Annotated in this window: 50 protein-coding genes and 1 other annotated feature; of the genes, 40 read left to right on the top strand and 10 right to left on the bottom strand. The window is 46.1% G+C overall.

Annotation, left to right across the window (positions count from 1 at the left end; translation table 11 throughout):
- Both BUB85_RS11500 and BUB85_RS22445 read right to left on the bottom strand, forming a co-directional pair.
- Positions 1-238 (bottom strand): transposase family protein (locus BUB85_RS11500; RefSeq protein ID WP_143160704.1); only part of this gene is annotated, 238 nt, incomplete at its 3' end.
- A gap of 96 nt (positions 239-334) precedes the next feature.
- The gene (locus tag BUB85_RS22445) at positions 335-670 is read right to left on the bottom strand and encodes a TetR family transcriptional regulator (RefSeq protein WP_084534014.1); all 336 of its coding nucleotides are present in this window, start codon (positions 668-670) and stop codon (positions 335-337) included.
- Positions 671-1,019: 349 nt separating this feature from the next.
- Here BUB85_RS22445 and BUB85_RS11490 point away from each other — a divergent pair, with 349 nt between their 5' ends.
- Together BUB85_RS11490 and BUB85_RS11485 are read left to right on the top strand one after the other, a co-directional pair.
- Positions 1,020-2,735 carry an L-lactate permease gene (locus tag BUB85_RS11490; RefSeq protein ID WP_073110542.1) on the top strand — a complete coding sequence of 572 codons (1,716 nt, stop codon included), beginning with the start codon at positions 1,020-1,022 and terminating at the stop codon, positions 2,733-2,735.
- Between the two features lie 219 nt (positions 2,736-2,954).
- Positions 2,955-3,650, top strand: a complete 696-nt coding sequence (locus BUB85_RS11485) for a GntR family transcriptional regulator (RefSeq protein ID WP_084534013.1) — start codon at positions 2,955-2,957, stop codon at positions 3,648-3,650.
- 1 nt (position 3,651) lies between these two features.
- Here BUB85_RS11485 and BUB85_RS11480 read toward each other — a convergent pair whose 3' ends face one another.
- Complete coding sequence (locus BUB85_RS11480) at positions 3,652-4,563, bottom strand: radical SAM protein (protein WP_073110518.1); 912 nt, start codon at positions 4,561-4,563, stop codon at positions 3,652-3,654.
- 207 nt (positions 4,564-4,770) lie between these two features.
- Between BUB85_RS11480 and BUB85_RS11475 the strand changes: the two genes are divergently transcribed.
- Positions 4,771-6,762, top strand: a complete 1,992-nt coding sequence (locus BUB85_RS11475; protein WP_073110513.1) for a sodium-translocating pyrophosphatase — start codon at positions 4,771-4,773, stop codon at positions 6,760-6,762.
- Positions 6,763-6,964: 202 nt separating this feature from the next.
- Here the strand turns inward: BUB85_RS11475 and BUB85_RS11470 are convergent, their stop codons facing one another.
- Positions 6,965-7,339 carry a DUF3783 domain-containing protein gene (locus tag BUB85_RS11470; protein WP_242945409.1) on the bottom strand — a complete coding sequence of 125 codons (375 nt, stop codon included), beginning with the start codon at positions 7,337-7,339 and terminating at the stop codon, positions 6,965-6,967.
- A gap of 114 nt (positions 7,340-7,453) precedes the next feature.
- Entirely contained in the window at positions 7,454-8,107 is a 654-nt protein-coding gene (locus tag BUB85_RS11465; protein WP_073110505.1) for an HAD family hydrolase, read from the bottom strand.
- Positions 8,108-8,312: 205 nt separating this feature from the next.
- On the opposite strand from BUB85_RS11465, the gene BUB85_RS11460 reads away from it, so the two are divergent.
- From BUB85_RS11460 to rpoC, 14 genes are all read left to right on the top strand, one after another.
- Complete coding sequence (locus BUB85_RS11460) at positions 8,313-9,866, top strand: DUF975 family protein (RefSeq protein ID WP_073110502.1); 1,554 nt, start codon at positions 8,313-8,315, stop codon at positions 9,864-9,866.
- 17 nt (positions 9,867-9,883) lie between these two features.
- Positions 9,884-10,606 carry an ABC transporter ATP-binding protein gene (locus BUB85_RS11455; protein WP_278319592.1) on the top strand — a complete coding sequence of 241 codons (723 nt, stop codon included), beginning with the start codon at positions 9,884-9,886 and terminating at the stop codon, positions 10,604-10,606.
- Between the two features lie 5 nt (positions 10,607-10,611).
- Positions 10,612-12,420, top strand: coding sequence for an efflux RND transporter periplasmic adaptor subunit (locus BUB85_RS11450; protein WP_073110500.1), 1,809 nt, complete (start codon positions 10,612-10,614; stop codon positions 12,418-12,420).
- 15 nt (positions 12,421-12,435) lie between these two features.
- Entirely contained in the window at positions 12,436-13,686 is a 1,251-nt protein-coding gene (locus tag BUB85_RS11445) for an ABC transporter permease (RefSeq protein ID WP_073110498.1), read from the top strand.
- Between the two features lie 118 nt (positions 13,687-13,804).
- Positions 13,805-14,179 carry a hypothetical protein gene (locus BUB85_RS11440; protein ID WP_073110496.1) on the top strand — a complete coding sequence of 125 codons (375 nt, stop codon included), beginning with the start codon at positions 13,805-13,807 and terminating at the stop codon, positions 14,177-14,179.
- Positions 14,180-14,397: 218 nt separating this feature from the next.
- Complete coding sequence (gene rpmG / locus BUB85_RS11435) at positions 14,398-14,547, top strand: 50S ribosomal protein L33 (protein ID WP_073110493.1); 150 nt, start codon at positions 14,398-14,400, stop codon at positions 14,545-14,547.
- Between the two features lie 22 nt (positions 14,548-14,569).
- Positions 14,570-14,770 carry a preprotein translocase subunit SecE gene (gene secE, locus BUB85_RS11430; RefSeq protein WP_073110491.1) on the top strand — a complete coding sequence of 67 codons (201 nt, stop codon included), beginning with the start codon at positions 14,570-14,572 and terminating at the stop codon, positions 14,768-14,770.
- A 33-nt stretch (positions 14,771-14,803) separates the two neighbouring features.
- Positions 14,804-15,322, top strand: coding sequence for a transcription termination/antitermination protein NusG (nusG, locus tag BUB85_RS11425; protein ID WP_073110489.1), 519 nt, complete (start codon positions 14,804-14,806; stop codon positions 15,320-15,322).
- 66 nt (positions 15,323-15,388) lie between these two features.
- Positions 15,389-15,814 (top strand): 50S ribosomal protein L11, encoded by a 426-nt coding sequence (gene rplK, locus BUB85_RS11420; RefSeq protein WP_073110487.1) that lies wholly within the window; start codon positions 15,389-15,391, stop codon positions 15,812-15,814.
- 61 nt (positions 15,815-15,875) lie between these two features.
- Positions 15,876-16,568, top strand: a complete 693-nt coding sequence (rplA, locus tag BUB85_RS11415) for a 50S ribosomal protein L1 (protein ID WP_073110485.1) — start codon at positions 15,876-15,878, stop codon at positions 16,566-16,568.
- Between the two features lie 103 nt (positions 16,569-16,671).
- Positions 16,672-16,809 (top strand) — a sequence feature (ribosomal protein L10 leader region).
- A 59-nt stretch (positions 16,810-16,868) separates the two neighbouring features.
- The gene (rplJ, locus tag BUB85_RS11410) at positions 16,869-17,423 is read left to right on the top strand and encodes a 50S ribosomal protein L10 (RefSeq protein WP_073110483.1); all 555 of its coding nucleotides are present in this window, start codon (positions 16,869-16,871) and stop codon (positions 17,421-17,423) included.
- Between the two features lie 62 nt (positions 17,424-17,485).
- Positions 17,486-17,863, top strand: coding sequence for a 50S ribosomal protein L7/L12 (rplL, locus tag BUB85_RS11405; protein WP_073110481.1), 378 nt, complete (start codon positions 17,486-17,488; stop codon positions 17,861-17,863).
- 223 nt (positions 17,864-18,086) lie between these two features.
- On the top strand, positions 18,087-21,947 hold the full coding sequence (rpoB, locus tag BUB85_RS11400; protein WP_073110478.1) for a DNA-directed RNA polymerase subunit beta: 3,861 nt from the start codon (positions 18,087-18,089) through the stop codon (positions 21,945-21,947).
- Positions 21,948-21,959: 12 nt separating this feature from the next.
- The gene (rpoC, locus tag BUB85_RS11395; RefSeq protein ID WP_073110475.1) at positions 21,960-25,583 is read left to right on the top strand and encodes a DNA-directed RNA polymerase subunit beta'; all 3,624 of its coding nucleotides are present in this window, start codon (positions 21,960-21,962) and stop codon (positions 25,581-25,583) included.
- A gap of 138 nt (positions 25,584-25,721) precedes the next feature.
- Here the strand turns inward: rpoC and deoC are convergent, their stop codons facing one another.
- The gene (gene deoC, locus BUB85_RS11390) at positions 25,722-26,375 is read right to left on the bottom strand and encodes a deoxyribose-phosphate aldolase (RefSeq protein ID WP_073110473.1); all 654 of its coding nucleotides are present in this window, start codon (positions 26,373-26,375) and stop codon (positions 25,722-25,724) included.
- A 165-nt stretch (positions 26,376-26,540) separates the two neighbouring features.
- Between deoC and BUB85_RS11385 the strand changes: the two genes are divergently transcribed.
- The 10 genes from BUB85_RS11385 to BUB85_RS11340 all read left to right on the top strand — a co-directional run bounded on the left by BUB85_RS11385 (position 26,541) and on the right by BUB85_RS11340 (position 37,348).
- Positions 26,541-27,350, top strand: coding sequence for a DeoR/GlpR family DNA-binding transcription regulator (locus BUB85_RS11385; protein WP_073110470.1), 810 nt, complete (start codon positions 26,541-26,543; stop codon positions 27,348-27,350).
- Between the two features lie 203 nt (positions 27,351-27,553).
- Complete coding sequence (locus tag BUB85_RS11380) at positions 27,554-28,738, top strand: phosphopentomutase (RefSeq protein ID WP_073110420.1); 1,185 nt, start codon at positions 27,554-27,556, stop codon at positions 28,736-28,738.
- 111 nt (positions 28,739-28,849) lie between these two features.
- Positions 28,850-29,275: a cytidine deaminase gene (gene cdd, locus BUB85_RS11375; protein WP_073110417.1), complete on the top strand. Its 426-nt coding sequence runs from the start codon at positions 28,850-28,852 to the stop codon at positions 29,273-29,275.
- A 14-nt stretch (positions 29,276-29,289) separates the two neighbouring features.
- On the top strand, positions 29,290-30,822 hold the full coding sequence (locus BUB85_RS11370; protein ID WP_073110413.1) for an ABC transporter ATP-binding protein: 1,533 nt from the start codon (positions 29,290-29,292) through the stop codon (positions 30,820-30,822).
- The gene (locus BUB85_RS11365; protein ID WP_073110409.1) at positions 30,812-31,921 is read left to right on the top strand and encodes an ABC transporter permease; all 1,110 of its coding nucleotides are present in this window, start codon (positions 30,812-30,814) and stop codon (positions 31,919-31,921) included. Before BUB85_RS11370 ends, BUB85_RS11365 begins: the two co-directional genes overlap by 11 nt.
- A 2-nt stretch (positions 31,922-31,923) precedes the next feature.
- The gene (locus BUB85_RS11360) at positions 31,924-32,877 is read left to right on the top strand and encodes an ABC transporter permease (RefSeq protein ID WP_073110405.1); all 954 of its coding nucleotides are present in this window, start codon (positions 31,924-31,926) and stop codon (positions 32,875-32,877) included.
- A 59-nt stretch (positions 32,878-32,936) separates the two neighbouring features.
- Complete coding sequence (locus tag BUB85_RS11355; RefSeq protein WP_073110401.1) at positions 32,937-34,271, top strand: pyrimidine-nucleoside phosphorylase; 1,335 nt, start codon at positions 32,937-32,939, stop codon at positions 34,269-34,271.
- Positions 34,272-34,455: 184 nt separating this feature from the next.
- Positions 34,456-35,553 carry a BMP family lipoprotein gene (locus BUB85_RS11350; protein WP_073110398.1) on the top strand — a complete coding sequence of 366 codons (1,098 nt, stop codon included), beginning with the start codon at positions 34,456-34,458 and terminating at the stop codon, positions 35,551-35,553.
- Positions 35,554-35,637: 84 nt separating this feature from the next.
- On the top strand, positions 35,638-36,381 hold the full coding sequence (locus BUB85_RS11345) for a Crp/Fnr family transcriptional regulator (protein ID WP_073110392.1): 744 nt from the start codon (positions 35,638-35,640) through the stop codon (positions 36,379-36,381).
- Positions 36,382-36,517: 136 nt separating this feature from the next.
- Positions 36,518-37,348, top strand: coding sequence for a purine-nucleoside phosphorylase (locus BUB85_RS11340; RefSeq protein ID WP_073110532.1), 831 nt, complete (start codon positions 36,518-36,520; stop codon positions 37,346-37,348).
- A gap of 124 nt (positions 37,349-37,472) precedes the next feature.
- On the opposite strand, the gene BUB85_RS11335 is transcribed toward BUB85_RS11340, so the two are convergent.
- Positions 37,473-37,736 carry a hypothetical protein gene (locus tag BUB85_RS11335; RefSeq protein WP_073110386.1) on the bottom strand — a complete coding sequence of 88 codons (264 nt, stop codon included), beginning with the start codon at positions 37,734-37,736 and terminating at the stop codon, positions 37,473-37,475.
- Between the two features lie 55 nt (positions 37,737-37,791).
- Positions 37,792-38,277, bottom strand: coding sequence for a cytidylate kinase-like family protein (locus BUB85_RS11330; RefSeq protein WP_073110380.1), 486 nt, complete (start codon positions 38,275-38,277; stop codon positions 37,792-37,794).
- A gap of 265 nt (positions 38,278-38,542) precedes the next feature.
- Between BUB85_RS11330 and BUB85_RS11325 the strand changes: the two genes are divergently transcribed.
- The 10 genes from BUB85_RS11325 (at position 38,543) to BUB85_RS11280 (ending at position 48,297) form a co-directional block, all read left to right on the top strand.
- Positions 38,543-39,601 carry a PTS transporter subunit IIC gene (locus BUB85_RS11325; protein WP_073110375.1) on the top strand — a complete coding sequence of 353 codons (1,059 nt, stop codon included), beginning with the start codon at positions 38,543-38,545 and terminating at the stop codon, positions 39,599-39,601.
- Between the two features lie 151 nt (positions 39,602-39,752).
- The gene (locus BUB85_RS11320; RefSeq protein WP_073110368.1) at positions 39,753-40,472 is read left to right on the top strand and encodes a GTP pyrophosphokinase; all 720 of its coding nucleotides are present in this window, start codon (positions 39,753-39,755) and stop codon (positions 40,470-40,472) included.
- A gap of 232 nt (positions 40,473-40,704) precedes the next feature.
- Entirely contained in the window at positions 40,705-41,640 is a 936-nt protein-coding gene (locus BUB85_RS11315; RefSeq protein WP_073110361.1) for a substrate-binding domain-containing protein, read from the top strand.
- A gap of 73 nt (positions 41,641-41,713) precedes the next feature.
- Complete coding sequence (gene pstC, locus BUB85_RS11310) at positions 41,714-42,562, top strand: phosphate ABC transporter permease subunit PstC (RefSeq protein WP_073110529.1); 849 nt, start codon at positions 41,714-41,716, stop codon at positions 42,560-42,562.
- Positions 42,552-43,412 carry a phosphate ABC transporter permease PstA gene (gene pstA / locus BUB85_RS11305; protein ID WP_073110358.1) on the top strand — a complete coding sequence of 287 codons (861 nt, stop codon included), beginning with the start codon at positions 42,552-42,554 and terminating at the stop codon, positions 43,410-43,412. The genes pstC and pstA overlap by 11 nt, the downstream gene beginning before the upstream one ends.
- A gap of 4 nt (positions 43,413-43,416) precedes the next feature.
- Positions 43,417-44,166 (top strand): phosphate ABC transporter ATP-binding protein PstB, encoded by a 750-nt coding sequence (gene pstB / locus BUB85_RS11300; protein ID WP_073110355.1) that lies wholly within the window; start codon positions 43,417-43,419, stop codon positions 44,164-44,166.
- Between the two features lies 1 nt (position 44,167).
- Positions 44,168-44,836 carry a phosphate signaling complex protein PhoU gene (gene phoU, locus BUB85_RS11295; protein ID WP_073110352.1) on the top strand — a complete coding sequence of 223 codons (669 nt, stop codon included), beginning with the start codon at positions 44,168-44,170 and terminating at the stop codon, positions 44,834-44,836.
- A 229-nt stretch (positions 44,837-45,065) separates the two neighbouring features.
- Positions 45,066-45,737 carry a response regulator transcription factor gene (locus tag BUB85_RS11290; protein WP_073110349.1) on the top strand — a complete coding sequence of 224 codons (672 nt, stop codon included), beginning with the start codon at positions 45,066-45,068 and terminating at the stop codon, positions 45,735-45,737.
- A gap of 183 nt (positions 45,738-45,920) precedes the next feature.
- Positions 45,921-47,261 carry a sensor histidine kinase gene (locus BUB85_RS11285; protein WP_073110346.1) on the top strand — a complete coding sequence of 447 codons (1,341 nt, stop codon included), beginning with the start codon at positions 45,921-45,923 and terminating at the stop codon, positions 47,259-47,261.
- A gap of 70 nt (positions 47,262-47,331) precedes the next feature.
- Complete coding sequence (locus BUB85_RS11280) at positions 47,332-48,297, top strand: D-2-hydroxyacid dehydrogenase (RefSeq protein ID WP_073110342.1); 966 nt, start codon at positions 47,332-47,334, stop codon at positions 48,295-48,297.
- Positions 48,298-48,524: 227 nt separating this feature from the next.
- Here BUB85_RS11280 and BUB85_RS11275 read toward each other — a convergent pair whose 3' ends face one another.
- Positions 48,525-49,361, bottom strand: coding sequence for an AraC family transcriptional regulator (locus BUB85_RS11275; protein ID WP_073110339.1), 837 nt, complete (start codon positions 49,359-49,361; stop codon positions 48,525-48,527).
- A 260-nt stretch (positions 49,362-49,621) separates the two neighbouring features.
- Here BUB85_RS11275 and dapF point away from each other — a divergent pair, with 260 nt between their 5' ends.
- Complete coding sequence (dapF, locus tag BUB85_RS11270) at positions 49,622-50,479, top strand: diaminopimelate epimerase (protein ID WP_073110336.1); 858 nt, start codon at positions 49,622-49,624, stop codon at positions 50,477-50,479.
- Positions 50,480-50,773: 294 nt separating this feature from the next.
- Here dapF and BUB85_RS11265 read toward each other — a convergent pair whose 3' ends face one another.
- On the bottom strand, positions 50,774-51,157 hold the full coding sequence (locus BUB85_RS11265; RefSeq protein ID WP_073110333.1) for a carboxymuconolactone decarboxylase family protein: 384 nt from the start codon (positions 51,155-51,157) through the stop codon (positions 50,774-50,776).
- An 87-nt stretch (positions 51,158-51,244) separates the two neighbouring features.
- Between BUB85_RS11265 and BUB85_RS11260 the strand changes: the two genes are divergently transcribed.
- Both BUB85_RS11260 and BUB85_RS11255 read left to right on the top strand, forming a co-directional pair.
- A complete protein-coding gene (locus BUB85_RS11260; RefSeq protein ID WP_073110330.1) occupies positions 51,245-51,601 on the top strand; it encodes a MerR family transcriptional regulator in 357 nt (118 codons plus the stop codon).
- Positions 51,602-51,788: 187 nt separating this feature from the next.
- Positions 51,789-51,997: transposase family protein (locus BUB85_RS11255; RefSeq protein ID WP_143160703.1), on the top strand; the 209-nt coding region annotated here is incomplete at its 3' end.

Raw genomic sequence — 51,997 nt, 5'->3', positions numbered from 1 at the left:
AATTCTCATGATTGAAATTTTCTTCCATTTCTCTCATTGTATGCTGTCCGCAGATATTTTTGAGAATCGCCATATACCCAAGATCAGTCTGCGAATACGTGATGTAACTTGAATCTCTTGGATCGTTCATTTCCGAGATCCATTGTTGTAAATAATGAAAGAAATGATTTGCAACCATCATAAAATCAACTATTCCACGGTCCTGTTTCTTTCGTTCACGTTTTTCTTTCTTTGTCATTCGTAAAAACCTCCTGTGCGAAAAATTTGTTACTTATATTTTACCGCACAAGAGGTACTCCTGCTTAGATTCTGGTTATTTTATTGCGAAAAGTTTTTATTCCTCAACGCTGTCATAGAGTGAATTCTGACCAACATACTGGAAACAGGCCAGGTAGAATCTTCGATTTTCATAAAGGCATTTGCAAACATTGGAGAAGCTGTCAACCAATTTGGCGGGATCGGCGAATGAATTTACATTCGTGAGCATATCGGAATAAAAGATCCAGTTAATCAGTTCGTACTTATCTTTAAAATGATAATAGAAAGTGTTCCGACTGATATTGCAATATGTAGTAATGGACTTCACCGAAATTTTTGACAAAGGCTGGGTTTGCAGAAGGCTCTTGAGAGCGGATGCAAGCGCATCTTTAGTAATAAGATTATTGGACATATTATCAAACTCCTTTGACTGGTTTAAGCATACTTCTAAAAAGTGTGGCAAAAATGCACAAAAATTAATTTGAAGTGACACTTGGATTGTTAGTTATCTATAAAAACTATTATGGCATAAATTTTAACGATAAACAATAATCCGGCGAGATAAAGTTTTGCGCAGATTTCAAAAATGCACAAATTAGAATGACAAAATCAGGAAAGTGCACAAATCTGAAAAATCAAATCACAAAATGTGCACACTTCTTAAACAATTCAGTTTTTCGCTTAAGGAAAATATGAATTTCTTCTATTATACTAAGCACATAAGACTTGATGGGAATAAACATGGAAGGAGTGAAGTGATTGTGTATGCAATTATTGCAGCAGTACCAATCTTGTTGACAGTAGTCTTCATGGTTGGGTTTAATTGGCCGGCAAAGAGAGCACTGCCGGTATCGTGGTTTTGTGCGTGTCTTGTAGCCGGCTTTATATGGAAGATGGGGGCTTTGGAAATAGGGGCACAGACAATTGCCGGATTTTTAAGTGCATTTGAAACGTTATGTATTATATTCGGCGCCATTTTGTTGATGAATGTTCTGAAACAATCTGGAGCAATGGCAGCAATTAATAGAATTTTTTCTAATATTACGAAGGATGCACGAATTCAGGCTGTTATTGTAGGATATGTATTTGCCGGATTTATAGAAGGTGCAGCCGGATTCGGAACACCGGCAGCACTGGCAGCACCGATTCTGATCAGTTTGGGGTTCCCGCCACTGGCGGCAGCAGCTGTTTGTCTGATATACAACTCGACTCCGGTTTGTCCGGGTCCGGTTGGTGTACCCACACTGACTGCATCGGCAACAGTAGCGGATGCAGTGAAGAATCTGGGAGGGGATCCTGATAAGTTTACGATGCTTCTGACAAAATGGACCTGTATTCCACACATGATTGGTGGATTCGCAATTATTATTCTGGGCTTATGTGTACTGTGCAAAATATTCGGAAAAAATAAAACTTTTAAAGATGTGGTACCTGCCATTCCGTTTTGCCTGTTTACCGGCGGTGTTATTGCCGTGATTTATCTGACGATGGCGATATTTGCTGGTCCGGAGCTTACATCGATGGTGGCGTTTCTTGGATCGCTTCCAATCGTGATTTTTGCAGCTAAGAAAGGCTTTTTGATGCCAAAAGAGGTATGGACCTTTGAGGGGATGCAAAAGTGGGGCGACAAGAGCTGGATGTCAACAAAGGCGATCAGCGAGACAAGGGATAAAGGCATGAGCGCAATTAAAGCATGGCTCCCATATATTATTATCGGTATCGTTCTGGTATTGACAAGAGTTGCAGTATTCAAGATCAAACCGATTTTGAATGATGAGCCGTTTATCCTGCATGTGGATCATATTTTCGGGTTTGAAAATATCAATTGGGATTTCAAGTTCCTTTGGAATCCGGGAATCTTACCATTTATGCTTATTGCGCTGTTGACGATCTTTGTGCATAAGATGACAAAGGAGGAAGCAAAACTGGCAATCACCGATTCGTTCAAACAGATCTCAGGTGCAGCAGTTGCATTATTGTTCGGAGTTGCAATGGTAAATCTGTACCGTTACACAAATTCTGCAGATATCGGTGCAAAGATTGTGTCAGAGACTGTCAAAGAATTTACATACGCAAACAGCAGTATGCTTTATGTGATGGCCGATGCCCTTGCGAATATTTTCCACAGCGCTTACTTTATTGTTGCGCCGCTGATTGGTGTTCTTGGTGCATTTATGTCAGGATCATGTACTGTTTCCAATACACTGTTCTCTTCCTTGCAGTTTGAGACGGCAACATTGCTTGGTATGTCACAGATTTTGATTGTTGCGCTGCAGAATATGGGTGGAGCAATCGGGAATATGGTATGTGTTAATAATATTGTATCGGTATGTGCGACTACAGGAACCAGTGGAAATGAAGGCAAATTGATTCGCACCAACATTGTTCCCTGTATCATTTACTGTGCGATTGTTGCAGCTATTGTGGGAATCTTTCTTGCCGTTGGTGTCAATCCGATGCCGGAGATTATGGGATAATACAGTGGTTTCATAACAATTTATACTTTGCCCGAAGGGCCAATATAAATATATAGGAAGTATAGCATTCGAAGTATTATAAGTTAGGGAAGGAATACTAGCAAACTGTCAGGTTTGTCCAAAAATCTGACAGTTTGTTTTTTTGATGTAATGCTATGGGAATGGCTTCGTGTTATAATGAAATATAAAAAATAAAAATGAAAAGGATGGTGGACGATTGTGCAGTTATATGACAGAAGAGAAAATGAGAACAATGTGGAGTATGCGTACCGCGTGGTTCGCCGTAATATTATGACATTACAGATGATTCCGGGAACCCGCATCAGTGTGGATGATATTATGAAACAATTGAATATGCCTGTGCAGATTGTCAGGGAGGTAACAGATAAGCTAGAGGATGAACTGTTGATGCAGAGTGCTGCGAGGGATGTACTCATGGTGACAAAAATTGACATTAGCGTGTTCCGGGAAGGTTTTTTTATGAGGTCTGTCGTTGAGCCAAAGCTGATAGAACAGCTTGCAGGATATGCAAGCACGAAGGGAATTGAACGGCTGAATGAAAATCTTATTATGCAAAAAGCGTTAATAGAAGGGACGGAAGGAGATGTGGAAGAATTTTTTCATCTTGATGATGATTTTCATCGTATTATCTATCATCTGGCAGGGAAACCGAATATCTGGAATGCGGTGCGGCGAGTTTGTACACATTATGACCGGATTCGGTTTCTTGACATCATCGAAAATCAGATTGATCTGAAGGGGACGTATGAGGAACACCAGCGGATTGCAGACTATCTCTTTACAGGGATTCCGGAGAAATCAGACATTCATGAGTTTTATGAAACGCATTTGGGAACATATCTCCGAAATCTGCTGCAGTTGATGGAGGAGCATCCGGAATATTTTGTCTCATAGATTACCATTTTCCGGGAGAGATCTGAGTCGGCTTTGCTGACTTGGAGTGTTGAATATTGTTTTTGAGTATGGTAATCAGCTGTTCTTGGTTTGAAGGTAAAAAGCCAATTAATGGAACGGCATTGGAGACGTGATTTGCCACAAAAAGGCATTCGTTGCTCAAAAGTTTCAGATTTTCCAAAAGCAGGAGTTCTTCCTCCAGGATTTCTTTCTGAACCAGCGGATGAAATCTTCCCTGCTGGATTGCGTCAGCCAGGGGAGAATGGTCAAATGGGGTCAGAGTCATGACCCGGATGGAGGCAGGAGAAGTCTGATTATAGAAGCTAATCGTGTCTTCCGTGTGCTCTCTGCTGTGTTCTTTTCCACCGAGCCCCAGAATAGAACTTAAGCCGTATTGGATACCGCATTCTTCGAGAATAGAGAGTGATTCCAGCATTTGGTCACGGGTCTCGCCTTTGTTGCAGAGTGTGAGAACTTCGTTATTTCCAGATTCAATTCCAATATAAAGGATATCCAGACCTGCGGATGCCAGAGCAGACAGTTCTTCTCTGCTTTTGTGGAGTACATCGTCTGCGCGGGCATACATACGGAAATTCTGTACATAGGGCAGATACATGTGGACGAGATTGAACGTGTCCAGCAGGTAGGCGGTCTTAAAAGCCAGAACATTGCCGCCGGTCAAAAAAAGATCAGGAGTTGTGCTGCCGGTGAGGGATAAATTTATCAGGTTGGAAATCAGCTCTTCACGCGGGATGAGCTGAAGTGGAATTTTGTCTGCCAGATACTGGCAAAACGTACATTTTCCATAACTGCAGCCGATGGATACTTCAAGAATCATACTGGCGGCTTCAACCGGCGGACGATAGACGATGTTTTCTGGTGACAACAGTGTTTTACTATCTGAATTTGACATGGTATTTCCTCCTTTGCTGAAACATATACTTTTCTAGATTAGTGTATCACTGGATCAAGAAAAAAACGTATGTCAATATAGCGCATGTGTCCAAAAAAAAGAAACAAAAGGGGCGAATTGCATAGAAATTTCAAATAAATATTGTCAACTTACCATATGCTGTGCTAGAATGTATGCACTATACATAAATCTATGGGAGGATTTGAAATGGAAATGTTAATGAAAGTAGTTCCGGTATTCGGAGTGCTTGCATTACTTTTTGCTGCGTATCTTGCTGCAAAAGTAAATAAAGCGGAAGCCGGAACAGACAAAATGAAAGAGATTGCAAGTTCCATCAGTGAGGGAGCAAAGGCGTTCCTTACAGCGGAGTACAAAATTCTTGTAATCTTTGTGGTTATCCTGTTTGTTCTGATCGGATTTGGAATCGGAAACTGGATTACTGCAATCTGCTTCGTAGTCGGAGCAGCATTTTCGACAATTGCAGGATACTGCGGTATGACTGTGGCAACAAAAGCTAACGTAAGAACAGCGAATGCAGCAAGAACAAGCGGCATGAACAAAGCGTTGTCCATCGCATTCTCAGGCGGAGCCGTTATGGGTATGTGCGTGGCAGGTCTTGGCGTTCTCGGTGTCAGCGTGATCTATGTGATCACAGGCAATGTTGAAGTGTTATCAGGATTCAGTCTTGGTGCTTCTTCTATCGCATTGTTTGCCCGTGTTGGTGGTGGTATCTACACAAAAGCAGCTGACGTTGGAGCTGACCTTGTAGGTAAGGTTGAAGCAGGTATCCCTGAGGACGATCCGCGTAACCCGGCTGTTATCGCCGATAACGTAGGTGACAATGTAGGTGACGTTGCAGGTATGGGTGCCGACCTTTTCGAGTCATACGTAGGTGCACTGATTTCAGCAATCACACTTGGAATTTTATTCGTAGCAGATGATCCGCTGCCGGGAGCAACTTATCCGTTGGTTATCGCAGGTCTTGGTCTGCTGGCTTCTATCCTTGGTACATTCTTCGTAAGAGGAGATGAAAATTCGAACCCGCATAAAGCACTGAAAGCTGGTACATATGCATCGAGCGTTATCGTTGTAATCGTAGCTTTCGTATTCAGTAAATATCTGTTTGGCGATTTCAAGGCTGCCATTGCAATTCTGGCAGGTCTGGTTGTCGGATTACTGATCGGAATCATCACAGAAGTATATACTTCTGGAGATTACAAATTTGTAAAAGAGATTGCTGACCAGTCTGAGACAGGTTCCGCAACCACAATCATCAGTGGTCTTGCAGTTGGTATGCAGTCTACAGCAGTTCCGATTCTTCTGATCTGCGTGGGAATCTTTGCAGCATATACATCCTGCGGATTATACGGAATCGCACTTGCGGCAGTGGGAATGCTTTCAACAACAGCAATCACAGTTGCAGTGGATGCTTATGGCCCAATCGCTGACAATGCCGGTGGTATCGCTGAGATGTCAGGTCTGGATCATGAAGTTCGTAACATCACGGACAAGTTAGATGCGGTTGGTAATACAACAGCAGCTATGGGAAAAGGTTTTGCAATCGGTTCTGCAGCTCTTACAGCACTTGCACTGTTTGTATCCTATGCAAATGCAGTAAACTTAAGCGAGATCGACATCCTGAACAACCGTGTTATTATTGGTCTGTTCATCGGTGGTATGCTTCCGTTCCTGTTCTCATCTATGACCATGCAGTCTGTATCCAAGGCAGCATATCAGATGATCGAGGAAGTAAGACGCCAGTTCAAAACTATGCCTGGTATTATGGAAGGGACAACAAAACCAGACTACAAGTCATGTGTTGCAATTTCCACAACAGCAGCGCTGAAAGAGATGTTAATTCCTGGTATCATGGCAGTACTGTCTCCGCTCGTAGTCGGAATCCTCTTAGGACCGGCAGCACTCGGCGGACTTCTTGCAGGAGCACTCGTAACAGGTGTTATGATGGCAATCTTCATGTCCAACGCAGGTGGTGCATGGGATAATGCCAAGAAGTACATCGAAGATGGAAACCATGGCGGAAAAGGAAGTGAAGCTCACAAGGCAGCTGTAGTTGGAGATACCGTAGGAGATCCGTTCAAGGATACTTCAGGTCCTTCTATCAACATCCTGATCAAGCTGATGACGATCGTTTCACTGGTATTTGCACCATTATTCTTATCAATCGGCGGAATACTGTAAGAGATTTGGAAACTATTAAGACAAGTAAAAAATGAGATAGATTTATTATTGTAAAGTGAATGTATAGGGTAAAAAATGCCTCCTTTTTAGGAGGCATTTTTTTGAACGTCCGATTTGCTTACAGAAAAATTCTTTTGAGAAAATCTATTGAGACGGGAATCGGGCAGAAGTGGAGTGAGATGACCGTAGCTGTCTGGAAAAATTAACGGGATTCATTCATGGCTTCATGCTCCTGCCGGATTTCACTAAAACACTGGAGCGGAGTCCAATGCTGGTTTGTGGGCGTCAGAATAGCCTTGTAGGGGAGCGGACCGGTACCGCTTCTTCGCAGACTGCCGAGAATCTGTTCCAGCTTGTGGTCATCGATAAAGGCGAAGACCAGCATGGTATCGGAGAGCTTACTGGCCGGTTCCGGTGATTCATCGGCCGGTGCGCGTTCCACGTCACCTAATCCGGCGAGTGTGCCGAGTGTCTGTTCATAATCCTTTGCTTCAAAACGCAGCATGCGGACCTTGGCAGGAAACAGTGCCATCTCGATCTTGAGCAGTCGGTCGCGGGCTGGCGGGTTGAATATCATCACGGTTTCTTTCATGAATTATATCTCCTTCTCGTTATCTTGAATTTTGGGTGACTAAAAAATATATCAATGTACATTCTCTCGGACTCTGTTTCGGTTTGTGAGAGAACGCTTTTAGTGCTCCAGAAAGATGCGCAGCTCCTCTGGCCGGTCGATGAGCACGGTAGGGTGGAGCGCCTCCAGCGCCTTCCGGCTGCGAAAGCCCCAGCTCACCAACGCGCAGTCTATTCCGGCGTTATCAGCGGTGAGCTTGTCCACCTCGGAATCTCCCACATAAAGTGTGTTATCCTTTTTCATGTGAAGCGCGTCCAGAGCGGCAAACACTGTGTCGGGAGCAGGTTTGCGGTTTACGGTGGGCTGTTCGCCGATTGCGATTGAAATCTGGGATGCAAAGTATAATTCGGACAATGCATTGACGGCGGCATGGTTTTTGTTGGAGACAATGGCCAGTGCATAACCGGACTCCTTCAGGAAATCCAAAAGAGGCAGGATTCCATCATAAGCACTGGTTTTGATCTGACAGTGTTCCGTGTAATATGCACGGAAACGCTCAAATGCCTCCTCAAACAAAGGATTTTCTTCACCGTCCGGGAGTGCAAGCGCCAGAAGACGGCGCAGCCCGTTCCCGACAAAACAGCGAACCTCCTCCAGCGTCCGTTCGGGATAGTGATAATAGTTCAGAATGTAGTTCACACCGTCCATCAGATCGTCCAGTGTATTCAGCAGGGTGCCGTCTAAATCAAATATGATAGTATCGTATTTTTTCATATCATAAAACCTCCATTAATAAAATAATAAAATCCGCGTTTCGAAATACAGAATAATCCGAACAGCAGGACACTGCTTACAGTATACACCGGGAGGCGCGCAAATGTAAATATCCGACAATCGATAACGTGCAATAAAAGGAATTGTACAGAATACTTTATTGTGGTAAACTAATGCGTAGAATAAAGATAAGGAAACAGAAAAAATGTGGACAAGACGTGGGGTTAAATCGAGGGCAAAATCCTCTGTAAAAAGTAATTATCTGCGAATGATAGCAGTGTGTTTTGTGGTGGCGGTTCTTGCAGGAGCCTATAGTTCTTCCACGCAGATTCTGCGCACAAACACAGAAACTCCGCAGGATCCGGGGATTACAAAGTACGTCGAAGAAACGATCCAGAAAAAAACGGGAGTCGGAGTGAAAAATGTTCTGGTCGTGAGTACGGCGGAAACTCTGATCAACCGCTACCTGGGTTCGTTCTCCCTGCTTGCCATCTCGGCGGAGGCGGTGGATGATTACATGGAACACAACTTTACCCTCACCTTTATAGTGCTGCTGTTTGGGATGGTAATCAGTGTGTTCTACTGGCTCTTTGTGAAGAACATTCTGCTCATCGGTGAAAAACGTTTTCTGATGGAGACTCGGATTTATCACGAGAGTCGGATCAACCGGATTTTTTATCTGTACCGGTCCAAGGTGGTGAAAAATCCAGCGTGGATTATGTTTTGCAAAGCCTGGTTCCAGTTCTGGTGGAGCCTGACGATCGTGGGAGGGATCATAAAGCATTACGAGTACTACATGATTCCGTTCATCGTCGCGGAGAATCCGACAGTGGATCGAAAGACTGCGTTTGCAATGTCCAAAAAGATGATGCGGGGGAATAAATGGCGCATGTTTGTTCTTCAGATCTCGTTTTTCTGGTGGCATCTGCTGGGGCTCTTTACATTTGGACTTCTGGATATTTTTTTCCTGAATGCATACACCAGCGCGGCTGAGGTAGAAGTCTATATGGAGCTTAGAAGAAAGATGCTGGAGCTTCGTAATACAGACAACCGGGTCTTTGTGGATAAATATCTGGACCGGATTCCATCTGAGGATGAGGTGCTGATCAGTATATTGATGCGCGATGACGAGAAAATGCCTAACATGAAGCCTTACATATATGAACCGGACACATATCCCGCTTTTTTGTACGGGAGAAAATCCAGATGGCATGAAGTGGTGGCGGTGGTGGATGGCAATCGGCCATACCATATCACATCCTATATCCTGCTTTTCTTTATGGTCTCTGTGCTGGGGTGGGTATTCGAGGTGCTGATAGAACTTGGCAGGGAAGAAAAGTTCCAACTGATCGGTCTGCTGCATGGGCCGTGGCTGCCGCTTGTCGGTCTCGGTGCGGTTCTCGCGGTGGTATTGTTTCGCCGATGGATGAAAAATCCCTGGATCACGTTCGGTCTGATCACTCTGTTTTATACGGTGCTGGAATATCTGGCAAGTCTGTATTTCGAAGTGGTGGAGGGCACAAAACTCTGGGACTTCAGTGGATACTTTCTGCAGATTAACGGAAGAGTGTGTCTGGGTGTTTCGGTGGCATCCGGCCTCTTAGGCTGTGCATTTCTCTATTATGCAGCACCGAAGATGGATGACTTTCTGGGGCGCTTTTCACTGCGAAAAAAAAGAATGCTCTGTATGGTTTTATGTGCTATGATAATGGTGGATGTTATTGTTGTGATTGCTTTGGAATTAAGAGGAATTGTATGATGTGAGGAGGATGCTTTTTGGAACAACCATTGATCAGGGTGAAAAATATAAAAAAAATATACAACCCGGGGGAAAATGAGGTGCGTGCACTTGACGGCGTTTCGCTGGATATCCATCCGGGCGAATTTGTCGCAATCGTGGGACATTCGGGTTCCGGAAAATCCACATTGATGAATATGCTGGGGTGTCTGGATGTACCGACTTCCGGCAAATACTATCTGCACGGTCAGGATGTATCAGAGCTTGAAGATAACCAGCTGTCCGAAATCCGGAACAAGGAGCTGGGGTTTATATTTCAGGGGTTCAATCTGATTTCAAATCTTGATGCAAGAGGCAATGTCGAGCTCCCGCTGATTTACAGAAGACTGGACAAAGCGAGCCGGAGAAAGCTTGCAGAAGAAGCGCTGCGCAAGGTCGGACTGGGAGAAAGAATGAATCATAAGCCTTCGGAGATGTCCGGAGGACAGCAGCAGAGAGTTGCGATCGCAAGGGCGATAGCGGCGCGGCCGCCGGTGATTCTGGCGGATGAACCAACGGGAAATCTGGATTCCAAATCCTCGGAAGACATTATGAAAATACTGATGGCACTTTCAAGGTCCGGGCGGACTGTCATCATCATCACGCATGACGATGACATTGCAAAGCAGGTAAAAAGAGTGATCCGGATTAAGGATGGAAAGATAGAGAAAGATTATCTGAATGAGAACGGGCAGTCTGAGCTGGGAGAGCGGGAGGAGTAATTGACATGTTTGGAAAGAGGATGGAAAAGAAAAACACGGAAAATTTAGAGAAAGAAGCATTGACCGAGGAGGAAACGATGGCTGCATCCGGCAGCGGGCTGGAAACAGAAGTTTCTGAGAATACCAGGGATGATGAAATTGAGTTGGATGAGGATTTTTTTGACATGGAGGAAGAGGAGAATATACCTCCGAAGAAGAAAAAGCTTCCGGTGTGGATGATCATCCCGGCTGTTGCGGTCATAGGGCTGGCGTGCTGGGCAATCAACGGCACGGCGAAAAAAACGGATACGACAACAGAGCTGAGTACCACGAAAGTTGAGCAGGAGGATATCAAGGAAACATACAGTATTTCCGGAACTGTGGGGAGTGGAAAAACAAAGGTATACTACTCACCGGTGAATGCACCGGTCCTTACCCTGAATGCGAAGGTGGGAACGACGGTGAAGGCCGGGGATGTGCTGGTTTCTTTTGATACCACGAATCTTGAACGGGATAATCAGAAAAGCCAGATGCAGGAGCAGCTTACGCGGCTGGGGAATCAGGACACCCTGAATCAGGCGGCCCGGGCACAGGAGAAAGAAGCGCAGATGAAGGCAGAGGCGCAGGCGACGGCACAGGATGCGGCGAATGCACAGAAGCAGGCAGCGATTGATGCTTATAATGCAGTGATCGATCAGCAGAATGCACTGGTGGACGGTCTGAATGCCGCAAGAACAGCGGCAGAGCAGGAAAACATAGAAAACCAAGAAAATAGTCCTGCAGCAACCAAAGCACAGGAGCAAATTCAGGAAAACAACAGTCAGATAGAGATTGATAATGCGCGGATCGCGATCATCCAGCAATATACGGAGATGGGGGAAGATGCGTACGAAAAAAGCGAGGCAAGGAAGACGGAAAAGAAGACCTTTGCGCAGCTGAAGGAAGAAAGCGATAATCTGACCAGCGATGTAAATCAGAGAACGATTGACAACAGAACACAGCAGAAGATCGTGGATGAACATCCACTCAGCAGCGCGGCGAATGAGGCGTATGCTGCGCTGCAGGCGCAGTACGATGAACTGGGTGCGCAGATTGCAGCGGCAGCAGATGTAATGAACAATATCAGTACCGATGTACCGGCTGACAATGGAACGACATCCAGCGCTATCTCATCGGAGCAGATTCAGACGATGCAGATCAATGAAGATCTCGCAGCTATGACGACCTATACGGCGGAAGAGCTGGTGCAAAAAGGCAGAGATGGAATGAGAGCGGAATTTGACAGTATCGTTGCGGATGTGAAAGCGGCTGCCGGAACGGATGCGGTTCAGGGAGGCGAGATGTATACTCTCGCAAGTCTGAACGACATGTATGTGACGCTGGGGGTTCCAACCGCCGATTTTGACAAGGTGAAGACAGGGCAGCCTGCTGTGATAACGCTGGGCGATAAAGAATACAAAGGTACGGTGGATTCGGTCAGCCAGATTGCGACTGCGAACGAAAAAGGCGTATCTACCATTGCGGCAAGAGTGAAAATTACGAATGCGAACGGCGGGATCATTATAGGGGTTCCGGCGAAAGTGGTCATATCTGTCGCAGAAGAAAAGAATACGCTGGTGCTCCCGAATGATGTGGTAAACACCAACACAAAAGGTGATTTTGTCTACGTCATCGAGAACGGAACGGTGTTGGAGAAGTCCGTGGAGATAGGGATTACTTCAGATTCAAAGATTCAGATCCTGAAGGGCCTCGAAAAAGGGGATGAGGTGGTTTCTGACACCTCGGGAAATGTCTCGGAAGGAATGAAGGCTAAGGCAAAAGCAGCATCAAAATAGAGGAGAAGAGCAGATATGGGACAGATTGGTGAATATATAAAAATGGCTCTGGATAATATTCGCTCCAACAAGGGACGATCCGTTTTGACTATGCTGGGTATTATCATAGGAATTTCGTCCGTGATCACGGTTGTGTCTATTGGAAACGGCGTCCGTACCTCGGTAGAAGATGAAGCTTCTGATACGGTGATGCCGATTTCGCTTCAGGTTAATACGGAGAACACGACAAACACCGAGCTGATTACGGCCGATGACCTCGCCGCGGTGGAGAATGGTCTGGGCAGTCAGATTTCATATGGATATCTTGCGGTAAACGGAGATGGCGGATTTGTGGAAACACGAAAAGGAAAGCATACCCTGTATCCGATGTTTACCATACCGGAATACGACAAGACCTCGCGAGAAAACAACCGGGTGTTTCGGGGGGCGTACTTTACAGAGGAACAGCTGAAGAATGCGAATCCGGTTGCGGTGATTGACAAAGCAGGAGCGCAGGCACTCTTTGGGACTACGGATGTTGTCGGAATGAACATAGAAGTGACCATCAACAATGCAATCCAGACGGTAACAATCTGCGGGGTCAGAGATGCGTCGGACGAGGACATGGAGGCATCCAGACAGGTTGCAGAGCTGTTTGGAGAAGCCATCACAGTTTCGCTGGAGATGCCGTATACGGTTTCGGAATTGTTTGGAAAGAATATAGGAGGCTTTAGCAGTATCACGGTGCAGCCGGCGAAGAATGCGTCTAAAACACATATTACAGAAGTGATGAACACCATCCTGACAAAAAGACACGCAAACGATGGAAAAGATCTGTTTACAAAAGCGGCGGACCTTTCCGGATTTACGAATTATGCCAGCGGTATCATCAATACAGTCACGGCATTTGTGGCATTCGTGGCGGGAATTTCACTGCTGGTCGGCGGAATCGGAGTCATGAATATCATGCTGGTGTCTGTGACCGAGAGAACACGGGAGATTGGAATCCGGAAAGCACTGGGAGCCAAAACGTCATCGATTGTCGCGCAGTTTTTGTTTGAGTCCGCGATCATATCGGGACTGGGAGGTATAATCGGAATCGTGCTTGGGATTGGGATGGCGATGCTGCTGTCAACGCTCAAAGTAGCGGGACTGACTGCCAAGGTGTCCATTCCATCGGTGATCATTGCCACGTTGTTTTCCTGCGGTGTCGGAATCGTGTTCGGAATCTATCCGGCGCGCAAGGCGGCAAAGCTGAGCCCGATCGAGGCGCTGCGCCAGATGTAGAGGTCGTCGGCAGGCGGCGAAGCAGATTTTTGCGTATCCGCTTTATGGAGTGGTGAGGCAGATCTGAAAAGGACTGCTTTACAATATAACCTTAAAAAAGTCTAAAGGAGGAGAGAAAATGTTACAACAAACAAAATTTTTAAAAGTGATGTCGATTATCGTGTTGGTTTTCAGCGCCTTTTCTGCAATCGGAGTGGTCATTCTTATCGCGGCCAATCAGATGATACAGCCGGTGATGGAGAAGGCTGGTGTGGATAACTGGCAGGTGTCTGTTGCACTGTCCATTGTTTCCGTTATTGCAGCCATTGTCGGAGCTGTCACCGGATTGATAAGAAAATATGCGAAGGTGACGATGATCTGTGCGGGAATTTACGTGGCCATCTGTGTGATCAGTCTGATCATGCTGGCTGTGGCGGGAACATTTACGCCCGTATCGCTGATAGACCTGGTCGTTCCGCTGCTTTTTGCGTGGTCTGTTTATCAGGCAATGTAAGAATGGAGATATAACGATAAAGAAGAGAAAAGGCTTGACTTCCACGGGCAGAACATGATACAATGCTCTAGCGAATGGAAGTAGGTCTTTTTTTTATGCCTAAATTTTGACGGCTTCGCAACCGTCAGGAAATCCACTGAAATCCGCTGAAAATGCAGGCGTTTCAGGAGGGTGGATCGTAACACGTTAAATAAGAATTATAAAGCGAGGTGGAAGTTGTGCGCACAAGAATCACATTGGAATGTACAGAATGTAAGCAGCGGAACTACAATATGACAAAGGATAAGAAAAATCATCCGGAACGTCTTGAGACAAAGAAGTATTGCAAGTTCTGTAAATCACACACAATGCACAAAGAGACGAAATAGTCGTTGAAAGGAAGTGGATGTTATGGGCGAAGCAAAAGAAAAAACTCAGAAGAAAAGCTGGTTTAAGGGACTTCAGGCTGAGTTTAAAAAAGTGATTTGGCCAGATCAGAAGACACTTGCGAAGCAGACAGCGGCAGTCGTTGGGGTATCCGTATTTTTGGGAGCATTGATATCAGTTATTGATGTCATCTTAAAATACGGTATCGACTTATTGGTTAAATAGTAACTGGTAGGCGCGAGCAGGAAGGGTGATTTTATGTCAGAAGCAAAATGGTACGTTGTTCATACCTATTCCGGGTATGAGAACAAAGTAAAAGCGAACATTGATAAGACAATCGAAAACAGACATTTAGAAGACCAGATTCTTGAGGTCAGAGTTCCCATGCAGGAAGTCGTTGAACTTAAGAATGGAGTCCAGAAGGCAAGTCAGAAAAAGCTGTTCCCGGGCTATGTGATGATTCATATGATTATGAATGATGACACATGGTACGTGGTACGCAACACTCGTGGAGTGACCGGCTTTGTAGGACCTGGATCAAAACCTGTACCGCTCTCTGACGAGGAGATGATGCCGATGGGCATCCAGCAGGACAATGTCGTGGTTGACCTTGAAGTGGGTGACACCATCACCGTATTGAGCGGCGCATGGGAAGGCACGGTTGGAGCAATCCAGTCCATGAATCCACAGAAACAGAGTTTGACGATCAATGTTGAGCTGTTCGGTCGTGAGACACCGGTAGAATTAAGTTTCACAGAAGTCCGCAAGATGGACTAAAACATTAACAGTTATTCAGACAGTGGGAGGGAAATTCCCGCCAATACCACAAGGAGGTAATTAGAAATGGCAAAAAAAGTAGAAGGTTATATTAAATTACAGATCCAGGCTGGTAAAGCAACACCAGCACCACCGGTAGGTCCAGCACTTGGACAGCACGGTGTAAACATCGTTGAATTTACAAAACAGTTCAATGCAAAAACTGCTGACCAGGGAGATCTGATCATTCCTGTAGTTATCACAGTTTACAATGACAGAAGTTTTAGCTTCGTAACAAAGACTCCGCCGGCGGCTGTTCTGATCAAGAAAGCCTGCAACATCAAATCTGGTTCAGGTGTTCCGAACAAGACAAAGGTTGCGACAATCACAAAAGCACAGTTACAGGAAATCGCTGAGACAAAGATGAAAGATCTGAATGCAGCGACTATCGAGTCTGCTATCAGCATGATCGCAGGAACCTGTCGTTCAATGGGTGTAACAGTAGAAGACTAAAACATAAATTCAAAGACGTGGGAGGGAGATTCCCGACAATACCACAAGGAGGTTATTTAATATGAAACACGGAAAGAAATATACAGAAGCTGCCAAGTTAATCGAAAGAGGAAACCTTTACGATCCGGCAGAAGCAGTTGCATTGGTTAAAAAATCTGCAGTAGCAAAATTCGACGAGACAGTTGAAGCACATATCAGAACTGGCTGTGACGGACGTCACGCTGACCAGCAGATTCGTGGTGCGGTTGTACTGCCACACGGAACAGGTAAGAAGACACGTATCCTTGTATTTGCAAAAGACGCAAAAGCTGAGGAAGCAAAAGCTGCCGGAGCTGATTATGTTGGAGCAGACGATCTGATTCCAAAGATTCAGAACGAGAACTGGTTTGAATTTGATGTTGTTGTAGCTACACCGGACATGATGGGCGTTGTTGGTCGTCTCGGACGTGTACTTGGACCAAAAGGTCTGATGCCAAACCCGAAGGCCGGAACAGTAACCATGGACGTTACGAAAGCAATCAACGAGATTAAAGCAGGTAAGATCGAGTATAGATTAGATAAAACAAACATTATCCATGTGCCAGTAGGTAAAGCTTCATTTACCGAGGAACAATTAGCGGACAACTTCCAGACGCTTATGGATGCAATCAACAAAGCAAAACCGTCTACGTTAAAAGGACAGTACCTTAAGAGCGTAACACTTACATCTACCATGGGACCTGGTGTGAAAATCAACCCGATGAAGGTTCAGTAATCAGAATACTTCAGGATGTGAGAAGTCCAGGATTGCGAACAGAGTGATCTGGACTGCGGAAATGTAAAAAAGTGATTGACATTGCATTTATAAAATGTTAATATAGTTAAGCAATTGACTGCCGAAGACAGTAGGTGCCGTAAGGCATAAGGTGAATACGCCTACCGAGGAACAGCAAATTCATAAACATTGAATTTTGAACCTCTGTGTCTGTCGGACACGGAGGTTTTTCTAAATCTGGTCTCTTTCAGAGATCATGGCAGTGCAGCAACAAAATAAATAAGGAGGTGCACAAGACAGATGGCAAAAGTTGAATTAAAGCAACCAGTAGTAAATGAGATTATCGAAGACATCAAGGACGCACAGTCAATCGTATTGGTAGATTACCGTGGATTGACAGTTGCAGAAGACACAGAGCTTCGTAAACAACTCAGAGAAGCTGGTGTTACTTACAAGGTTCGTAAGAACACAATGATGAAGAGAGCTTTTGAGGGAACAGAATTTGCAGCATTGGACGAGCATTTAGACGGACCAAGCGCAATCGCAATCGCAAAAGAGGATGCAACAGCTCCAGCAAGAATTCTTTGCAGCTTTGCTAAGACGGCAAAAGCTTTGGAATTAAAAGCAGGTGTCGTTGACGGAGTAGTTTATGATGTGGCAGGGTTGACAGAATTGTCTACAATCCCATCAAGAGAAGTATTACTTTCCAAGTTACTTGGAAGCATTCAGTCTCCAATCACAAACTTTGCTCGCGTGATCAAACAGATCGCAGAGAAAGATGGCGAGGCAGTTGTAGCTGAGGCAGCTACAGAAGAAACACCGGCAGTTGAAGAAGCTCCGGCAACAGAAGAGTAGAATACCTGGTAGGAACTCTGTTTGTTTAAACAAAATTAATTATAATAATGGAGGAAATTAAAATGGCTAAATTAACAACAGCTGAGATGATCGATGCGATCAAAGAGTTATCAGTATTAGAATTAAATGAATTAGTAAAAGCATGTGAAGAAGAATTTGGTGTTTCTGCAGCAGCAGGCGTAGTAGTTGCAGCAGCAGGTGCAGCAGGCGGAGAAGCAGCAGAAGAGAAAGACGAGTTCGACGTTGAGTTGACAGCAGTTGGATCTTCAAAGGTTAAAGTAATCAAGGTTGTTCGTGAAGTAACAGGTCTTGGACTGAAAGAAGCAAAAGAATTAGTTGACGGAGCTCCTAAGGTAATCAAAGAGGGCGCATCTAAAGCTGAAGCTGAAGATATCAAAACTAAACTTGAAGGCGAAGGCGCAGAAGTTACACTTAAGTAATCAGGTTTATCAGAAAGGCCGATTTTGTAATCGGTCTTTTTTCTGCGAATAGGTGTTGACAAACAGAAGAGCTTTGTGTTATAGTTGATAGTGCACTATTGTGGCGAGGTATGCCATCATTGTGCATGAAAACAGCTATAGCCAAAGCTTTTTTCATAGTATCAGAAACTTTTCACAGGCAAAGCTGCCTATAGTAAAAAAATATATGAGGAGTGAAACGTCAATGGAGAAAAACAGAATTCGTCCCATCACAACCGGAAAAAGCTCACGAATGAGCTACGCCAGGCAAAAGGAAGTATTGGAGATGCCTAATTTAATTGAGGTTCAGAAGGATTCCTATCAGTGGTTTCTGGATGCCGGATTAAAAGAAGTGTTCGATGATATCTCCCCAATCGCTGATTACAGTGGTCATTTCAGCTTGGAATTCGTAGATTTCACATTATGTGAGGATGATGTAAAGTACACCATCGAGGAGTGCAAGGAACGCGATGCAACATTTGCGGCACCATTGAAGGTGAAGGTAAGACTTTACAATAAGGAAAATGATGAGATAAACGAGCATGAGATCTTTATGGGAGATCTTCCACTTATGACAGCAACAGGCACGTTTGTAATCAATGGTGCCGAGCGTGTTATCGTAAGTCAGTTGGTTCGTTCGCCTGGTATTTATTATGGAATTGCCCATGATAAAATCGGTAAAGAACTGTATTCTTCTACTGTGATCCCAAACCGTGGAGCATGGTTGGAGTATGAGACTGATTCCAATGACGTATTCTATGTCCGTGTAGATAGAACAAGAAAGGTACCGATCACTGTGCTGATCCGTGCACTTGGTATTGGTACAAATGCAGAGATCATCGAATTATTCGGTGAGGAACCTAAGATTCTGGCCAGCTTCGGCAAGGATACCGCCGAGAATTACCAGGAAGGTCTGTTAGAGTTATATAAGAAGATTCGTCCGGGCGAGCCGCTTGCAGTTGACAGCGCGGAGAGCCTGATTACGAGTATGTTCTTCGACGCGAGACGTTATGATCTTGCGAAGGTAGGACGTTATAAATTCAACAAGAAGCTTGCGCTGAAGAACCGTATTTCAGGACAGGCACTTGCAGAGGATGCTGTCAGTCAGCTGACTGGTGAAGTGGTAGCGGAAAAAGGAACAGAGATTACAAGAGAAATTGCCGATCAGATTCAGAATGCGGCAGTTCCTTTCGTGTGGGTTGAGGGAGAGGATGAATCCCGCAACATTAAGATCTTATCCAGCATGATGGTCAATCTTCGCTCGGTTGTCGATATCGATCCGGATGAAGTCGGCGTGACAGAGCTTGTTTACTATCCTGTACTTGCCGGATTACTGGAAGAGACAGCAGGTGATATTGACGAGCTGAAGGACGCGATCCGCAAAAACATTCACGAATTGATTCCGAAGCACATCACAAAAGAAGATATTCTTGCTTCTATTAATTATAATATGCATTTAGAGTATGGTATGGGCAACGAGGATGATATCGATCATCTGGGCAACAGACGTATCCGTGCTGTTGGAGAACTGCTCCAGAACCAGTACAGAATCGGTCTGTCCAGACTGGAGAGAGTAGTCCGTGAGAGAATGACCACGCAGGATCAGGAAGGGGTCTCCCCTCAGTCACTGATCAATATCAAACCGGTGACGGCGGCAGTGAAAGAATTTTTTGGTTCTTCACAGCTGTCACAGTTCATGGATCAGAACAACCCCCTGGGTGAGCTGACACATAAGAGACGTCTGTCTGCGTTGGGACCAGGTGGTCTGAGCCGAGACAGAGCCGGATTCGAGGTTCGAGATGTACATTATTCTCATTATGGAAGAATGTGCCCGATCGAGACGCCTGAGGGACCGAACATCGGTCTGATCAACTCGCTTGCAACTTATGCAAGAATTAACCAGTATGGTTTTGTAGAAGCGCCTTACCGCATGATTGACAAGACAGATGCGGAAAACCCGGTTGTAACAGACAAAGTTGTCTACATGACAGCGGACGAGGAAGACAATTATCACGTGGCACAGGCGAATGAGCCATTGGATGAGCAGGGACATTTCCTTCATAAGAATGTTTCCGGTCGTTACCGCGAGGAGACACAGGAGTACGAGAAGAGCAAATTCGACTACATGGATGTATCTCCGAAGATGGTATTCTCAGTTGCAACAGCACTGATTCCTTTCCTGGAGAATGACGATGCGAACCGTGCTCTGATGGGATCCAACATGCAGCGTCAGGCTGTACCGCTCCTCACTACAGAGGCGCCGGTAGTCGGAACAGGTATGGAGGCAAAAGCAGCAGTCGATTCCGGTGTCTGCGCTGTCGCTGAGCAGGCGGGTGTGGTTGAACGTTCTACTTCAAAAGAGATTACGATCAGACACGAGGATGGAACAAAGAAGACATACAAGCTTACAAAATTCTTGCGTAGTAACCAGAGCAACTGTTATAACCAGAGACCGATCGTGTTCAAGGGAGAGAAAGTGGAAGCCGGACAGGTTATCGCAGACGGCCCTTCAACAGCCAACGGTGAGATCGCACTCGGTAAGAACCCACTGATCGGTTTCATGACATGGGAAGGTTACAACTACGAGGATGCGGTTTTATTAAGTGAAAGACTTGTACAGGATGATGTTTATACATCTGTTCATATAGAAGAATACGAAGCAGAAGCACGTGATACCAAGCTGGGACCGGAAGAGATCACCCGTGATATCCCTGGTGTCGGTGACGATGCACTGAAGGATCTGGATGAGAGAGGTATCATCCGCATCGGTGCGGAGGTTCGCGCAGGAGACATTCTGGTAGGTAAGGTTACTCCGAAGGGAGAGACAGAACTGACTGCTGAAGAGAGACTGCTTCGTGCAATCTTTGGAGAAAAAGCCCGCGAGGTCAGAGATACTTCTCTGAAGGTACCTCACGGCGAGTACGGTATTGTTGTGGATGCGAAAGTATTTACAAGAGAGAACGGCGATGAGCTGTCACCGGGAGTAAACCAGGCAGTTCGTATCTATATCGCGCAGAAGAGAAAGATTTCTGTCGGTGATAAGATGGCCGGCCGTCACGGTAACAAGGGTGTGGTTTCCCGTGTACTTCCGGTTGAGGATATGCCATATCTTCCGAACGGACGTCCGCTGGATATCGTTTTGAACCCACTGGGTGTACCATCACGTATGAACATCGGTCAGGTCCTTGAGATTCATCTGTCCCTTGCTGCGAAGGCACTGGGATTCAATATCTCCACACCGGTCTTTGACGGTGCAAACGAGATTGATATCATGGATACACTTGACCTTGCCAATGATTATGTAAATCTGGAATGGGAAGAATTTGTGGAGAAACACGGAAAAGAATTACTTCCTGAAGTATTGGAATATCTGTCAGAGAACAGAGAACACAGAAAACTGTGGAAGGGCGTACCGCTCAGCAGAGATGGTAAAGTCCGCCTGCGTGACGGAAGAACCGGAGAATTTTTCGACGGTCCGGTTACCATCGGCCACATGCACTATTTGAAACTGCATCATCTGGTTGACGACAAAATCCATGCCCGTTCAACTGGTCCTTACTCTCTTGTTACACAGCAGCCGCTGGGTGGTAAAGCCCAGTTTGGTGGACAGCGATTCGGAGAGATGGAGGTATGGGCACTGGAAGCATATGGTGCATCTTACACACTGCAGGAGATTCTTACGGTGAAATCGGATGACGTTGTCGGTCGTGTGAAAACATACGAGGCAATCATCAAGGGTGAGAATATCCCTGAGCCTGGTATTCCAGAGTCCTTCAAAGTACTGCTGAAAGAGCTTCAGTCTCTCGGACTGGATGTCAGAGTGCTCAAGGATGACAACACAGAGGTCGAGATCATGGAGAGCATCGATTACGGTGAAACTGACATGCGTTCGATTATCGAAGGTGACAACCGAAGATACCGCGACAATGATTCGGATGAATTTAAAGACCATGGCTTCAAGGAGCAGGAATTTGTCGATGAAGAACTGGAAGACGTCTTCGAGGAAGAGGAAGACGACGAGGAAGATGTAACTATCGAATTTGAAGAAGTATTAGACGAAGAATAGGAGGAGCCATAAATGCCAGCAGGAACAAATGAACAACAGTACCAGCCACTGACTTTTGACGCAATCAAGATCGGCCTGGCTTCACCAGAAAAAGTCTTAGAGTGGTCAAAAGGCGAGGTAACAAAGCCGGAAACAATCAATTATAGAACACTCAAGCCTGAAAAAGACGGCCTTTTCTGTGAGAAGATTTTTGGACCGAGCAAGGACTGGGAGTGTCATTGCGGTAAATATAAAAAGATTCGTTATAAGGGTGTCGTATGTGACCGTTGTGGAGTGGAAGTGACCAAGGCGACAGTGCGTCGTGAACGTATGGGTCATATTGCCCTTGCAGCACCGGTTTCCCATATCTGGTACTTCAAAGGAATCCCGAGCCGTATGGGACTGATTCTTGACATCTCTCCGAAGACTTTGGAGCGTGTACTGTATTTTGCTTCTTATATCGTTCTGGATAAGGGCGAGTCAGAACTGATGTACAAACAGGTTCTGTCAGAGGCAGAATATCAGGAGGCGAGAGAAAAATGGGGCGGCGCTTTCCGTGTAGGAATGGGCGCAGAGTCCGTAAAAGAATTATTAGAGAATATTGATCTTGAAAAAGAATATGTAGAATTACAGACAGGACTGGAAGGATCGACAGGACAGAAACGTGCGAGAATCGTGAAGCGTCTGGAAGTCGTAGAAGCATTCAGAGAATCGGGCAACAAGCCTGAGTGGATGATCATGACGGCAATCCCTGTGATCCCGCCGGATCTTCGTCCGATGGTTCAGCTGGACGGTGGACGTTTTGCCACCTCCGATCTGAATGATCTCTACCGAAGAATCATCAACAGAAACAACCGTCTGAAGAGACTGCTGGAGCTGGGCGCTCCGGATATCATTGTGCGCAACGAGAAGAGAATGCTGCAGGAAGCGGTAGATGCCCTGATTGACAATGGTCGTCGTGGCCGTCCGGTTACCGGACCTGGAAACCGTGCACTGAAATCCCTCTCAGACATGCTGAAGGGTAAATCAGGACGTTTCAGACAGAACCTGCTTGGAAAACGTGTGGATTATTCCGGACGTTCCGTTATCGTCGTAGGACCGGAGCTGAAGATCTATCAGTGTGGTCTTCCGAAAGAGATGGCAATCGAGCTGTTTAAGCCATTTGTTATGAAAGAGCTTGTATCGAACGGTACTGCTCACAATATTAAGAATGCGAAAAAGATGGTTGAGAGACTTCAGCCGGAGGTATGGGATGTCTTAGAGGGCGTCATCAAAGAGCATCCGGTTATGCTGAACCGTGCCCCCACGCTGCACAGACTGGGTATCCAGGCATTTGAGCCTATCCTTGTAGAAGGTAAGGCAATCAAGCTGCACCCGTTGGTTTGTACCGCGTTCAACGCCGATTTCGATGGAGATCAGATGGCAGTGCATCTTCCGCTTTCAGTAGAAGCACAGGCAGAGTGCCGTTTCCTTCTGTTATCGCCAAACAACCTTTTGAAACCATCCGATGGTGGTCCGGTGGCCGTTCCTTCACAGGATATGGTACTCGGTATCTACTATCTGACACAGGAGAGACCTGGTGCAGAGGGCGAAGGCAAGTTCTTCAAGAACCTCAACGAGGCAATCCTTGCATATGAGAACAAGATCATCACACTTCACTCACGCGTGAAGATTCGTGTGACTAAGACATTGCTCGACGGAACCGTGAAAACCGGAACCGTGGAATCCACACTGGGAAGATTTATCTTTAACGAGATCATTCCTCAGGATCTTGGATTCGTTGACAGAAGCATTTCCGAAAATGATCTGGCACTTGAGATTGATTTCCATGTAGGAAAGAAACAGGCGAAACAGATTCTTGAGAAAGTAATCAATGTTCATGGTGCGAACACGACAGCAGAAGTGCTTGACAGCATCAAGTCCATCGGTTACAAATATTCAACAAAGGCTGCTATGACCGTATCTATTTCCGATATGACCGTGCCGCCGGAAAAACCTCAGATGATCGAGGAGGCACAGAACACGGTAGACTTGATTACAAAGAACTACAAACGTGGTCTGATTACAGAGGAAGAGCGTTATAAAGAAGTCGTAGAGACATGGAAAGCGACGGATGATAAGCTGACCGAGGCACTGCTTACAGGTCTTGACCAGTACAACAACATCTTCATGATGGCCGATTCCGGAGCCCGTGGTTCTGATAAGCAGATCAAACAGCTTGCCGGCATGCGTGGATTGATGGCGGATACAACAGGTCGTACCATCGAGCTGCCAATCAAGTCAAACTTCCGTGAGGGACTTGACGTATTGGAGTACTTCATGTCAGCGCATGGTGCTCGTAAAGGACTTTCCGATACAGCACTCCGTACAGCCGATTCCGGATATCTGACAAGACGTCTGGTAGATGTTTCACAGCAGCTGATCATTCACGATACAGACTGTACTCCGGCAGGGGAAGAGATTCCGGGAATGTATGTAAAAGCATTCATGGAAGGAAACGAGGAGATCGAGAGTCTTCAGGAGCGTATTACAGGACGTTTCGCCTGCGAGGATATCAAAGATACAGAAGGCAATGTACTTGTAAAAGCAAACCACATGATCACACCGCGACGTGCGGAGCGTGTGATGAAGTATGGCGTAGATGCGAAGAACAAGCCGCTTGAGGAAGTGAAGATTCGTACCATTCTGACATGTAAGTGCCACGATGGTGTGTGTTCGAAGTGCTACGGTGCCAACATGGCAACCGGTGAGACCGTTCAGGTTGGTGAGGCAGTTGGTATCATCGCTGCGCAGTCAATCGGTGAGCCTGGTACACAGCTTACAATGAGAACATTCCATACCGGTGGTGTTGCCGGTGATGATATCACACAGGGTCTTCCTCGTGTCGAGGAGCTTTTTGAGGCAAGAAAGCCGAAAGGTCTTGCCATCATCACAGAATTTGGCGGAACAGCAACCATCAGCGATACAAAGAAAAAACGTGAGATTATTGTCTCCAACAATGAGACCGGAGAATCCAAGGCATATCTGATTCCTTATGGTTCCAGAATCAAGATCATGGACGGAGCAGAGTTAGAGGCCGGTGATCCACTGACAGAAGGTAGCGCAAACCCACATGATATTCTGAAGATCAAAGGACTTCGTGCCGTTCAGGATTACATGATTCAGGAAGTACAGCGTGTATACCGTCTGCAGGGTGTTGAGATCAACGATAAGCATATCGAGGTAATTGTGCGTCAGCTGCTGAAGAAGATCCGTGTGGAAGAAAACGGAGATTCCGAGTTCTTACCGGGAACACTGGTGGACGTACTCGACTTTGAGGACGTGAACAAGGCACTGATCGAAGAAGGAAAAGAGCCTGCAACAGGTGAGCAGATCATGCTTGGTATCACGAAGGCATCTCTGGCAACAGATTCCTTCCTGTCAGCGGCATCCTTCCAGGAGACGACAAAAGTTCTGACAGAGGCAGCAATCAAGGGTAAAGTCGATCATCTGGTCGGTTTGAAAGAGAATGTAATCATCGGTAAACATATTCCGGCTGGTACGGGTATGAAGAAATACCGCGATGTCAAGCTTGATAATGAACTGGCAATGGATGATGAATTTTCATTTGATGAAGAGCTGGATATGGACGAAGAACTCGTATTAGATGAAGAATAGAGAATAAGAAGAGTGATGGGGGACAGGCGAAAGCCTGCCCCCCATTTTCGGGGTAAAGAATAAGAAGAGTTAGAAACAAAAAGTGGAGACAGGTTGCATCCTGTCTCCACTTTTTGTTTCTAACTCTTCTCGAGATTCTTACTTTTCTGCTTTCATAATTTTGACAAGACGGCTGGTTCCCAGTCTGTCAGCACCCAGTCCCATGAATTTCTCTGCATCATCAAAAGAACTGATTCCTCCGGCAGCCTTGATCTTCACGTTCGGTCCGACATGCTTGGCAAACAGTTCGATGTCGGCGAAGGTGGCACCTGATGTGGAAAAACCGGTGGAGGTCTTGATGTAATCCGCGCCAGAAGCTGTCACCAGCTCGCACATTTTAATCTTTTCCTCTTCGGTCAGGAGACAGGTCTCGATGATGACTTTCAGAATCTTATCTCCGCAGATTGCTTTGAGAGACTTCATCTCATTTAAAACATAATCATATTCTTTTGCGCGGAGCGCTCCGATGTTGATAACCATGTCGATTTCATCCGCTCCGTTGTCCAATGCATCCTTTGTCTCAAATTCCTTGCACGCGGTGGTGTGGTTCCCGTTTGGAAAACCGATGACAGTGCAGACAGCCATCTTATCACCCAGATATTCCTTCGCCTGCTTTACGTAGCAGGGAGGGATGCAGACAGATGCGGTTCCGTATGTGACAGCATCGTCACAGATTATCTGAATCTCTTCCCAGGTGGACGGCTGCAGCAGAAGTGTGTGGTCTACTTTACTTAATATTGTTTTACGATCCATTTTAAAATTCCTCCTAAAGTTTGTTTGAAGTATAATAAATTATTCCTATGCGTAAATAGTAACAAAGAAAATGAGAATAGTCAACAACAAATAACAACAAACAACAACGTTTACAGTATGATCAGTATTTGTTATAATGTGAGCATATAAAGGAGCGTGGAGATCATGAGTATGGAAGTGAATATGTTTGCGGAAGAAAGAAAAAGCAGGATCGTGGAGATCATTGACAGGCAGGGGAAGATTGTTGTACCGGAATTGTGCGAGATATTCGGTGTTTCTGCCTCCACGATCAGGAATGATCTGCGGGAACTGGAGAATGAGAGACTGATCCGGCGTACTCACGGCGGGGCGATCAGTCAGTCGAAGGTGGGACGGGAGCCGCTGCCCACAAGTAAGGAGACAAAGATGGTCAGCCAGAAGGAGCAGATCGCGGGTGTGGCGAATGAGCTGGTGGAGGATGGCGACGTCATAGCGGTATCTTCCGGGACAACCATTTTCTCGTTTATAAAGACGCTTCAGAACAAAAAGGACCTGACGGTCATTGTGAATAACGTGCAGATGGCTGTCTGGCTGGAAGAAAACACAGACTTTACGGTGGTGATATTGGGAGGAATCCTTCGGCGCAAGTATCATTATGTTGTATCTCCGGTGAAGAGCGAGCTGCTGGAGCTGCTGAATATTGACAAGGCGTTCCTTTCCTGCAATGGAGTTCAGGCGGGAAGTGGAATTACGACTCCGGATATTGACACGGCAATGAATTACAGGAGGCTGGCGCAATCCAGCCAAAAGGTTTACGTGCTCAGCGACAGCAGCAAGATCGGAACGGTGACCTTTGCAAAAATTCTGGAGCTGGAGGATGTGACAGCGGTAATCACAGATGCGGGGATAGAGAAGACGGACCGGGAAACCATAGAATCGGCTGTGGAGGTCCTAATAGCAGGCGAAATGGGTGGGGAAGAAACTTTCGGCTGCTGATTACAGATCTTTTACAAAGTGAATTGGACATTATCACTAAAAACCCGAGTCCTTTTTCGGTAAAGGAGCTCTCTTTTTTGACTATAGTTACAAAGATAAAAAATAATGTAAAAAAAAGACTCTTGACCTTTTTTGAATTGTATAATTTGACTATAATTTCCTTACAGACAGCGAAAAATATATACAAATTTTGGAGGGGGAGAATGAAAATAAAAAGAATATTCCTGATTGTATTGGATAGTTACGGAATTGGAGAGATGTCGGATGCACGTGAATTTGGCGATGAGGGCTGTAATACACTTGGAACCATCGTGGCATCAAAAAAGTACAACACTCCTAATATGAGAGAAATTGGATTGTTCAACATAGAGAATGTGACTTGTGGGGAAAAGATATCAAGTCCTCTTGGCGCTTACGGAAGAATGGCGGAGGCGTCCCGTGGAAAGGACACGACCATCGGACACTGGGAGATCGCGGGGATTATTTCCGAGAAGCCACTCCCTACATATCCCGATGGCTTTCCGAAAGAGCTGCTGAGTGAGTTTGAACAGCAGACCGGACGGAGAACTCTGTGTAACAAGCCATATTCCGGTACGGATGTGATTCGCGATTATGGACAGCAGCATGTGGAGACCGGAGATTTGATCGTTTATACTTCGGCGGACAGTGTGTTTCAGATAGCGGCCCACAAGGATGTGGTTCCCATCGAACAGCTGTATGAGTACTGTGAAATCGCAAGGCGGCTTCTGACAGGGGAGCACGGAGTGGGCAGAGTGATCGCAAGACCGTTTACCGGAGAGCCTGGAAGCTTTACCCGGACAGCCAACCGGCACGATTTTTCGCTGGTGCCGCCCAAAAGGACGATGATGGACTGCCTGGTGGAACAGGGGTTCGATACTTACGGAATCGGGAAGATTTATGATATTTTTGCGGGAAAAAGCATTCAGCATACCCAGCGCATTCAGAACAACGCAGATGGGATGGAGAAGACCATAAAACTGCAGGATCAGGATTTCAACGGACTCTGCTTTGTGAATCTGGTGGATTTTGATATGCTGTACGGCCATCGCAATGATATAGAAGGATATGCGGAGGCGGCAGCGGAATTTGACAGACAGCTGGGAACCTTTATGGAGCGGATGCGGCCGGAGGATGTTCTGATGATCACCGCAGACCACGGATGTGATCCGGGATTTCGCGGGACGGACCACACCAGAGAGTACACGCCGCTCCTGATCTATGGGGAAGAGATCCTGTCAGACGTATCGCTGGGAACAAGAAGTTCCTTTGCAGACATTGCGGCGACGGTGCTGGATCTGTTCAATATAGAAGAAACTCTGGATGGGAGCAGCTTCAAGGATAAGATCGTGAGAAACACAGCAGAATAAGATTGAGAAAGAACAGAAAACAGAGACTGAAATATTAAGGCAGAAAAAATAAGAGAAAGAATTAGAGAAAGAAGAGCGTACAAATCAGATTTCGAAAAAGGAGGAGACGGGATGACAGATTGGAAAGGGCTGGTGGCGGAGGCCTATGAGGCCCAGAAAAGTGCCTACACTCCATATTCCCACTGGCAGGTTGGTGCGGCGCTGTTGGCGGAGAATGGGACAGTTTACCGTGGGTGCAACATAGAGAATGCTGCCTATACACCGACAAACTGTGCAGAACGAACTGCATTTTTTAAGGCTGTGTCAGAGGGAATAAGGAAGTTCAAAGCCATTGCGATCGTAGGAAATTGGGAAGGAAAAAAGCCGGGAGAGGGAGACTTCTGTGCACCCTGCGGCGTGTGCAGGCAGGTGATGCAGGAGTTCTGTAATCCGAAGGACTTTCAGATCATTCTCGGCAATGGACTGGATAACTACAGGGTGTACACACTGGAGGAGTTACTGCCGATGGGATTCGGCCCGGATAACTTACTTTCATGAGGGAGGGAACAAAAGTGGATTATGTAATAGAAATGAATCATATTACGAAGCAATTCGGAGATTTTAAAGCCAACGATGACATTACGCTTCAGGTGAAAAAGGGCGAGATCCATGCACTTCTGGGCGAGAATGGCGCAGGAAAATCTACATTGATGAGCGTACTTTTCGGTTTGTATCAGCCGGAGGGCGGGCAGATCAAGCTAAACGGAAAAGAAGTGAAGATCAACAATCCAAATGATGCCAACGACCTTGGAATCGGAATGGTACATCAGCACTTTAAACTGGTACACAACTTTACGGTACTTGAGAGCATCGTACTTGGTCGGGAGACAATCCGGCATGGATTCCTAAAGATGGATGAGGCCAGGAAGAAGATCATGGAACTCAGCGAGCGTTACAAATTCAAGATCGATCCGGATGCGTATATCTCAGATATCACCGTGGGAATGCAGCAGAGAGTCGAGATCCTGAAGATGCTTTACTGTGACAACGATATTCTGATTTTTGACGAGCCGACGGCAGTGCTGACACCACAGGAAATCGAAGAACTGATGAAAGTCATGAAGCAGCTGGTGGAAGAAGGCAAATCCATCATCTTTATTACCCATAAACTCAATGAGATCAAGGCTGTTGCCAACAGATGTACGGTTCTGCGAAAAGGACGTTATATCGGGACTATCGATGTGGCAGAGACCTCGAAGGAGGCAATGTCGGAGATGATGGTAGGAAGAAAAGTCAGCTTTATTGTGGAAAAGGGCAGGCAGAAGTTGGGGGACGTGGCGCTGGAAGTAAAGGATCTGGTCATGAAGTCCAAAACCTCCGGAAAGAATGCAGTCAATCACGTTTCCTTCCAGGCAAGAAAGGGAGAGATCCTCTGTATCGCAGGAATCGATGGAAACGGTCAGTCCGAGCTGGTGTACGGAATCACCGGGATGGCGCCTCTGGATGGCGGTCAGGTCTTTATGAACGGAAAAGAAATCACCCAGGAGAGCATCCGACAGAAGTGCAAGGATGGAATGGCACATATTCCAGAGGATCGACACAAGGATGGCCTGGTACTGGACTTCACGCTTCAGGAGAATCTGGTGCTCCAGACGTACTATGAGAAACGGTTCCAGAGTCATGGATTTATCAGATTCGACAAGATTCACACATATGCAGAGGAACTGATCAAACAGTTTGACATTCGTTCCAGTCAGGGCGCTGTGAGTCAGGCGAGAGGAATGTCCGGCGGAAACCAGCAGAAAGCGATTATCGCCCGCGAGCTGGACAGAAACCCGGAGGTCGTGGTGGCGGTACAGCCGGTACGTGGACTTGACGTAGGGGCAATCGAATATATTCACAAGCAACTGGTGCGTCAGAGAGACGAAGGAAAAGCAGTGCTTCTGGTATCGCTGGAACTGGATGAGGTAATGAATGTAAGTGATCGGATTCTGGTGATGTACGAAGGAGAAATCGTAGCCGATGTAGTGCCGGGAGAAGTCACGGTAGAGGAGCTTGGACTTTATATGGCCGGAGCGAAAAGGAGTGTGGGCAATGAAGCGTAAGAAATTATTCCAGGGAGAAGGGATCGTTAATTTTTCGTCTTCCCTGATGGCAATTATTGCAGGATTGTTGTTCGGCCTGATCATCCTGCTGATCAGCAACCCGAGTCAGGCCTGGAACGGATTTATGATGATCATACAGGGCGGTTTTACGGACGGCATCTCCGGGATCGGTAACGTGCTCTATACAGCGACGCCGATCATCATGACCGGTCTGTCTGTGGGATTTGCATTTAAGACCGGTCTGTTTAATATCGGAGCATCCGGACAATTTACAATGGGAGCATTCGCGGCGGTTCTGGTGGGTGTCAAGATGACATTTCTTCCGGCAGGACTTCACTGGGTGGTGGCGCTGATCGCAGCCATGGCAGCCGGTGCAGTCTGGGGATTTGTTCCGGGACTGCTCAAGGCCTGTCTGAATGTGAACGAAGTAATTTCTTCTATTATGATGAACTATATTGGAATGTATGGAGTGAACATGGCGATTCAGGAGTTCTGCTATGATCAGGTGAAGAACCAGTCTCTTCCGGTTGCGGCGGGTGCGAACCTTCCGAGAGCCGGGCTGGACAAGCTGTTCCCCGGAACGAATCTGAACACGGGGATTCTCATCGCAGTGATATTTGCGGTTATCGTGTACATTGTGCTGAATAAGACAACCTTCGGCTATGAACTGAAAGCCTGCGGACAGAATCCGAGCGCCAGTAAGTATGCGGGTATCAATGCGAAGAGAAACGTAATTCTTTCTATGGTAATTGCCGGAGCTCTTGCGGGACTCGGCGGAGCACTGCTCTATCTTGCCAATTCGGGAAGATATCTGCAGGTGCTGGATGTGATCGCGGCAGAAGGCTTCAACGGTATTGCGGTTGCCCTGCTGGGACTGTCCAATCCGATCGGAATTTTATTTGCGGGACTCTTCATCGGTCATATCACAGTCGGCGGTTACAACATGCAGCTGTTCGATTTTGTACCGGAGGTCATCGACATGATCATCGCAGCAATCATTTATTGTGGAGCACTTTCTCTGCTGTTCAAGGAAATGATCCACAAATTTCAGCAAAAGCGGACGAAAAAGTCAGCAGCGAACGGAAAGGGGGATAAGTAAACATGAATACATTTTATTTTGTAATTCAACAGACCATGTTTTTTGCCATCCCGCTTCTGATCGTAGCAATCGGCGGTATGTACGCGGAGCGGAGCGGTGTCATCAATATCGCGCTGGAAGGTATTATGGTTATGGGTGCCTTCACGGGAATCTTTTTCATTAATATTTTCCAGAGCAGTCTGAGCGGACAGATGCTGCTGCTTTTGGCAATCCTGGTGTCCGGTGTCACGGGTGGCGTGTTCTCGCTGCTGCATGCATTTGCGGCAATCAACATGAAGGCGGATCAGACCATCAGCGGTACGGCACTGAATATGTTCGCACCTGCATTCGCAATTTTTGTGGCCAGGATGATTCAGGGCGTGCAGCAGATTCAGTTCACCGATACGTTCCATATCAGCAAGGTTCCGGTGCTGGGAGATATTCCGATAATTGGTGATTTGTTTTTCCAGAACTGCTATGTTACGACTTATGTGGGAATCCTGATTTTTATCATTGCGACCATCGTCATCAACAACACCCGGTTCGGACTGCGGCTGAGAGCCTGCGGTGAGCATCCGGGAGCAGCGGATTCAGTGGGCGTTAATGTGACAAAAATCCGTTATGCAGGAACCGTGATCTCCGGTATACTTGCGGGAATCGGCGGTCTGGTATTTGTGATCCCGACATCCACGAACTTTAACGGAAGCGTTGCCGGATATGGTTTTCTGGCACTCGCAGTGCTGATCTTCGGTCAGTGGAGAAGCGGAAAGATTTTCTTTGCGGCATTTTTCTTTGGAATTATGAAGACGCTTGCAAGCGCGTACTCTGCAATTCCGCTGCTGAAGGACCTGCCGATTCCGAAGGATGTATACAAGATGATCCCGTATATTGCGACATTGATCATTTTGGCATTTTTGTCTAAAAACTCTCAGGCACCGAAGGCGGAAGGTATTCCGTATGATAAGGGCAGCAGATAGAAACAGCAGGGTGGATTGCGAATATCCGCTTTGACATAAAAGAAACAGGGGAAACAGTTATGAGAATGTATGACTTGATTATGAAAAAAAGAAATGGCGGTACACTGACTGCAGACGAAATCGATTTTATGATTACAGGCTATGTGGCGGGAGAGATTCCGGATTATCAGATGTCTGCGTTCCTGATGGCAGTATATTTCCAGGGGATGACGGAGGAAGAGACTCTCTCCATGACCAATGCGGTTGCGCACTCCGGTGACATGGTGGATCTGTCCGGAATTGAGGGGGTGAAGGTCGATAAGCATTCCACCGGCGGGGTGGGGGACAAGACTACCCTGATTATTGCTCCCATTGTTGCGGCGTGCGGTGTGAAGGTTGCAAAGATGTCCGGCCGCGGGCTGGGACATACGGGAGGAACAGTAGATAAGATGGAGTCGATTCCAGGAATGCAGACCTCACTCACGCAGGAAAAATTCTTTGAAGTGGTAAACAAGACGGGACTCAGTGTGATCGGACAGTCCGGCAACATGACACCTGCTGACAAGAAGCTGTACGCGCTGCGCGATGTGACGGCGACCGTAGATTCCATACCTCTGATCGCGGTTTCTATCATGAGCAAGAAGCTGGCGGCGGGCAGCGACTGCATCTTGCTGGATGTGAAGACCGGAAGCGGTGCCTTCATGAAGACTGTGGAGGATTCCATCGCGCTGGCACAGGAGATGGTGGCAATCGGCGAGAATGCCGGAAAGAGAACCGTAGCGCTGATTACGGATATGGATATCCCATTGGGACATAATATTGGCAACAGCCTGGAAGTGATCGAGGCGGTGGAGACCTTAAAGGGAAATGGACCTGCAGATTTGTCAGAGGTGTGCCTGAACCTTGCGGCGAACATGCTGTTCCTCGCGGGAAAAGGAGATTTGGATTCCTGCAGGGATATGGTAAAAGCAGTCATCGCCGACGGCAGTGCGCTGGAGCGTCTGGCGGCCATGGTGGAGGCACAGGGCGGAGACGTTTCTGTCATCAGAGATACCGGCAATTTTGCAAAGGCACCATACAGTCATAAGGTGGTGGCGAAAAAATCCGGCTACATTACCTTCATGGACACTGAGAAATGTGGAATCGCATCGGCAATGCTCGGCGCAGGACGGGAGACAAAGGAGAGCACCATTGATTTCTCCGCGGGAATTATTCTCCACAGCAAGGTGGGAGACTACGTGGAAGAAGGAATGGAAATTGCGACGATGTTCGCATCGGATGAAGCGCTGTTCGCTGCGGCAGATGCAAAATACGAGGAGGCCGTGACAATCGCGCCGGAGAAGGCAAAAGAAGAACCATTGATTTTCGCAAGAATCACAAAAGACTCGGTGGAGCGGTTTGACATAGAAGCATAGTGGAAAAACAGATTATAAAAGTGCTGCGGTGATTGGAAACCGGACGGTCAAGGATGTCTGGGAACCAGAAGCGCTGCGGGACATTTATATAAAGTATCAGCGGTTTGGAACCGGTCTGTGGATACATCAGCGGACGGACTGTGAATCGTTGGCAACAACAAAAAAGTCAAGGAGGACGAAAAGGATGAAAAAGAAAATTTTAAGCCTGCTATTAGCAGGAGCGATGGTGATGGGAATGGCAGGATGTGCAAGCAAACCGACAGCGGACGGAGGAAGTACAAAGGGATCGGGTGGCGGTTATGAGCTGGCACTGATCACAGATGTGGGAACGATTGATGACAAATCCTTCAACCAGGGATCCTGGGAAGGCCTGGAGAAATATGCAAAGGACAATGATCTGACCTGTAAGTACTATAAACCATCAGAGAAATCAGACGAAGCATGCTCAACGGCAATCGATCTCGCGGTAAAGGGCGGAGCGAAGGTTATCGTGACACCTGGATTCCTCTTCGAGGTTCCGATTTTGAACGCGCAGACTAAATATCCGGATGTGACATTTGTGATCATCGACGCTGCACCGCAGGATGCGGACGGCAATCAGACTATCGAGAAAAATGTACTTTCCATCTTCTATGCAGAACAGCAGGCAGGTTATCTGGCGGGCTACGCAGCAGTTGAGGAAGGCTACACACAGCTTGGATTCATGGGTGGAATCGCAGTGCCGGCAGTTATCCGTTACGGATATGGATTTATTGAAGGTGCAGATGCGGCAGCAAAAGAGCTTGGAATTGCAGATGTAAATGTAAAGTACACCTACATGGGGAACTTTGATGCATCTCCGGAAGCACAGACAAAAGCAGCTTCATGGTATAAAGAAGGAACACAGTGTATCTTTGCCTGCGGCGGCGGAGTAGGAAACTCAGTAATGAAAGCAGCAGAAGCAGCAGGAACCTACGTGATCGGTGTTGACGTTGATCAGTCTTCTGAGTCAGATACCGTAATTACATCAGCGATGAAGAACCTTGGCGATTCTGTATACAATGCAGTTGGAAGCTATTATGACGGTTCCTTTGAAGGCGGGAAAATTTTGACACTGACAGCGAAGGAAAACGGAATAGAACTGCCGATGGATTCCTCTAAATTCAAAGTATTCAATCAGGAAAAATATGATGCGCTGTATGCAAAACTGCAGGACGGAACAATCAAGGTGGACGACGACTCGGTAGCAACGGACGCAACAGGTGTTCCGACAGAGATCGTGAAGGTTGAGAACATCCAGTAGCTGCGGCCCGAAACGGGAAGACTATTTGCAGAATAGTAGATTTTTACGTGCCCAAAGCTCGAAGACTAAGATCGGAGAGGTGAAATGGAACAAAAGTATATATATCAGGTACTGCCTTTCCTGAAAGAATTGGAGAGGGATAGAAGGGAGCAGCTTGAGGCGTACTTTGACAGTGCACCGCTGTGGCTCATGAATGCCTTTCAGGTGTTGCAGCTTGAGAAGGGAACTACACTTGTACATGAAAATGCTGTGGTGGATATGGTTTACATCATCGGAAAGGGGACGGTGAAGGGGACGGATTACCGGATTTATGGAACAACCTATGATTTCATGCGGTTCGAGGGCGTGTACGCGTTGGGCGGGATGGAGATTGTCATGGATCTGGATAAATACCAGACCACGCTGATTACGATGACACCATGTACCATGATCGCGATTCCGAAAAGGCAATTTGAGCGGTGGTTGAAGACGGATATTAAGGCGCTGAAGCAGGAGGCGAAGGCAATCGGTGAATATCTGCTCATGGAGGGAAGAAACGGAAGAGCGTTTCTTTTCCTGCAGGGCTCAGACAGACTGTGTATGCTTTTTGCCGACTTGTATAGAAACTACGCAAAACAGGATGCGTTTGAGCTGAAAAGCACAAGGCAGGAACTGGCAGAACAGTCGGGACTCTGTGTGAAAACCGTGAATCGTTCTGTGAAAAAGTTCGAGGATGAGAATCTGATCGGGCGAAAAGGGAATACCATTACTATCACAAAAGAACAGTGTGAGAAAATGGAACAGATTGTTGCCGAGCTTATCGACCGGTCGGGGAGCGGATGCATTTGATCTTACCAATGATAACCCCTGTTTTAAATACAGAGGGCGGCAACATTCTCGTCCCGTTCAGTGCAGCTGATGCACTGTATGGGCGATGACAGCAGCAGATGACAGCACAAAAAATGGGAAAGGAATCAGTATAGTTATGAATCAGATTTATGAAAAACTAAAAAGGTGTGTGGCAGATATTCGAGGGAAGACAGAGTTCCAGCCGGATCTGGCACTGGTGCTGGGCTCAGGGCTTGGCGATTACGCGGAGGAGATTGACATTGTCGCAGCCGTGGATTATAAGGATATTGAGGGTTTCCCCCAGTCTACTGTGGCAGGACATAAGGGCAGATTTGTCTTTGGATATGTAAAAGAGGTACCGGTTGTGGCCATGCAGGGACGTGTGCATTATTACGAAGGGTATTCCATGTCGGATGTGGTTCTTCCAATCCGGCTGATGGGAATGCTTGGAGCGAAAACGGTCATATTGACCAACGCAGCAGGCGGTGTCAATTTTGACTATAGACCGGGAGACTTTATGCTGCTTACGGATCACATCACATCTTTTGTACCCAGCCCGCTGATCGGACCGAATATGGAAGAGCTTGGAATCAGGTTTCCGGATATGAGCCATGTCTACGACGAAGGGCTCCAGAAAATCGTGAAGGAGACGGCAGGGAAGCTTGACATTAAGATCAAGGAAGGCGTGTATGTTCAGCTGACAGGTCCAAACTTTGAGACACCGGCGGAAATTCGGATGTGCCGCACTTTGGGCGCAGATGCTGTCGGGATGAGCACGGCGTGCGAGGCAATGGCAGCCAGACACATGGGGATGAGAATATGCGGAATCTCGTGTATCACCAATATGGCAGCAGGAATGCTGGATGCTCCGCTGAGGCATGAAGAAGTGCAGGAGGTCGCGGACCGGGTCGAAAATCAGTTCCGCGGGCTGGTCACAGAGATTATTGAAAGAATCGGAAAAGAATAACTGTGCCTGTAAACAATTATATAAATGAATAGCTATCGAAATAGATAGTTATCGAAATAAAAAGTCCCGCCGCAGACACTGTTTTGGTGTTTGCGGCGGGACTTTTTAAAAGAAATAATGAACTTTATTCTTCAATCACATGAATCTCCAGATAGTCAAAATCAATGGAATCCACAAAATTATCCTGATAAAATCTTGCCTTTGCATGCCGCTTAAATTCTGCGACTGTGGAGTCCAGCCAGATGGGCTTGCTCAGATCAAATTCGTAGCAGATTGCGTCCAGCGCATTAAAAATCTTATGTGTGCGGGTGTCATCGGTCTCGTCGCAGATCACGGTGTCGCGCATCAGATGATTGTCCTTTATTTCCTTGCCCCATAGTCTGAACATGTAACCTTACCTGCTTTCTAAATGTGTTCCAAACTTCGAAAGATATTCTCGATTTCTAAATGTACTCTAATTTTTCAAAATACTGCATCAGAATGTTGGCGCAATTGTCTATTCCAAGCTCAGAAGTGTTGAGGATCATATGGTAATCGTTCACATCGCCCCAGGTTCTGCCGGTATGCTCGTGGTAATATTCTGCACGCTCTGCGTCGGTCTTCTCGACCATCTCTTTGGCATCGTCATAGGAGAGTGATTCGAGCTCCATGATGCGGTGGATTCGATCCTCTTTCTCGGCGTATACGTAAATGTTCAAGACATTCAAGCGGTCCTTCAGGATATCGGATGCGCATCGTCCAACGATGATGCATGGCTCTTTGGCCAGCTCGCGGATAATCTCAGCCTCCGATGCATATTCCTTATCACGGAGTTCCTTCAGTATAAAATCTTTTGTGTAAACCGGTATGTCGAGTCGCTCGGACAGCTCCTTGGCAATGACGCTGGTTCCCGTTCCAAAACGACGGCTCATAGTTATTACTAATTTCATATGTTTTCCTCCTTTGTGTACAACTTTTTTTCAAAGTGTCTCCATTATAACATCTGATGGAACTTTTCACAATGTTGAAAAAATAAAAGGTTTATGAAAACTTGATTTTCCTTATATTATATGATACACTTCTCGAATGACAAGACACCTGTAAACACATGGGGACGGGAGAAACCATAGAAGGAAACAATAAAGAAACGGCGAAAAGAAAAACATCAACAGGAAACAGCCAGGTGAAAACACAGGAAGAGATGAGGACATAATTATGAAAAAGTTTTTAGACCACATTTTCGTGGATGGTCTGAGCGGGATGGCACACGGTCTGTTCGCGACTCTGATTATCGGGACGATCATCCAACAGATCGGAACATTTGTCGGCGGGGATACCGGCAATATGATTTTTATAGTAGGAAAAGTTGCGGCGGCACTGACGGGTGCCGGTATTGGTGTCGGTGTTGCGAGGAAGTTCAATGCGAGCCAGCTGGTCATCGTATCCGCCGCCACGGCCGGTATGGTGGGGGCATTTGCAAGCAGGCTTCTGGCAGGAACGGTACTGAATGCGGACGGTGCGATGGTGTTTGCCGGACCGGGAGAGCCGCTGGGAGCATTTATCGCGGCATACATTGCGATTGAGATCGGAGGCCTGGTTGCCGGGAAAACCAAGGTGGATATTCTGATTACACCACTGGTGGCCATCGGAACCGGATCTGCGGTCGGACTGATTCTCGGTCCGCCGATCTCCGGGTTTATGACATGGTTGGGATCCATCATCAACTGGGGGACAGAACAGCAGCCGTTCCTGATGGGAATCGTTGTCTCGGTATTGATGGGTATGATTCTGACGCTTCCAATCAGCTCCGCGGCACTGGGCATCATTCTGAATCTGTCCGGTCTTGCGGCGGGTGCGGCAACCGTGGGCTGCTGCTGTAATATGGTCGGATTTGCTGTAGCGAGCTACCGGGAAAATAAAATTGGCGGACTGCTGGCGCAGGGAATCGGGACATCTATGTTGCAGGTCCCGAATATCGTGAGAAAACCAATCATCTGGCTGCCGGCGATTCTGTCCAGTGCCATACTGGGACCGGTGGGGACGATGGTGTTACATATGACCAGCAATGCGACCGGATCCGGTATGGGCACTGCAGGTCTCGTGGGGCAGATCATGACCTGGCAGACGATGATCCAGACAGAGTCACAGACGATAGTCCTGATCAAGATTCTTCTGATACAGATCATTCTTCCGGCGGTGGTTACGCTGATGATCTCAGAGTTTATGCGAAAGAAAAACTGGATAAAAAACGGCGATATGAAACTGGAATTATAGAGAATAAGAAGGCAGAAAAAGGAAAGGGCATATCAGATGCTCAGGTCCTTTTTTTGTGCCAGACATTTCTTAAAAAAGGGTGAACTATATGACAACAACTAAGGAATATGATATACTAATATTGGGATTTGCATAGAAGGAGAAGTAAGAGATGAAGGAAACGATTAAGAGCTATGACGATGTTGATAATTGGAAAACCGTTATGTTTTTATATAATGCAGCACTGAAGGAAGTGGGCACCAAGTTAGACATTCTGAACGATGAATTTCAGCATGTCCATCAGTACAATCCGATTGAACACATTAAGACAAGGATCAAGACGCCGGAGAGCATCGTGAAGAAATTAAAGCGGAACGGCTATGAGACCTCCATTGAGAACATGGTGAGGTATATTAACGACATCGCGGGAGTGCGTCTCATCTGTTCTTTTACATCTGATATCTATCGTCTGGCAGAGATGATCGGGAACCAGAGTGATTTGAAAGTTCTCTCTATCAAGGATTACATCAAGAATCCGAAAGACAGCGGTTATAAGAGCTACCATATGCTGGTCTCAGTACCGATCTTCTTATCGGACAGCGTGGTGGAGACCAAAGTCGAGATTCAGATCCGGACGATTGCCATGGATTTCTGGGCGAGCTTGGAGCATAAGATCTATTACAAGTTTGAGGGGAATGCACCGGCTTACATCAGCCGTGATCTTCAGGAATGTGCGGAGATGGTCTCCGCTCTGGATGAGAGAATGCTCTCCCTGAACGAAGCGGTTCTATCATGTTCGAGGGAACAGGATAAGGGAATCCAGGAGGACGTGGAGGCCATGAGCAAGGCGCTGAGCGGCCGCAACGATGATAATCGGTTTGCATTGAGATAAAAGGGACAGGTTGAAAGGCAATTGGGGACGTAGCAAAATGACATTTTGCTACGTCCCCAATTGCCTTTCAACCTGTCCCTTTTATTCTTTCCCGTGAATTTGCCTATTTTTTGGACTTAACATAGATTTTACAATTCCTCTGTTACACATTTTACATTGCTACGTTATGATGACATCCGTAATCAAAAAATATAATTAATGTAAACAGAAATCAATTGGAGGATTTTGCAAAATGAAAATGAAAAAGTTAGTTGCATTAGTATCAGCAGTAGGAATGTTAGCAGTCGCTGTAACAGGATGTGGAAATTCATCATCAGATGCTGCTTCAACTTCAGGAAGTACATCTGACAGCGCGTCAGCATCAACATCAGATTCAGCATGGGACAGCTCAATGGACATCACAATCGTTTCCAGAGAAGATGGCTCAGGAACAAGAGGAGCGTTCATCGAATTATTCGGAATCGAAGAAAAAGATGCTTCAGGTGAGAAAGTTGATAACACAACAACAGACGCTCAGATCACAAACAGCACATCTGTTATGATGACAACAGTTGCAGGTGATGAGTATGCAATCGGTTATGTCTCACTTGGTTCTTTAGATGACAGCGTAAAAGCTGTAAAGATCGACGGAGCAGAGGCTACAGCAGAGAATGTAAAATCTGGTGCATATAAAGTTTCAAGACCTTTCAACATCGTAACAAAAGACGGTATGGACAATGAAGTAGCAAACGACTTTATCTCATACATCATGAGCACAGAAGGCCAGGCAGTTGTAGAAGAGAATGGTTACATCGCAGTAGATGACGTAGAGGCATATGCAGGAAGCAAACCTTCTGGTAAATGTGTTGTAGGTGGATCTTCTTCCGTATCACCGGTAATGGAAAAATTAGTAGAAGCTTACAAAGCAGTAAATACAAACGCAGACATTGAGCTTCAGACGACAGACTCAACAACAGGTGTTACATCTACACAGGACGGAAGCTATGATATCGGTATGGCATCAAGAGAGTTAAAAGATGACGAGACAGGTGTTACATCTACCGTAATCGCAACAGATGGTATTGCAGTAGTAGTAAACAACGACAGCGACGTTGATGAACTTACATCAGATCAGGTAAAATCAATCTACACAGGTGAAGCTCTTACATGGGATGAGGTATTGAAATAAGATGAAAAAAGAAGCATGTGAAAATGAAAAGAAGATAGCTTCCAAAGGAAGCAACGTCGTTCTTGAAAAATCCATGCAGGGAGTGTTCTTTATTGCCGCTTGCACTTCGGTGCTTGCGGTAGCACTCATTTGTATCTTCCTATTTGCAAATGGACTTCCTGCAATGAAAGAGATTGGGTTTGTAAAGTTCCTCACAGGAACTGTATGGAGGCCAAACAATGATTTGTATGGCATCTTCCCAATGATCGTCGGAAGCATTTACATTACAGCAGGAGCAATTGTATTCGGTGTTCCAATTGGTATTCTGACAGCAGTATTCATGGCGAAGTACTGTCCGAAAGTGATCTATAAGCCATTAAAATCAGCAACTGAGTTACTTGCAGGTATCCCGTCAGTTATTTACGGCTTCTTTGGACTGGTCGTTCTCGTTCCGTTTATCCGTGACACGGGAAGAAGCATGGGATTCTCCGGAAACGGCAGCAGCATCCTGACTGCTTCACTCTTACTTGGAATGATGATTTTGCCGACAATCATCGGATTGACAGAATCGGCGATCCGCGCAGTGCCGGATCAGTATTATGAAGGTTCCCTTGCACTCGGTGCAACCCATGAGAGAAGTATCTTTATGGTAATCATCCCGGCAGCAAAATCCGGAGTGATCGCAGGAATCGTACTCGGAATCGGCCGTGCAATCGGTGAGACAATGGCGGTAATCATGGTAGCCGGTAACCAGGCGAGAATGCCATCCGGTATCCTTAGAGGTATTCGAACCATGACAGCCAATATCGTTATCGAAATGGGATACGCAACAGGCTTACACAGAGAAGCATTGATCGCAACAGGCGTGGTACTCTTCGTATTCATCCTGATCATCAATTTCAGTGTAGCACTCTTAAACAGGAGGTCAGGAAATGATAAATAAAGAGACATTTGGCGGGAAAATGAAAGCCTACCTCAAAACTCCTGGTTCATTTATCGTAATGCTGCTCGTGATGCTTGCGGCAATCGTTACATTTACAGTATTGATCTTTTTGATCGTATATATATTAATACATGGTGTTCCGTATCTGAAGCCATCATTGTTTTCACTTCAGTACACTTCAGATAATGCATCTTTGATGCCGGCGCTGATTAACACAGTTATGATGACATTCCTGTCATTGCTGATTGCAGTACCGTTCGGAATCTTCGCGGCAATCTTCCTTGTGGAGTATGCTTCGAGAGGAAATAAGTTTTTGAATGTGATTCGTCTGACAACAGAGACATTGTCAGGTATTCCATCTATTGTATATGGATTGTTCGGAATGTTGTTCTTTGTTAACACATTAGGTTGGGGATTCTCGCTTCTGGCAGGTGCATTTACACTGGCAATCATGGTACTTCCATCGATCATGCGTACCACAGAGGAAGCACTGAAGGCAATCCCGGATTCATTCCGTGAAGGAAGTTTTGGCTTAGGCGCGGGCAAACTCCGCACCGTCTTTCGAATCGTTCTTCCGTCCGCAGTGCCAGGAATTTTGGCAGGTGTCATCCTGGCAGTCGGAAGAATTGTAGGAGAAACAGCAGCATTGATATATACAGCAGGTACCGTTGCGACAGTACCGTCAAGCGTGATGGGGTCGGGTAGAACACTGGCAGTACATATGTACAACCTTGCAAGTGAGGGACTCTATATGGATCAGGCTTACGCAACAGCAGTAATACTGCTTATCCTGGTTGTAGGAATCAATACTTTATCAAATGTTATAGCAAAGAGGTTAACGAAAGGATAAGAGGATGGATAAATTAAATATCAAGAATGTAAATCTTCATTATGATGATTTCCATGCTTTGAAAGATGTCAATCTTGACATTGAAGAAAAGAAAATCACCGCATTCATCGGCCCCAGCGGCTGCGGTAAATCTACCCTGTTAAAATCGATCAATCGCATGAACGATCTGGTCGCAGGATGTCGAATTGAAGGAGAGTTCCTGTTAGACGGCGTGGATCTCTATAAAGATATCGATGTCAATGTATTAAGAAAAAGAGTGGGAATGGTATTTCAGAAACCGAATCCATTTCCGATGAGCATCTACGATAACATCGCTTATGGCCCGAGAACACACGGGATTCACTCAAAATCGAAATTGGATGAAATCGTAGAAAAGTCACTTCGCGACGCTGCAATCTGGGGAGAGACAAAAGACAGATTGAAAACCAGCGCACTGGGAATGTCAGGTGGACAGCAGCAGAGACTTTGCATTGCCAGAGCACTTGCAGTACAGCCGGAGGTTCTTCTGATGGATGAGCCGACTTCTGCACTGGACCCGATTTCAACTTCCAAGATCGAAGACCTTGCTATGGAGCTGAAAAAAGATTATACTATTGTCATGGTTACACACAACATGCAGCAGGCCGTTCGTGTATCTGACAATACAGCATTCTTCCTTTTGGGAGAGGTAGTCGAGTACAACGATACTGAGAAATTGTTCTCCATCCCGTCGGATAAGAGAACAGAAGATTATATCACAGGAAGGTTTGGTTAAGATGACGAGAAATAAATTTGATATGCAGTTGGAAGAGTTAGAAAAGCTGTTGACCCGCATGGGAGAACTGTGTGAGCTTGCAATCGCGAAAGCGACCGGAGCATTAAAAGACGGCAATATAGGACAGGCCAAGGATATCATAGTAGCAGATGAAGAAATCGACCAGATGGAAAAAGAGATTGAGAGACTCTGCCTGAAGCTTCTGCTCCAGCAGCAGCCAGTTGCCCGCGACCTGAGAAGAATTTCCGCGGCATTGAAGATGATCACAGATATGGAACGTATCGGTGACCAGACGGCAGACATCGCAGAGATCATTATCACCACAAGATCCCTCAACGATACGACAAGCATCAAGGACATCGGCGAGATGTCCGCAGCAGTGAGCAAGATGGTACGCGACAGCGTGTCTGCTTATGTGAAGAAGGATCTGGAATTGGCCGGCAAGGTTATTGCAGCAGACGACGAGGTGGACGCAATGTTCGACCGCATCCGCAGCGAGATGATCACTCTGATTGCAGAGGATGAAGGACTGCATGGCGGAAAAGCGGTGGATCTGATTATGATCACGAAGTATCTGGAACGTATCGGTGACCACGCGACGAACATTGCAGAGTGGGTAGAGTTCTCTATCACAGGCGTGCACAGAGAAGCTGAGGAGCCTATGCTGTAAGGCTGTCAATTTTATGATTTGCATGAAGATGGGGCCCGCCGAGTTGGGAGAAGCCTTAGTGCCTGCGCAGATGCCACGGACAGCGTCCGTTTCTAAGGCATCTGCTCAATAGTTTAACCTCCTACTGACACGCAGCGCAGCTGCTATGAGGTTATGAGCAAGTAGCAAAGCGGATTGCGAATATCCGTTTTGACTACAGTAGTGAATAAAGTGGAAAAAGGAAAAAAATATGATTTTTTGTGTAGAAGATGATATGAACATTCGTGAACTGGTGATTTATACGCTGGAGACCACGGGGATGCAGGCAAGAGGATTTGAAGATGGCGCAAGCTTTATGGAAGCGCTGGCGTTTGAGACGCCGGAACTCATTCTGCTCGACATTATGCTGCCGGGAGATGATGGGCTGACACTGCTTGGCAAACTCAAAAATTCAGCAAAGACAAAAGACATTCCGGTCATTCTGGTGACAGCCAAGGGGGCGGAATACGATAAGGTGGTCGGATTAGACTCCGGAGCAGACGATTATGTGACGAAACCGTTTGGGATGATGGAGTTGATTTCCAGAATTAAGGCTGTCCTTCGCCGAACCGGTAAAGCAAAAGAAAATCACATGCTTTATGCGGACGGTATCGCCATGAATGTAAAAAAACATGAGGTGACCGTAGACGGGAGACAGGTGATTCTCACACTGAAAGAATTTGAATTATTAGAGCGTCTGCTTCGCAATAAAAATATCGTTCTCACAAGAGATCAGTTACTCGAGGATATCTGGGGATATGATTTTGACGGGGAGACAAGAACCGTTGATGTTCATATCCGTACCCTGCGGCAGAAGCTCAAAACTAAAGAGGACGTGATCGAAACCGTTCGGGGTGTCGGATACCGGATCGCTATGGAATAATAGTGGAAGACTGTATTATGGACTGTTGATCAGGCAGAGATGTCTGGTCAATTTTCTGTAATACAGTTTTTTCTATATTGTATATTGAAAAAGCATGAGGGATATGCGAGAATCTAGTATAAGCCACATGAAATGCGTTTTTAAAGAGGTGAACCGTACAGGATCGGTGGACAGGGGTGGAAAATGAGAAATAAAATTCAGAAAAGTATGGGGATGGTGTCCATTATCACGCTTGCCATTTCCTACTTGGCGCTGACAGGAATAGTATATTATCAAACGCTGAACATTTTAAAGGAAGAGGTCAGACAGGAGGCAGTCTATATTCAGACAGCAATCGGAACCACAGGAGTACCTTATCTTGAGAAACTCAAGACGATGGATGGTGCGGACAAGACTACGAGAATCACCTGGGTCGATGAAGATGGCGAAGTGATTTACGACAGTCAGGATGATGCGCAGAATTTGGACAACCACAGCAGCCGTCCGGAGGTGAAGGCGGCTGTCAGTGATGGTACAGGGGAGGACATCCGCGTATCTGATACGGTTGGGCAGCAGATGTACTATTACGCATTGCGGCTCGATAAGGGCCAGGTTCTTCGAATATCCAAGACCATGGATTCTATGACACAGACAGCGATGGGGATGCTGCCCCTGTTTCTTGTGATAGGACTTTTGATGATGATTCTGTCCTGGCGTCTGTCCAAGTGGCAGACAGGGAAGATCATCGAGCCGATCAACCGGCTGGATATTGGGAAGCCGCTGGACAACGAGACTTACGAGGAACTGGGGCCGCTGCTGATTGCAATTGACCGGCAGAATAAGGAGAAGGATGCCATCGCCCAGATGCGGAAAGAGTTCTCTGCAAATGTGTCCCACGAGCTGAAGACGCCGCTCACTTCCATATCAGGATATGCAGAGATTATGCAGAATGGTCTGGTAAGACCGGAAGATATCCCGGAATTTTCCGGACGGATATACAAAGAGGCAAGACGGCTGATCACGCTGGTGGAGGATATCATTAAAATTTCCAAACTCGACGAGGAGTCGGTGGAACTGGAAAAAGAAGAGGTAGACCTTTACGGACTTGCCAGAGAAATCAGCAGTCGTCTCAGCATGCAGGCCGAGGAGCGAAATATTCGCGTTCAGGTTACGGGAGAAACTGTCGTGTATTTCGGAATCCGGCAGATACTGGATGAGATGATCTATAACATTCTGGAAAATGCGATTAAGTATAATGTGAAGAACGGGGTCGCAAACGTATGGGTAGGCAATACGCTGAATGGCCCGAAGATCGTGATCGAAGACACGGGAATCGGAATCCCGGGAGAACATAAGGAACGGATATTTGAGCGCTTCTACCGCGTGGATAAGAGTCACTCGAAGGAGTATGGCGGGACCGGACTTGGACTTTCCATTGTGAAACATGGCGCACTGCTTCATGGGATTGAGGTTCAGGTGGAGAGTGAGGTCGGTGTCGGAACGAAGATTTCGCTGCTGTTTAAATCCTCCGGTAGAAGTAATTAACCGCCGGACTGGAGAAGAAAGTGAAAAGTACAGCGGACGGCAGAAAAGGAAAAGGGAAAAGGAGATAAGCATGAAAACAGTATTGACGACGATTCCACTGGAGGAGCGGCACAAAGAATTATTGAACAAAGCGGCGGATAATCTGCAGTTTGTATATTCTTCCCGCACGGGTCTTACGGAGGAGCAGGTACAGCAGGCGAACATCATCATCGGAAATGTGCCGCCGGCATGGATCAAAGAATCAAAAAATCTGGAATTTCTCCAGTTAGATAGCGCCGGGACAGACGGATATTTGGATGACGGAGTCCTTCCCAAAGGAGCAAAGCTGACCAATGCGACTGGGGCATATGGATTAGCAATCTCAGAACACATGATTGCGTCAATATTTATGCTTTTAAAGAAACTAAATAAATACCAAGACAATATGAAAGCACATAAGTGGCAGGATGAAGGACATGTACAGTCCATCTATGGAAAGACTACGCTGGTGCTTGGGTTGGGAGATATCGGCGGTACATTTGCCGAGAAGATGCATGCGCTGGGAAGTACGGTAATAGGAATCCGCAGGAACAAAGCAGAAAAACCGGAGTATCTGGAAGAACTGCACCAGATGAAAGAGCTGGACACACTTCTTGGCCGGGCAGATATCGTGGCCTGTTCGCTCCCGGGTACGCCGCAGACAAAGGGCCTGCTGAACGCGGAGCGAATTGCAGAAATGAAAGACGGGGCGATTCTGGTCAACGTCGGCAGGGGAAGTCTTATTCCGACAGAAGCACTGTGTGCAGCATTGCACAGCGGGAAACTGGGAGGAGCATGCCTCGATGTGACAGAAGTCGAGCCGCTCCCGGCAGACTCCCCACTGTGGGATGCGCCGAATTTGATTCTGACACCACACGTGTCCGGTGTCTATCATCTTCCAGAGACACTCGAGCGCATCATCCGCCTCAGCGCGTCGAACCTGGAGGCGTTCTGTAAGGAAGAGCCATTGAAAAACGAGATAGATTTCGAGACGGGCTACCGGAGATTCATCGGATAATCATCTGTAAAGGACAATCGTTGGCCAAAAGGGAGACAAAAGGGAAACAAAAGGGACAAAAAGGGACAAAAAGGGACAAAAAGGGACAGGTTGAGGGGCAATTGGGGACGTAGCAAAGCTGCAGCTTTGCTACGTCCCCAATTGCCCCTCAACCTGTCCCTTTTGATCCCTTTTTGTCTTCTCCGGCGCGTCCTTCTGCCTTCGGCTGCACAGATATGTCTGAACAGTCAACGAAGCAGCGCCCGCGGGGCACTACCGAACTCGGACTTGTATGCCCGCGAAAAGGTCGAATAATTCTTAAACCCGCAGTCAAAGCACACCTGCGTCAGCGGTACGCCCTGAACAATCAGTTCTCTGGCGAGCAGCAGGCGCTTATAGTTGATGTAGTTGTTGATCGTGTACCCGGTTTCTGATTTGAACAGCCGCATCATATAAAATTTGCTGATAAAAAACTGATCGGCCAGAGTATCGATATTCAGAGAATCGGTCAGATGGTCACTGATATAGTGCATGATATCGACAACCTTGGTGTTATAAAGTGCATCATCCAGAAACTCCAGTCTGTTTTTGATGGCGGCCCGGTTCAACTGGATCATGAATTCCAGAAAAAGAATCTGCCGGTATAGATCACTTGCGTATTCCGTGTCAGAAAAAGAACGTTCCATCCGGTTGGTGATTTTAAAAAGGGAGCTCTTCTCCAGCGACTGGACACGCAGCACATTGGAATGCTCCTGCTTTGCCTTCTGAAAGCAGTAGCTCAGATCATAATCCTCAGTCTGGTAAGCCTCAATAAAGCCCGGCGAGATGTAGACGATGATCCGTTCATAGGGAACCGACGGCTCCACAGTCAGCTTGTGGATATCATTGCGGTTCACCAGAACGATATCGTAGGGTTTCAGATCATAAGACTTTCCTTCTATATAATATTGAACCTTTCCGCGGATAAAAATCGTAATCTTATGAAATTCATGATAATGATATTCAAATTCTTTTGCAACATTGTCTTCCAGATGAAAAATCCGGAAATCACTGTTGAGATATCCCCGTTTGTTGTATGTTTCCATGTTTTCTTTCCTTTCTTCCGAAAATGTGCTATGAGGTACAAAGCCGGAAAAGCGGATTGTGAATATCCGCTGGATTATCAAACTATCTAATAGAAAGTATAATCAATAAAAGCATTATATGCAATATATTAAGCACTATTTCTGTATTGAAAACAAAAAATGCCTGTTATGATATAGATATAAATGAGAATCTGAGCAGGCAGAACGAACATTGGCTCAGAACTTGGGGAACGCAATCACAGTTGATGGAGGTATGGCAGATGAAAATCACATTAGAGAGATATCATGGTTTAGGAAATGATTATGTAGTATATGATCCGGGCAAGAATGAATTACAGCTGAACACAGAGAATGTAAAAATGATTTGTAACAGAAATTTAGGTCTGGGATCTGACGGTGTCCTGGAGGGGCCGATCCTTGGAGAAGACGGGTTGTCTGTGAGAATCTGGAATCCCGATGGCAGCATCGCAGAGAAGAGTGGAAACGGTGTGCGTATTTTTGCGAAGTATTTAAAGGACGCAGGCTATGTGCAGAAGAAAACATTCACATTGAAGACAGATGGCGGTGATGTGGAGATTGTATATCTGAACGAGGATGGCAGCCGCCTGAGAGTGTCCATGGGAAAATTATCCTTCTGGAGCGATGACATTCCTGTAACCGGAGAGCGCCGCGAGGTGATCAACGAAGATATGGTATTCGGAAGAACGCTGTATCCGGCAACCTGTGTTTCCATTGGCAATCCACACTGTGTCATTCCAATGAGAGAGATATCAGAGCCGCTGGTATGTAAAATCGGAAATTATTCTGAGGTGGCAAGATACTTCCCTAACCGCATTAACACCCAGATCATGAAAGTGATCGACCAGGAAAACATCGCCATCGAGATCTTCGAGCGAGGTGCAGGATACACGCTGGCATCCGGGACCGGAGCCTGTGCGGCGGCAGGCGTTGCATATAAGCTGGGGCTTACGAACAGCAAAGTGGTAGTGCATATGCCGGGCGGCGAACTGATGGTGGAAGTGACAGAGGACTGGGAAGTGTACATGACCGGAGATGTGTTCTATGTGGCAAAGATCTGTCTGAGCAATGAGTTTACAGAGAAGCTGAGAGCGTTGTAGACGTTCTGAAAAAATACGGGTTATTCTGTTTGAGCGGGAGCTGTCGGACTAGCTGATTGAAAATCAGTTAGTCCGCAGCTCTTTATCATATCTCCTTTCAGGCATATCATAGACTCTAGGGTATGGTATAGAGTCAAGGGGAAATTCGAAAAATATATCTCAGTGAAAAAATGACTCCCACCTCTATAGGGGGTGAGTAACAATTATGCTGAAGCATAATTGAATATGTAAAGGATTCTGTATGTTCTCAATAAGATAATCTTCTGGTTATTATCTGTTTTTCACAATATTAAATCAAACGGTAATACTTCTCTCATGGAAAATCTTTTTTGCCACAAAAACAGCATTTAAAACTCGTGGAAATCCCGTATATGGAATGCACTGTAAAAAAGTTTCAATAATTTTTTTTGCTGAGACACCTACATTTAATGCTCCATTGATATGTACTTCTAATTGTGCTTCGCACCCTCCTGCTGTCAATAGGCTGGTAATTGTTATCAATTCTCTTTCGGGAAGATTTAAACTTTTTCTAGTATAAATATCTCCAAATGCGAATTCTACAATAAATCGCCCTAAATCTGGCGATATATCTTCCAATGATTTGATTACATTCTCACCCCCAATTCCATCAATAGCTTTTAATTGTTCCATTCCATCATTGAATCGTGTTTTTTTCATTTGATTTTACCTCCTTAAACGATTACAATATAAGCATATTACTTAGACTATACTGTAAGTCAAGGATTTTTTAAGAGGTGATGAAATATGACAATCGGCGAATTATCCAAAGCAACGAATATTAGCGAATACACCTTACGCTACTATGAAAAGAAAAATTTAATTATCGTGAATCGTGATGATATAGGCAGGCGCTGCTATGTCGAAAATGATGTTGAATGGATTAAATTTATTCAACGCCTGAAAGAAACAGGAATGCTATTACGAGATATTGAAAAATATTCACAACTCCGATACAAAGGTGATGAAACTATGCCAGAACGATTATCCATGCTGGAAAAACATAGGCTATATGTTCTTGAACAACAAAAGAAATGGCAGGAATATTTAGAAAATCTTGACAGTAAAATCACATATTATGAAAATTCTATTTCTGATTGTTAAAACAAGGCTTGCGTACCACATACGAGATGCAAGCCTTAATTTTGTTCTTATAAAAATATAGAAGACACAGCACTGCAGCGTTGAGGAATAAAAACTTTTCGCAATAAAATAACCAGAATCTAAGCAGGAGTACCTCTTGTGCGGTAAAATATAAGTAACAAATTTTTCGCACAGGAGGTTTTTACGAATGACAAAGAAAGAAAAACGTGAACGAAAGAAACAGGACCGTGGAATAGTTGATTTTATGATGGTTGCAAATCATTTCTTTCATTATTTACAACAATGGATCTCGGAAATGAACGATCCAAGAGATTCAAGTTACATCACGTATTCGCAGACTGATCTTGGGTATATGGCGATTCTCAAAAATATCTGCGGACAGCATACAATGAGAGA

The organism is Hespellia stercorisuis DSM 15480 (genome assembly GCF_900142165.1).
GTDB classification, from domain to species: domain Bacteria; phylum Bacillota; class Clostridia; order Lachnospirales; family Lachnospiraceae; genus Hespellia; species Hespellia stercorisuis.
Note: the sequence above shows the minus strand (reverse complement) of the source record. Positions and strands in the feature narration are given on the sequence as shown.

Coding starts and splice junctions, on each gene's coding strand:
- BUB85_RS11480 (WP_073110518.1), bottom strand. CDS start 4,563: ATGTCAAATTCAGATAGTAAAACACTGTTGTCACCAGAAAACATCGTC.
- BUB85_RS11315 (WP_073110361.1), top strand. CDS start 40,705: ATGAAAATGAAAAAGTTAGTTGCATTAGTATCAGCAGTAGGAATGTTA.
- BUB85_RS11265 (WP_073110333.1), bottom strand. CDS start 51,157: ATGAAAAAAACACGATTCAATGATGGAATGGAACAATTAAAAGCTATT.
- BUB85_RS11360 (WP_073110405.1), top strand. CDS start 31,924: ATGAATACATTTTATTTTGTAATTCAACAGACCATGTTTTTTGCCATC.
- BUB85_RS11355 (WP_073110401.1), top strand. CDS start 32,937: ATGAGAATGTATGACTTGATTATGAAAAAAAGAAATGGCGGTACACTG.
- rpoB (WP_073110478.1), top strand. CDS start 18,087: ATGGAGAAAAACAGAATTCGTCCCATCACAACCGGAAAAAGCTCACGA.
- BUB85_RS11320 (WP_073110368.1), top strand. CDS start 39,753: ATGAAGGAAACGATTAAGAGCTATGACGATGTTGATAATTGGAAAACC.
- BUB85_RS22445 (WP_084534014.1), bottom strand. CDS start 670: ATGTCCAATAATCTTATTACTAAAGATGCGCTTGCATCCGCTCTCAAG.
- BUB85_RS11290 (WP_073110349.1), top strand. CDS start 45,066: ATGATTTTTTGTGTAGAAGATGATATGAACATTCGTGAACTGGTGATT.
- rplA (WP_073110485.1), top strand. CDS start 15,876: ATGAAACACGGAAAGAAATATACAGAAGCTGCCAAGTTAATCGAAAGA.
- BUB85_RS11340 (WP_073110532.1), top strand. CDS start 36,518: ATGAATCAGATTTATGAAAAACTAAAAAGGTGTGTGGCAGATATTCGA.
- BUB85_RS11460 (WP_073110502.1), top strand. CDS start 8,313: ATGTGGACAAGACGTGGGGTTAAATCGAGGGCAAAATCCTCTGTAAAA.
- secE (WP_073110491.1), top strand. CDS start 14,570: ATGGGCGAAGCAAAAGAAAAAACTCAGAAGAAAAGCTGGTTTAAGGGA.
- rplL (WP_073110481.1), top strand. CDS start 17,486: ATGGCTAAATTAACAACAGCTGAGATGATCGATGCGATCAAAGAGTTA.
- BUB85_RS11465 (WP_073110505.1), bottom strand. CDS start 8,107: ATGAAAAAATACGATACTATCATATTTGATTTAGACGGCACCCTGCTG.
- BUB85_RS11335 (WP_073110386.1), bottom strand. CDS start 37,736: ATGTTCAGACTATGGGGCAAGGAAATAAAGGACAATCATCTGATGCGC.
- BUB85_RS11260 (WP_073110330.1), top strand. CDS start 51,245: ATGACAATCGGCGAATTATCCAAAGCAACGAATATTAGCGAATACACC.
- BUB85_RS11475 (WP_073110513.1), top strand. CDS start 4,771: ATGGAAATGTTAATGAAAGTAGTTCCGGTATTCGGAGTGCTTGCATTA.
- BUB85_RS11330 (WP_073110380.1), bottom strand. CDS start 38,277: ATGAAATTAGTAATAACTATGAGCCGTCGTTTTGGAACGGGAACCAGC.
- phoU (WP_073110352.1), top strand. CDS start 44,168: ATGACGAGAAATAAATTTGATATGCAGTTGGAAGAGTTAGAAAAGCTG.
- BUB85_RS11380 (WP_073110420.1), top strand. CDS start 27,554: ATGAAAATAAAAAGAATATTCCTGATTGTATTGGATAGTTACGGAATT.
- nusG (WP_073110489.1), top strand. CDS start 14,804: ATGTCAGAAGCAAAATGGTACGTTGTTCATACCTATTCCGGGTATGAG.
- cdd (WP_073110417.1), top strand. CDS start 28,850: ATGACAGATTGGAAAGGGCTGGTGGCGGAGGCCTATGAGGCCCAGAAA.
- BUB85_RS11365 (WP_073110409.1), top strand. CDS start 30,812: ATGAAGCGTAAGAAATTATTCCAGGGAGAAGGGATCGTTAATTTTTCG.
- BUB85_RS11285 (WP_073110346.1), top strand. CDS start 45,921: ATGAGAAATAAAATTCAGAAAAGTATGGGGATGGTGTCCATTATCACG.
- rplK (WP_073110487.1), top strand. CDS start 15,389: ATGGCAAAAAAAGTAGAAGGTTATATTAAATTACAGATCCAGGCTGGT.
- rpoC (WP_073110475.1), top strand. CDS start 21,960: ATGCCAGCAGGAACAAATGAACAACAGTACCAGCCACTGACTTTTGAC.
- deoC (WP_073110473.1), bottom strand. CDS start 26,375: ATGGATCGTAAAACAATATTAAGTAAAGTAGACCACACACTTCTGCTG.
- BUB85_RS11450 (WP_073110500.1), top strand. CDS start 10,612: ATGTTTGGAAAGAGGATGGAAAAGAAAAACACGGAAAATTTAGAGAAA.
- rplJ (WP_073110483.1), top strand. CDS start 16,869: ATGGCAAAAGTTGAATTAAAGCAACCAGTAGTAAATGAGATTATCGAA.
- pstB (WP_073110355.1), top strand. CDS start 43,417: ATGGATAAATTAAATATCAAGAATGTAAATCTTCATTATGATGATTTC.
- BUB85_RS11440 (WP_073110496.1), top strand. CDS start 13,805: ATGTTACAACAAACAAAATTTTTAAAAGTGATGTCGATTATCGTGTTG.
- pstC (WP_073110529.1), top strand. CDS start 41,714: ATGCAGGGAGTGTTCTTTATTGCCGCTTGCACTTCGGTGCTTGCGGTA.
- BUB85_RS11325 (WP_073110375.1), top strand. CDS start 38,543: ATGAAAAAGTTTTTAGACCACATTTTCGTGGATGGTCTGAGCGGGATG.
- BUB85_RS11445 (WP_073110498.1), top strand. CDS start 12,436: ATGGGACAGATTGGTGAATATATAAAAATGGCTCTGGATAATATTCGC.
- BUB85_RS11345 (WP_073110392.1), top strand. CDS start 35,638: ATGGAACAAAAGTATATATATCAGGTACTGCCTTTCCTGAAAGAATTG.
- BUB85_RS11350 (WP_073110398.1), top strand. CDS start 34,456: ATGAAAAAGAAAATTTTAAGCCTGCTATTAGCAGGAGCGATGGTGATG.
- dapF (WP_073110336.1), top strand. CDS start 49,622: ATGAAAATCACATTAGAGAGATATCATGGTTTAGGAAATGATTATGTA.
- BUB85_RS11280 (WP_073110342.1), top strand. CDS start 47,332: ATGAAAACAGTATTGACGACGATTCCACTGGAGGAGCGGCACAAAGAA.
- BUB85_RS11470 (WP_242945409.1), bottom strand. CDS start 7,339: ATGATATTCAACCCGCCAGCCCGCGACCGACTGCTCAAGATCGAGATG.
- BUB85_RS11275 (WP_073110339.1), bottom strand. CDS start 49,361: ATGGAAACATACAACAAACGGGGATATCTCAACAGTGATTTCCGGATT.
- BUB85_RS11385 (WP_073110470.1), top strand. CDS start 26,541: ATGAGTATGGAAGTGAATATGTTTGCGGAAGAAAGAAAAAGCAGGATC.
- pstA (WP_073110358.1), top strand. CDS start 42,552: ATGATAAATAAAGAGACATTTGGCGGGAAAATGAAAGCCTACCTCAAA.